Here is a 47,383-nt window from a genome sequence, read left to right on the forward strand (position 1 = left end):
CTCAAAAATAACCAACCGGCTACCTCTCGGCGACTTGGATAAACCTACACCCCACTCCAAGAAACGCACAAATCCCCTGGCAAAAGCGTAAAACCGCAATTACCAAGGGATCAGTTAACAGCTAGGGCGCCATCACTAGGAAGGATTCACAACCCGTGCCCCGGCGAAACGCTTCTTGCCCTTACGCAACACCAGCCAATAGCCATGCAGCAGGTCTTGGGAAGACGGGGACCACTCGATGTCCTCGATGCGCTGGTTATTCACGTACGCGCCACCTTCACCCACAGTGCGGCGCGCGGCACCCTTTGATTTCTCCAATCCCGACTCAACCAACAAGTCCAGGATGGTGGCCCGCGTGCTGACCTCAACCACCTCGGTTTCCTGCAACGCAGAAGACAGCGTGGACTCGTCCAGATCCTGCAGTTCTGCCCTGCCGAACAGTGCCTGGGAAGCCAGCTCCACTGCTTCGGTTGCCTGCGCGCCGTGCACCAAGGTGGTCATCTCCCGCGCCAACACGCGTTGCGCCTCACGCTTGTGGGGTTCCTGCTCTACCTTGCGCTCCAGCTCCGCGATCTCTTCTTGGTTTAGGAAGGTAAACCAACGCAGGTAATCGATAACAACGGCATCACCGGCATTGATGAAGTATTGGTACCAGGAGTACGGGCTGGTCAGCTCTGGATCTAGCCACAGTTTGCCGCCGCCGGTGGATTTGCCAAACTTATTGCCCTCGGCATCTGTCACCAGCGGTACCGTCAGGCCGTGCACCTTCGCACCGTTTACGCGGCGGTTGAGATCCACGCCGGAAACGATGTTGCCCCACTGGTCGCCACCGCCAATCTGCAGTACGCAGTCGTACTCGTTGTGCAGGTGCGCAAAGTCGTTAGCCTGCAGCAGCATGTAGGAAAACTCGGTGTAAGAAATACCGTCGGATTCCAAGCGCCGCTTAACGGTATCGCGGTCCAGCATGGTGTTGAGCGAGAAGTTCTTACCAATGTCGCGCAGGTATTCAATGACGTTGATCTGACTGGTCCAGTCGGCGTTATTGACCATCACTGCCGGGCTTGCAACCTCGCCCGAATCGGTGAAGTCCACGAAAGCCTCAAGTTGAGTCTTGATTGCCTGCATGTTCTCTGCGATCTGCTCTTCCGAGAGCATGGAGCGCTCGCCGACATCGCGCGGGTCACCAATCATTCCCGTCGCTCCACCGGCCAACGCGATTGGACGGTGACCGAATTGCTGAAAACGCTTCAGCATAATCAGCGGCACCAGGTGGCCCGCATGCAGCGAGCTGCCCGTCGGATCGAAACCGCAGTACAAGCTGATCGGGTTCTCTGTGGCTTCCTTCAGCGCCTCCAAGTCCGTGGACTGGTTGATCAGCCCGCGCCATTGCAGTTCGTCGATGATGTTCGTGGTGTTGCTCATACGAAGGTGTTCCCTTTGCTCCCTAATATTTGTTCTTTTTTGGGGTTATTTCTTTGCAGGGCGTGCGGTTCTACTTATCCGCAGCCAATGGGTGGTACTCGCCGGGCCAGTCCGTGGCCTCGTCGACCAGCAGCACCGGGATGCCATCCTGCACTGGATAGGCCTTGTTCAGCCTGGGGTTCACCAAATAGTCACCGTGATCCTCCAGCGGTTGCCTGTCGATGGGGCACACGAGGATCTCTAGGAGCTTCTGATCAATCATGCTGCTTAGTTTAGCCCCTGCCCCGGACATCTCACCGAGTGACTCCCTGGTGTTGCTTGCCGATGCCTCCTCGGTCAACCACCTAGCCCATAACTTCACTCTCGGGTGGTGTGCGTTACAGTGGAAGGTGCAACCGAACACGGGCGCTCGAGGTATCGAGCTGAGATCACGCTGTATGCCCGCGCGAGTACCGCTAGAACCTGCCTGGTTAGAACCAGCGAAGGAAGAATGAGGAGAGTCAACTATGACGGATACGTCTACCCAACACACCCGTACCACCATTCCGAACGACGAGTACGGTGCGGAAATCCACCCGAAGCACAGCTTCGCCCCCATCGAAAAGCAGGTGGAATCCTTCGGCAAGACCTTCACCCTGCAGGTGCCGGAGACCGAGGTGCAGCTGGACGATTCCCCGACCGGCCCGAACGCACCGCAGAAACTCTACCGCACCCGCGGTCCGTGGGCCGAGCCAACCGAAGGCCTAGAGGCCCTGCGCAGTGAGTGGATCGAAGCCCGCGGAGATGTGGAGGCCTACGAGGGGCGTCGTCGCAACTTGCTGGACGACGGTAACCGCGCCCTCAAGCGTGGCGAGGCCAGCGACGAGTGGAAGGGCGTCAGCCGCGAAACGCTGCGGGCCAAGGAAGGAAAGCGCGTAACCCAGATGCACTACGCCCGCCAGGGTGTTATCACCCCGGAGATGGAATACGTCGCACTGCGCGAGCACTGCGACGTAGAAAAGGTGCGCGAGCAGGTTGCCTCCGGTAAAGCGATCATCCCGAACAACATCAACCACCCGGAATCCGAGCCGATGATCATCGGCAATGCCTTCAACACGAAGATCAACGCCAATATCGGTAACTCCGCCGTGACTTCCTCGATCCGCGAAGAGGTAGACAAGCTGCGCTGGGCTACCCGCTGGGGCGCAGATACCGTGATGGATCTATCCACCGGTAACGACATTCACACCACCCGCGAGTGGATCATGCGTAACTCGCCGGTGCCTATCGGTACCGTGCCGATCTACCAGGCGCTCGAAAAGGTCGACGGCGTCGCCGAGGACCTGACCTGGGAAATCTTCCGCGATACTGTGATCGAGCAGTGCGAACAGGGCGTGGACTACATGACGATCCACGCCGGTGTGCGCCTGCCCTTCGTGCCTCTAACCACCAAGCGCGTGACCGGCATCGTCTCCCGCGGCGGTTCCATCATGGCCGGCTGGTGCCTGGCACACCACAAGGAATCCTTCCTCTATGAGAACTTCGACGAGCTGTGCGAGATCTTCGCCAAATACGACGTCGCGTTCTCTCTGGGCGACGGCCTGCGCCCCGGCTCCATCGCCGACGCCAACGACGCAGCCCAGTTCGCCGAGCTAAAGACCATCGGCGAGCTGACCCACCGTGCCTGGGAATACGACGTGCAGGTCATGGTCGAAGGCCCAGGCCACGTGCCGCTAAACATGGTGCAGGTCAACAACGAAAAGGAGCAGGAATGGTGCGGCGGTGCACCGTTCTACACCCTGGGACCGCTGGTCACCGACATTGCTCCCGGTTACGACCACATCACTTCCGCCATCGGTGCAGCCAATATCGCCATGGGTGGTACCGCAATGCTGTGCTACGTCACCCCGAAGGAGCACCTCGGCCTGCCGAATAAGGACGACGTGAAGACCGGCGTGATCACCTACAAGGTCTCGGCGCACGCCGCGGACGTCGCCAAGGGCCACCCCGGCGCCCACGAGTGGGACGATGCGATGAGCAAGGCGCGCTTCGAGTTCCGCTGGCACGACCAGTTCGCCCTATCCCTGGATCCGGATACCGCTCAGTCCTACCACGACGAAACCCTGCCTGCGGAGCCGGCAAAGACCGCCCACTTCTGCTCGATGTGTGGACCCAAGTTCTGCTCCATGCGCATTAGCCAGGACATCCGCGACGCATTCGGCGAGAAGATCGATGAGGCTCTGGCCACCGACCAGGAGCAGTCGCTAGTTAAGGACCTCGGCTTGCCGGGCTTCGGCCGCCAGAGCGTGGACGAAGAGGGTGTCACTAATGCCGAAGGCGAAGAAGAAATGGCCGAGGAGTTCCGCCGCGCGGGTTCCAAGCTGTACCTGAACCGCAGCGAGGCCAAAGAAGTAGCCGAGGACTTGGAAAAGGAAGCAGCCGCGTACAGTGAGCGCTAACCTACTGGACCTGCGGTGCTACCACGTCACGGGCGCACCGCAGGAAAAGGTCGTACAGGTTGCCGCCGCAGCAGCTGCCGGTGGCGCGGGTGTAATTCAAGTTCGCAGCAAGCCCATCAGCGTGCGCGATTTGACTGCCTTGGCCATCGACGTTGCCGCAGCAGTAGAAAAAGCCAATCCGGCAACGCGAGTGCTTATCGATGACCGAGTGGACGTAGCGGCCGCCCTGATGGGCGAACACCACATCCACGGCGTGCACATTGGTCAAGACGACTTGGACCCGCGCCTGGCGCGGCGAATCCTTGGCGAGGATGCGATCATCGGGCTGACTACCGGCACCCTCGAGCTCGTACAGGCTGCTAACGAATACGCCGATGTGATCGACTACATCGGAGCCGGCCCGTTCCGCCCCACGCCCACGAAAAACTCCGGCCGCACCCCGCTGGGGTTGGATGGTTATCCCCCACTCGTGAGTGCATCGGCAGTTCCGGTGGTGGCTATTGGAGACGTGCAGGCCACCGACGCTGAAGCACTGGCCAAAACCGGTGTGGCTGGAGTGGCGATTGTGCGTGCTTTTATGGACTCCGATGATCCAGCTGCGCTGGCAACCACGGTTGTTGATGCCTTCGATCGGGCAAATACGGACCCAGCAAACGGTTCTCATGAATAACGCCGAGCACACCATCATTGGAGCGGGAATCATCGGGCTGACCACCGCATTCGAGCTGCTGGAGGCGGGCGTGGACCCGCAGAAAATCCTAGTGGTAGATCCCCAGCCCATCAGCGGTGCCACATTCGTGGCCGGTGGCATGCTGGCTCCGGTAGCGGAAGTGCAATACAGGCAAGAACCGCTTTATCCGCTAATGATGGCTTCGGGAGAGATGTTCCCTGACCTGCTGGCCAGGTTGGGGGCCAAAACCACCGCACCGACCGGCCACCGCAGCGAATCCACCCTGGTCGTAGGTGCCGACCGCGCCGATGGCGTGCACGTCCGCGAGCTGCTGGCGCTGCAGCAGAAACACGGCATGGATGCCCACGCGCTGCCACTACGGCAAGCCCGAAAGCTAGAACCGGGCCTAAGTCCCCAGCTGGCGGCCGCGGTGGAAATCCCGGGCGATCATCAAATCAACCCGCGCATGTTCAGCGCGTGCCTTTTGGAGTACCTACAGCGGGCCAGGGTTCGATTTATGTCCACTGCAGCAACGCGCATCGACGGGCAAAATGTGCAGCTTGCCGATGCCCGGGTACTCACCGCCGACATGATCTACCTCTGCAACGGGCTGGGGTCCAAGGAGGTGGACGGCTGGTTCGAGGGCGCCAATCCCCTGGCACTTCGCCCGGTGTACGGCGACATGCTGCGGCTGCGGGTACCGGAAGAACTAGTGCACACCAGCGGCGAGCCGCTCACCCGAGTGGTGCGCGCATTCGTGGAGGACCGGCCGGTATATGTCATCCCCCGCACCGATGGCACCATCGCCGTCGGGGCGACCAGCCGCGAAGACAACCGCAAGGGACCCGCCGTAGACGGTGTGTACACACTGCTGCGCGATGCCATCCGGGTGGTTCCTGGGCTGGAGGAATGCGAATTCATCGAAGCGATCGTTGGAGCCCGGCCTGGCACCCCCGATGACCTTCCCTACCTGGGCAAAGTACGCGACGGGCTAGTGGTCTCTACCGGATACTTCCGCCACGGAATCCTGTTGTCCGCCTTCGGGGCTAAGGTAGGTGCCCAGTTGGGGCTAGGTACGTCCCCGGGGTTGGACATCTCGGCCTGCGATCCACTACGCCACGCCCGATAACCATAAAAGAAAGGAAAACTCACCATGGAATACACGGTTAATGGAGAACCCCGCAGCAGCGATAGGCACATCACCGTGACCGCCGTCGTAGAAGCAGAAACTGGCGATGCCGCGCCGAAAGGCGTGGCCGTAGCCGTCAATGGCGATGTCGTTCCAGCCAGCAACTGGTCTTATGAAGTCACCAACGGCGACGTGCTGGATATCCTCACCGCCGTGCAGGGCGGTTAGGAGCTTTAACCATGCTTTCTATTGCGGATAAACAATTCGATTCGCACCTAGTAATGGGAACCGGCGGTGCCAGCAGCCAGGCTATGTTGGAACAGTCCCTGGTTGCCAGCGGTACCGAGCTCACCACGGTGGCCATGCGTCGGCACAGTGCCACAAGCTCCGGTGGGGAATCCATCTTTGAGCTCCTACGACGGTTAAACATTGACGTGCTGCCCAACACTGCTGGGTGCCGCACCGCCCGCGATGCCGTAATCACCGCCAAGCTAGCACGCGAAGCGCTAGGCACCAATTGGGTGAAGGTCGAGGTTATCGCGGATGACCGCACACTTCTGCCGGACGTGGTGGAGCTCGTAGATGCGTGCGAGATGCTGGTTGCCGAAGGATTCGTGGTGTTGGCATATACGAGCGACGATCCGGTCATCGCCAAGCGGCTAGAAGACGTCGGCGTGGATGCGGTGATGCCTTTGGGCTCGCCCATCGGCACAGGCCTAGGCATCCTGAATCCGCACAATATTGAGCTGATCTGTTCGCGTACCCACGTGCCCGTACTGCTGGATGCCGGTGTGGGCACGGCTTCCGATGCTGCACTGGCTATGGAGCTGGGCTGCGACGGCGTTCTCCTCGCCAGCGCTATCAACCGCTGCCAGGATCCCCTGGCAATGGCCACTGCAATGAAATACGCCGTGGAAGGCGGCCGGTTGGCCCGCCAAGCCGGCCGCATTCCAAAGCGACAGCACGCCGTAGCATCGTCATCGTTTGCAGGCTTGGCTAGCTGGGAAGACAAGGTCCTGTAATGAGCCAACTGCCCCGCGAAGAGTTGCACAGGGTTGCCCGCCAAACGCTGTTGCCTGGCTTCGGCATCGCCCAGCAAGAGGCGCTGCACTCCACCCACGTCTTCGTCATCGGCGCTGGTGGTTTGGGCTGTCCCCTGATGCAGCAGCTGGCTGCGGCCGGTGTTGGTGAGATCTCGGTGATCGACGACGACACGGTGGATTTAACCAATATCCACCGCCAGATTCTATTTGGCGCCCACGATGTGGGAAGGCCCAAGGTGGAGGTCGCAGCCGAAAAGCTCCAGCAACTGCAGCCCGGCATCGTGGTGCATGCGATTCGCGACCGACTTACTTCTGACAATGCCGTGGACTACCTCCGTGGGGTGGACATCCTAGTGGATGGTTCCGACACGTTTACCACCAAATTCCTAGCAGCCGATGCCGCGGAAATCACCGGCACCCCGCTGGTATGGGGCTCGGTGCTGCGTTTTCGGGGCGACTGCGCGGTGTGGTGGTCTGGGCCCGGCGCCGAGTCGGGCGTGGGCATGCGCGACCTCTATCCCCTGCAGCCCGACCCCGATTCCGTGCCTGATTGCGCCACCGCCGGCGTGCTGGGTGTGACCACCAGCGTGGTCGCGGGCCTGATGTCCACCGAGCTGATCCAGTTCGCAACGGGCATGAACCGCGAGCGGGTGGGCCTGCTAAGCATCTACAATGCCCTAACCGCCTCCATCGACCACTTCCGCGTGCCCCGCGACCCAGCACGCGAACTAACCACCCAGCTGCAGCATGACTATGGTGGCGCTGCCTGTGCCGTGCCGGAGGCTGCTGATAACGCTGACGAGTTATTCGATAAGCTGCGCGATGGCGCCGCGGCCATCGATGTGCGCGAAATCAGTGAAGCCGTAATTGATGATTTCTTTTTTGACGCCACCGCCAAACATTTCCACTTACCAACCTCCGTGTGGCTGGAAGATCCAGAGGCAGCGCGCTGCCTCCTCGATTCCCTGCAGGCCGAGGGGCTTAGCGAAGCGTGGGTGTACTGCGCCTCCGGCAAGCGCTCGGCCAGCTTCATCTCAGCTTTCGCCGAGGATGCCGAACGGCGCGGCATCACGTTGCACAACGTCGCAGGCGGCATAAAGGGCCAGCCCGCAACGTCTCATGGAATGCCTTCCTCTCATTGATGAGGGCATTTTTATCTTCTAGATAAGCCAGGGACCTTGTCTGTCGCCCTTCTAGTTCTGCGTGCGCACTGGCTTGGTAGCCCACTCACGCGCCGCGGCGGCATGTTCGCGGACGGTTTCGCGCTGTTCAGCAACGCGAACGCCGGCGGTCCCGCCCTTGGTTGTGCGGGAAGCGACCGCACCATCAATGGTCAGGACCGCGCGCACCTCTGGGGTCAGCCGCTTGTCGACGCCCCTAAGTTCCTCGTCAGTGAGATCCACCAGGTCCACTCCCCGCTCTTCGGCGATGCGTACGCACGCGCCGGAAGCTTCGTGTGCTTCGCGGAAAGGTACGCCTTGCCGCACCATCCACTCTGCTAGGTCGGTGGCCAAGGTGAATCCGCGTGGCGCCAACTCGCGCATCCTGTCCTCATTAAAGGACAGGGTGGACACGAGCCCGGTCATCGATGGCAGCAACAAATTGAGCTGCGCCACCGAGTCCACGATGGGTTCTTTGTCCTCTTGCAGGTCGCGGTTATAGGCCAGCGGCTGTGCCTTGAGCGTGGATAGCAACCCAGTGAGATTGCCAATCAGGCGACCAGTCTTGCCGCGGGTAAGTTCCGGGATATCCGGGTTCTTCTTTTGCGGCATGATGGATGAACCCGTAGACCAAGCATCATCCAAGGTGACGTAGCCGTATTCCGGGGTGCACCAGTAGATAATCTCTTCTGCCAGCCGGGACATGTCCACTGCGATCTGCGCCAGCACAAAGGCCGTTTCCGATGCAAAATCGCGAGATGCGGTGCCATCCAGGGAGTTTTCCGCAGCGGAATCAAATCCGAGCTCTGCGGCGATGGCTTCTGGGTCAAGCTGCAGGGAGGAACCTGCGAGCGCACCCGAGCCATACGGGGATACGGCTAGCCGCTTATCCAAGTCCTGCAGGCGCTGAATATCGCGCAGCAGCGGCTGGGCATGGCCCAATAATTCGTGGGCAAGCAAGATGGGCTGCGCGGCCTGGGAGTGCGTCTTGCCCGGCATGATCGCCTCGGGATGCGCGGCGGCTTGATCCGCTAGGGCATCGACAAGCTCGGAGACCTGCAGGGCCGTATCGCGGATGGCATCGCGCACCCACATGCGAAAGAGCGTGGCAACTTGGTCATTGCGGGAACGTCCCGCGCGCAGGCGGCCGCCTACCTCGGGCCCAACGATGTCGATGAGGCCGCGCTCCATGGCGCCGTGCACATCTTCGTCGGTGGGTGCTGGCACAAATTCGCCCGAAGCTACCTTTTCCCCGAGCTCGGTGAGTCCAGAAAGCATGGTGTCTAGGTCGGCATCAGAAAGCAGCCCTGCCTTGTGCAGCACCTTGGCATGCGCCTTCGAGGCGAGTACGTCGTAAGGGGCAAGCACCCAGTCAAAATGGGTGGAAACCGAAAGGGCGAACATCGCCTCGGAAGGGCCGCCGGAGAACCGGCCGCCCCAGAGCGCGCCTTCGTTAGTCTTGTGTGGTTCCATCGGTGCCTATTTTTCTGCGCTGGTGGGGAAACCACCCTCGCGGTCACGCTGGTTGGAAATCTGGGTGGACAAGCCGTGCAACTGGACAAAGCCCTTTGCAGCGGTCTGGTCGAAGGTATCGCCGGTGTCGTAGGTAGCCAAATCGAAGGAATACAGCGACTGTCCGGAGCGGCGGCCGGTGACGGTCGCGGTACCTGCGTGCAGGCTCAGGCGGATATCGCCGGTGACGTTCTCCTGGGACTCCTCGATGAAGGCATCCAGAGAACGCTTGAGCGGCGAGTGCCACAGGCCGTCGTAAACCTCCTCGGACCACCGTGCATCCGTCAGGCGCTTGTAGCGTGCCAGCTCGCGCTCCACGGTGACATCCTCCAGCGCCTCGTGGGCCTGGATGAGCACCATGGCACCCGGTGCCTCGTAGACCTCGCGGGACTTAATGCCCACCAACCGGTCCTCTACCATGTCCAGGCGGCCGATGCCCTGGGCACCAGCACGGCGGTTGACCTCTTCGATGACCTGCAGCGGGGTCAACTTCTTACCATCGACCGCAACCGGAACGCCCTTCTCAAAGGAAATGACGATCTCATCCGGAGCATTGCCCAGACCCGGGTCTTCGGTATATGCGTAGAGATCCTTTGTCGGTGGGTTCCACAGATCCTCCAGGAAGCCGGTTTCTACCGCACGGCCCCACAGGTTCTGGTCGATGGAAAATGGCGAGGCCGCCGATTGCTCAATGGGCAGGTTAATCTCTTCTGCAAAATCGATGGCCTTATCGCGGGTCCATGCATAATCGCGCGCTGGGGCGACGATCTCTAACGATGGATCCTGGGCGCGGAAGGACACCTCAAAGCGCACCTGGTCATTGCCCTTACCGGTACAACCGTGGGAAACGTGCGTTCCACCGTGCTCCTGCGCTGCCTTCACGAGGTGCTTGGTAATAAGCGGGCGGGAAATGGCAGATACCAGCGGGTACTGCTTCATGTACATGCCATTCGCCTTAATGGTGGGCACGCAGTATTGCTCCGCAAACTCATCTTTGGCATCGATAACGATGGACTCCACCGCACCGCAATCGAGCGCGCGCTGGCGTACGGACTCCATATCCTCGCCGCCCTGACCCAAGTCAAGGGAGACGGCGACAACGTCGCCGCCGGTCATCTTTGCCAGGTATGGAATGGCTACCGAGGTATCGAGGCCACCGGAATAGGCCAAGACTACGCGTGCAGACATGCTAAGACTCCTTCAATAATTGAAAAAAATTCGGTTAGATAAATAATATACGAGCGGATGCGAGAATGCCACTATTCTTTAAATCTTCTGCGCCTTCAGCCTTTCCGCCAATTCCGCACCGGTAACCCCCTCGCGTGCCAGCACAAAAATGGTGTCATCACCGGCGATGCACCCCACTACATCGTGCAGGCCCACGCGATCGATAAAGCTGGCGAGGTACTGCGCTGCTCCCGCCGGCGTGCGCAACATCGCGATATTCATCGAAGAATCGTGGGAGACCACCAATTCATCCAACATGCGCCGCAGCTTCTCGCGCGGTCCGCCCACCTGATCTTCGAATTGTTCCAGCTCGCCCGCGACCATATAGTACGAGCGCCCACCGTCTCGCTTGACCTTCTTCGCTCCCAGCTCATCAAGATCCCGCGACAGCGTGGCCTGCGTGATATCGATGCCTTCTGCCAACAAGAGCTCCGATAATTGCACCTGGCTCGTGACGCGATTGCGATCCAAAATTTCCAAGATCTTTGCCTGCCGGGCAGTTCGAGTGCTCGGGGTGCTCATCGCTAGCGGTTCTCCTTATTAATATCGAGCAGCCACACCAGCAGTGCCTTTTGGGCATGCAGGCGGTTTTCCGCCTCATCGAATACTCGGGATTGCGGCCCGTCGATGACCTCTGCGGTCACCTCGTTGCCACGATAGGCCGGCAGGCAGTGCAAGAAAATCGCGTCCTGCTTTGCCTTTGCCATCACATCTTTAGAGACCTGATAGGGCAAAAACGGAGTGCGCCTATCCTGCCCATCGTTTTCCTGGCCCATAGACACCCAGGTATCCGTTATGACTACATCGGCGCCGGCTACTTCCGCAACGTCATCGGTAACCGTGACGTTGCCGCGCTGCCGTGCGCGCTCGACAAATTCGGGACGAGGCTGGAACCCTTCCGGCGAAATGATGGAAATATCCATGCCAGCGGTAGCAAAGCCAAGCATATAAGAATTGGCCATATTATTATTGCCATCCCCAAGGTAGACCGCCTTGCGGCCAGCAAGATCGCCAAAGTTTTCCCGGCAGGTCAGAAGATCGGCCAAGATTTGGCAGGGATGCAGGTCATCGGAAAGAGCATTGACCAACGGAACCGTGGATGTCTCCGCCATCTGTTCCAGGTTGTCGTGGGCATAGGTGCGCCAGACGATTGCCTCCACGTAGCGGGACAAGACCGCGCCCGTATCCTGGTAGGACTCGCCCTTGCCCATCTGTGTGCCCGAAGAATCAACAGTAATGGCGCTGCCGCCCATATGCGCAATTCCGGTTTCAAAAGAAAAGCGGGTGCGCGTAGATGTCTTATCAAAGAGGACGGCTACCGTCTTTGGTCCCTCCAGAGGGCGCCGCGCAAACGGATCGGCCTTGAGCTTAACCGCGAGATCGAGGACTTCTTTTTGTTCCTCCGGGCTGAGGTCATCATCGGCTAAGAAATGGCGCAAGTTCATACTAATTCCTCCACAACGGTGCATAGCTTTTCTAGGGCAATATCAATTTCCTGCTGGGAAATGACCAGTGGCGGGGTAAGGCGCAAGACGTTCTCGCTCGGCGCATTGAGGATAATCCCCTGCTCAAATCCACGCTTGACGGCCTCGCGAGCCACCGGTGCATTTAATACAACACCTAGCATAAGACCGCGGCCGCGCACGTCGCTGACCCCGGAAATCTTCTTGACTTGCTGCGTTAAATCCTCGCCCTTTGCGCAGACCTCATTCAAGAATTTCTCATCGAGGGCATCAAGGACAACATTGGCCGCGGCACACGCCACGGGGTTTCCGCCAAAGGTGGTCCCGTGGGAACCTGGCTGGAACAGATCTTTGGCGCGCCCGCGGGTGATGGTTGCGCCGATGGGCAGTCCGGCGCCCAGCCCCTTGGCCATGGTGATAACATCGGGGGAAATATCTTCGAGCTCGTGGGCAAAGAACTGCCCCGTGCGCCCTGCTCCGGCTTGGACCTCATCGACGATCAGCAAAATGCCGTGTTCATCGCATAAATCAGAAACCGCCCGCATAAACCCGGCAGGGGCAGGAATGACTCCGGTCTCGCCCTGAATAGGCTCGAAGATAATGGCGGCGGTATCCGCGGCATCTTGCTCCACCAACTGGCGCAGGTAGTCGATATCGCCGTAAGGGTAAAATTCCACGCCGCTAGGCAGTGGACGGAATGCCTTTTGCTTATCGGGCTGCCCAGTCATGGCCAAAGAGCCCATCGTGCGCCCGTGAAAACCATGGTGCGCAGCAAGGATACGCCGCCTACCCGTGAGCCGTGCGAGCTTGAATGCCGCCTCGTTAGCCTCTGAGCCGGAGTTGCAGAAAAATACGCGCGCGTCGCTATCGCCTACCCGCTCAATCAGCTTTGCCCCGGCGTCGAGCACGGGTTGGGTGGCAAAAAGATTGGAGGTATGCACAAGGGTGCGGCTTTGCTTGGCAACAGCATCTGCTACCTCCGCATTGCCATAGCCCAAGGAATTCACGGCGATGCCGGCCAGCAGGTCAATGTAGGTTTTCCCATTTTCATCGGTAAGCGTGGACCCCTCCCCGGAGACCAGCCCGAGTGGCGGCTGGCCATAGGTATTGGCCAGCGTTTCTGACCACCGGCCGGTTAATGTTTCTTGCGTGCTCATGCGATATCGTCCTTCCTGAACACTGTGCCTTCGGGATAATCGTGCTTTTCGTAATCATCGGGCAGGACCATCGTTCCAATGCCGCCTGGGGTTAAAAGTTCAAGGAGCACGGAATGTCCTATTCGGCCGTCGATAACGTGCGCGGCGGATACCCCGCCCTGCACGGCATTGAGACAGGATTCCATTTTGGGAATCATGCCGGAGCTCAGGCCGGGAAGCAGTCCGCTAAGCTCATCGCTTTCGATTTTGGAGACTAGGGAGTCTTTATTCGGCCAGTCGGTATAAAGGCCTTCCACGTTGGTCAAGATGACAAGGCGTTCTGCTCCCAGTGCGCTCGCTAGCGCACCCGCGGCGCTGTCGGCGTTGATTTTATACACCTCGCCATCGGCTCCAGGTGCGATGGTTGAGACCACCGGGATACGGCCGGCTTCGATGATGTCCTTGACGGCTGCCGGATTGACCTCCACGATATCGCCCACCATCCCGATATCGGTCGCCTCTCCTTCTACATCCACAAACCGCTTGGTGGCGCGGAAAAGTCCAGCGTCTTCGCCACTTGTACCCACGGCGTAGGGCCCGTGCGAGTTAATGAGATTCACCAATCCGCGGCCGACTTGGCCAAAAAGGACCATCCGCACCACGTCCATGACTTCGGGTGAGGTGACGCGGAAACCGCCCTTAAATTCGCCTTCGATGCCAAGCTTATCCAGCATGGAATTGATCTGCGGGCCGCCGCCGTGGACGACAACGGGCTTTGCTCCGATGGTGCGCAGAAACACCATATCCGCCGCAAAGGCTTCCTTGAGCTCCTCATCCACCATGGCGTTGCCGCCATACTTGACGACGACGATTTTATCGCGGAAGTGTTGCAGCCACGGCAGGGCTTCAGCCAGCACCGTAGCGCGTTCTTGATTATTCAGTCCGGGAAACATTTCTCCTCCTAGGAGCTATACGCCGAGTTAATCTCAACGTAGGAGTAGGACAAGTCCGTGGTGCGGACGAACGCTGTGCCCTGACCGCCGGTGCCGAGATCCACGCGGACATCGATATCCGCCCCGCTCAAGTCCACATCGCGGGCTCCGGACGCGCCCGTCGAGTGCACGCATACCGGCTGGTCATTGAAGTAGACGGAGATATTGTCGGGGTCCATGTCTGCATCTGCCATGCCGACGGCGGCCAGTACCCTGCCCCAGTTGGGATCGGAGCCAAACATGGCGCACTTGAATAAATTATCCCGGCCCAGGGTGCGAGCGGCATTGAGCGCCTGCTCATCAGAGCCCGTGCCTTCGACGGTGATCTTGACGCGCTTTGTCACTCCCTCAGCATCGGCTTGAAGCTGATCCGCAATATCCGCGCAGACCTCTAGGATTGCCTGGTCCAACTCCTCTTCGCTGGGCTGCACGCCGGAGGCCCCAGAAGCCATGACGATCACGGTGTCATTGGTAGAGGTTGAACCGTCCACATCCAAGGTATTAAAAGTCTGTGCGCAGGCCTTTTCCAGCGAGCTTCGCAGGATCGCCGCGTCAGCGACGGCATCAGTAGTAATGCACACCAACATCGTGGCCAGCGAAGGCGCCATCATGCCAACGCCCTTGCCCATAGCGCCCACAGACCACCCATCGCCAGCAAAACCGGATTCCTTGGGAACGGTGTCCGTGGTCATAATGGCTGTGGCGGCGTCATTGCCGTGCTGTGGAGTCGTACCCACGTGGTTTATGACATCCGCGATGCCTGCAAGCGCATTGTCCATAGGTAGCGGCTCACCGATGAGCCCGGTAGAACAAATGGCAATATCCTTCACGGCGATGTCCGTGCTATGAGATAAGGCGTCCACCATGGCGCGCGCATCGGCATCGCCTTGCGCGCCATTGCACGCATTGGCATTGCCGGAGTTGATGACTACGGCACGCAACTGGCCATCCGCTACGGCCTCGCGGGAGACCTTAACGGGGGAAGCCACCACGCGGTTGCGCGTGAACACCGCCGCCGCGTCCGAGCGAGGGCCCTCGTTTACAAGCAAAGCCAAATCCGCTTTTCCGGAGGGCTTGATTCCGGCCTTTACCGCGCCGGCGCTAAATCCGGCGGGTCCTGTGATTCCTGGTGTAGTCATCAAATTCTCCTCTAAGTAATGCGCAGCCCTACGGGGCGACTGCGGCTTGGGGCAATCCCAAAGTTTCTGTCCATCCCAGCGCAAGGTTCATACATTGCACGGCGGCACCGGCGGTACCCTTGCACAAATTGTCTAGCGCCGCGGTGATGATGAGGCGGTGGGAATTTTCATCAACATGGGCTTGGATATGCACCATGTTTGTGCCCACCACGTTCTGGGTTTCCGGTTGCTGGCCTTCTGGCAGCACGAGGCAGAAAGGTTCATCGGCATAGAATTCCTCGAATGCGGTGCGCACCTGCTGCTTGCCGATACCCCCTTTCAACTCCGCCGTAATCGTCGCCAGAATCCCACGGGGCATGGGCGCAAGCACCGGGGTAAAACTCACGGACACCTCATCGTGGGAAAACGGTTGCAGGTTCTGCACGATTTCCGGGGTATGCCGATGGGTGCCGCCTGGTTTATAGGCCTTGACGTTTCCCATGGTCTCTGCGCCCAATTGCGCGACGGAAGCCTTCTTTCCCGCTCCGGAGACGCCGGTAACAGCAATCACGGAAAGGGTGGATTCCACTAGCCCTCGCGCAATAGCGGGCAGTGCCCCCAAGGTAATGGCCGTGGGGAAACATCCGGGCACGGCTACCCGGTTTGTGCCTTTAAGGTTTGACCTGTTTTCCGGGATTTCCGGGATGCCGTACGGCCACTGCCCCGCATAGTTCCCGCCGTAATAGGCTTTCCAATCGCTTTCCTTACGGAGCCGAAAGTCGGCGGCGCAATCGATGATCGTGACCTCATCTCCCAATTGCTCCGCGAGCCGCGACGAGTGTCCATGCGGCAAGCCCAAGAAGACGACGTCGTGTCCTACAAGTTCTTCGGGCGTGGTGTCAGCAATGACGCGATCTGCCAGTTGCGGGAGATGCGGCATAATTTCTGCGACGCGCTGGCCTACTTGGGAATTTCCCGTCAAGGAACCAATACGCAGGTCACCGGAATGATAGGCAGGGTGGGATAGCAGCAGGCGCAGAATCTCTCCACCGGCGTACCCAGTGGCCCCTGCCACTGCTACTGAAATCGTCATACCGGAAACTATAGCAAGAAATACGCTCTACTGTATGTTATTCAGTGAATTGGGTTACTTTTCCAAGGTCAAAGGGCATGAAAGTAATTAGTACGTTGCATGAAAACGCAGAACGGCGAAGACCCAGTGCCCAAGTGACCTATGCGCCACCGGACTCAGGATCTTCGCCTTTTAATGGAAAGGACTGGACTACTGGGTCTGCCCTATGCTCGCATTTCTGCGCCGAATCGCTGCTTGGCCAATTCGGCGGCCGTCGTGCGGTGCTCGTTGACCTCCTCATCGGTCAAGGTACGGTCCGCAGCGCGGAATTGCAGCTGGAAGGCCAAGGACTTCTTGCCTTCGCCCAATTGCTCACCGCGGAAAATATCGAAGAGGTCGACCGACTCGATGAGATCGCCGGCTCCCTCTTCCACCGTGGCGCGCACCTTTTCCGCTGGGATATCTTCATCCACCACCAGTGCGATGTCTTGGTGTAAGGCTGGGAATGCCGACAATACCGGCGCCGGGAAGCGTTCAGTCAGCGGCAAGGCCGTGATATTAAGCTCCATCGCGCACGTGCGCGGCGGCAAGCTGAGCGCCTCAAGAACCTGGGGGTGCAATTCGCCGGCGTAGCCCACGATGTCATCTGTTCCTGCCACCTTGATTGCGGCACACCGGCCTGGGTGCCACGGCAGGTGTTGCGCGGCCTCGACCTCGATATCAAGGCCCGCGGCGCGGGCAACCAGACGTGCGGATTCAATGGCATCCGCATAGGTGTAATCTCGGCCTTCGCCCCACGGGCCCTCGTGTTCCATCTTGCCCGTAGCGACGGTTGCCACGTGCAAGGGCTGCTCCGGAAGCGTGCGCAGGAGTTCTTCCACAACTTCATCGCCAGGGCGCTGGGCCACGGAGGGCATAGGAGACGATTCTGCGCGCTTGAATGCCACCTGCTGGAGGCCATAGAGCGCCAGGTCCTTGCGGCCGCGAGCTACGTTGCGGCCCAAAGCCTCAAGCGTTGCGGGAAGCAAGGTCGTGGCCAAGATGGCTTTGTCAGACTCCAACGGGTTCTGCACTGCCACGGTATTGCGGCGGGCATCGTCAGAGCCAAGGCCCCACACATCAAAGGTGTCGTTCGCGATAAACGGCGTGGGCAAAACCTCGGCATAGCCCGCATATGCCAAACCGTGGCCGATGGCGCGGCGGCGCTTTTGCGCTGGGGTCAAACCGCGACCGCCTGCCGGCGTGGGCAGAACGGTGGGGATATCTTCCAAGCCTTCAAGGCGTAAGACCTCCTCGATGAGGTCAACGTCCATGGAAATATCGGTGCGCCAGGTCGCGGGCGTGACTTTAAGTACCGAATCCGATTCTGCTTCGACGGAGCAACCGACCTCTTCTAGACGGGAGATAACGGTCTCGCGGGAGTACTCCACGCCGGCGTATTCGCTCGGCTTTTCCGCACGCAAACGGATGGCCTGTGGCTGAGTTACCTCACCAACGAGGGTGCGACCCTTTTCAATCGTTCCGCCCGCAATGGAGTGCAACAATGCACACGCTATGTCGAGGGCCACCTCGACGATAGCCGGATCGACGCCGCGCTCAAACCGGCGCGATGCCTCAGAAGAAAGCTTGTGCCGGCGAGAAGTGCGGGCCACGGTAATGGGATCCCAGATTGCGGACTCGAAGTAGACATCGGTGGTCTGGTCAGAAATCTCTGAACTCGTACCGCCCATAACACCGGCTAGGGATTGAATGCCGTTGTCATCACAGATGACCACGTCCTCACCAGCGAGTTCGCGAGTGACGTGATCGAGAGTCTCGAACTTTTCGCCTTCTTGTGCATTGCGAACCGTAAGGTCACCCGCGATTTCATTGGCATCGAAGGCATGCATCGGGGCGCCCAACAGCAACATGACGTAGTTGGTCACATCCGTTGCCACATTGACGCTGCGCTGGCCGGACAGCATGAGTTCGCGTTCCATCCAAAAAGGAGTGCGTGCCTGCGGATCGATGCCGCTTACCTTGCGCACGCCAAATCGCTGCGCCTTGGTTTCCTCGCGCAGATCGATATTGAGAAGCGATCCTTCGGCCGCTGGAACAGCAGAGGTATCGATTCCGGCGACCGCTGGATCGTCGGCGACGTCCTTAAACTCCAGATCAAAGGCGGAGGCGATTTCGCGGCTTAAGCCACGCGTTGATAGTGCGTAGCCGCGGTCTGGGGTGATATTGACGTCAAAATCAGTATCGGACAGGCCGATGACTGGACGGGCATCTTCGCCCACCATGTCCGCGACCTCATCACCGAGCACGATGATGCCGTTTGCCTGCGCGCCAAAGCCCAGCTCCGCAGCGGAGCACATCATGCCGTTGGAGATGTGATCATAAGTTTCGCGCGCAGCGATTTTGAAGCCACCGGGCAACTCTGCGCCCGGCAGGGACACTACGACGTAGTCGTGCAAGCGGAAGTTACGGGCACCGCAGATAATGCCCTGCAATTCACCGGTACCATTGGCCTGACCGACGTTGACCTGGCAGTACCGAATGGGCTTTTTAAACTGCGTGAGCTCCTCAATTTCTACAACCTGGCCAATGACCAACGGGCCAGTAGTCTCAGGGATAGGCTCATATCCTTCGGTTTCAAAGCCCACACGGACGAAACCGGAATCCATATCGGCAGCAGACACGCTCCAGTTCGGATTGGAAGCGCCAAGGATACGGGTAACCCAGTCTTGGGAAATAAGCATGATGTATCTATCCTTTCTGGGTTTTAAGCCTGTACGCCAAAGGGCAGGGTGAATCGGACATCGCCTTCAACCATGTCGCGCATATCGGTCAGTCCATTGCGGAATTGCAGGGTGCGCTCTAGGCCCATGCCGAAGGCAAAACCCGTATATTCTTCCGGATCAACACCTACCGCGCGCAGCACGTTGGGATTGACCATTCCGCAACCGCCCCATTCGATCCAGCCGGCGCCGCCCTTTTTATTGGGGAACCAGACATCTACCTCCGCAGAAGGCTCCGTAAAGGGGAAATAATTAACGCGCATGCGCGTCGTGGTTTCGGGGCCGAAGAGCACCTTGGCCAAGTGCTCGAGCGTTCCGCGCAGATGAGCCATGGTCAGGCCCTTATCCACGGCGAGGCCCTCCACCTGGTGGAATACCGGGGTGTGAGTAGCGTCCAGCTCGTCCGTACGGAAAACGCGCCCCGGGCAGGCGATGTACAGGGGCACATCGCGCTCGAGCATCGTGCGCACCTGAACAGGCGACGTGTGCGTGCGCAGAACCTGCTTGGAGCCTTCCTTGCCCACGTGGAACGTATCCTGCAGGGTGCGCGCTGGGTGATCCGGCTTGAAGTTCAGGGCATCGAAGTTAAAGTACTCTGCTTCGATTTCTGGACCATCGGCGATTTCCCACCCCATGCCAACGAAAATATCGGCGATGCGCTCCGATAAGGAGGTAATGGGGTGCAGTGCACCTGTTTGCGCTCGAGTCGTAGGAATCGTCACGTCGACGGTTTCGGCCTTCAGCTGGGCCTCGCGCGCCTGCTGCTCCAATTCCTCCTTGACCTGCGCAAAACGCTTTTCCATCTTGCCGCGGGCCATATTCACGGCCTTGCCGGCGGATTTGCGCTGATCCTTAGGGATTTGGCCGAGGGATTGGCGGGCTTGCGGGATATACCCGTTATCGCCTAAGTGCTCGCGGCGGGCAGCGGTGAGATCCTCTAGCGTCTCTGCTGCTTCGAAGGCTGCGATAGCCTTATCGGCCGCGGCCCCGAGGGCCTGTTCGGTCAATTCGATCTGCGGTGTATCGGACACGTACTTCGTACCTTCTTCTCGCGCGAAAACTAACGCGTGCAATCTTACTCTGTCACCGGGACACGGACAGCCCCAGGGACCCCTTTTTCATTCTCTACCGCGACCAAGCGCGCATGCGGCCTAGTCGTGGTCCTGTGCCTTGGCGGACTCGTACAAACAAATGCTGGCCGCAGTGGCAAGGTTGAGTGACTCCGCGCGCCCCCGCAGCGGGATACGTACCCGCATATCGGCCTCTTCAAGCAGCTCGCCCAGTCCGTGGGCTTCATTGCCAAAGAGCCAGGCGGTGGGTTGGGTGAGGTCGGCATCGGCAAGCTCTACTTCCCCATCCGCGGCCGTGGCGACAATTTGCATGCCAGACCGGCGCAGCTGCCCCAGTACGTCTTTGATATTTGGATCGCGCGCGACCGGGACGTGGAATAGGGAGCCGGCCGAAGCGCGGGCGACCTTGCTACCTAAGGGATCCACGGTCTCGCCAGCGAAAATGACGCCATCAGCGCCCATCGCATCCGAAGTCCTAATCAACGTCCCCGCGTTCCCGGGCTCCGAGGTAAGCACCGGCACCGAAATCAAATTCGGTTTACCATTGAGAATCTTTCCTGCGGACCACAAGACCGAGGAACTGCACAGGGCAAAAATTCCCGTAGTTGTCGCGGTATCGGCCAGGTGCTTTGCGGCCTTATCTGTAATGGGGTGGACGTAGACATCCATATACCCACAGGCCGTGACGATGTCCGCGAAGCGTTCCGCGGCCTTTTCCGTCACGAATACATCCGTGGCCGCACCCGTAGACACCGCAGCGTCCACGGCATTTTCGCCCTCAATAATGAACTGCTTCGCCTTCTTGCGGTTAGCAGCGCGGTGCAATTTCGCCGCGTTAACAATGCGCGGAGTGCGTTCGGTAAAGGCGGAGTCAAAGTCTAAATTCATAGGCTCTACCCTACCTTGGCCCCATTACGGCACGTTTCGCACCTTAGACATGACAAAGCCCCGCCAGAAATCCGGCAGGGCCTTGGCGCAATCGATTATTTCTGAAGGGGAACTCCGCGCGCGTCCTTGTCATAATCACCCGCACCAAGAAGAATCATGAAGAACTCAACGAGTACCCAGATTCCCAGCACGGCCCAGAAGAGGATGCCCAACAGGAACCAGAAGGTAAACCAGCCGATGATATTGAGCGATAACTGCACAATGGCATAGGTGGTGCGGCCGGTGTAGAAGTTATGCGCACCGACGCTGCCCAAGAAGAAGCACAGGAGCAAGGTAGCAACCCAAGACTTCTGGTTACCTGCAGCTACATATTGTTGCTGCGGATAGCCCTGCGGCGCATAACCACCGGATTGGAAATCCTGGGAGTAATACGGCTGATTCTGGCCAGGGAATTGGTTGGAACCAGAGTTTCCTTCTGGTTGCTCACGGTTATACGGGCTCGTCATAGCTTGGCGGTCTCCTTGCGAATACTGGTTTTATAGACTCATTAATCTAGCACACAGCGTGCACGACTTTGGCGAGCATCAGGCGTTGAGATAGCACGAAACCCACCCCACGCCGGGGATTAACCGGTGATGGAGTGGGCAAGCAGCTATGTAGCTGAGAAGGCTTACGCAGCCTTCGGTGCGTTGACGTCCTCAGGCAGGGCAGCCTTGGCGGTCTCGCACAGTGCGGAGAAAGCCTCGAAGTCGTTGACGGCGAGCTCGGCGAGGATCTTGCGGTCTACCTCGATCTCAGCCAAGCGCAGGCCGTGGATGAGGCGGTTGTAGGTGATGTCGTTCATGCGGGCAGCAGCGTTGATGCGCTGGATCCACAGCTTTCGGAACTCAGACTTACGCGCACGACGGTCGCGGTAAGCGTAAGTCATAGAGTGCAGCCACTGTTCCTTGGCCTTACGGTACAGGCGGGAACGCTGGCCACGGTAGCCCTTGGCGGACTTCAGGATCGCGCGACGCTTCTTCTTTGCGTTAACTGAGCGCTTTACTCGTGCCACAGTAATACTTCCTTAAATTCTGATTGAGATGATGGATGTGGGTTGATTGGGCGCTTTTAGGCGCGACCGAGCAGGCGCTTGACGCGCTTGGTGTCTGGCTGGGAGACGGACTCGGTGCCCTTGAGGCGACGGGTGCGCTTGGAAGGCTTGCCCTCCAGCAAGTGGCGGCGGTTTGCCTGCTCGCGGCGCAGCTTGCCGGAACCGGTCACCTTGATGCGCTTTGCGGTGCCCTTGTGGGTCTTCTGCTTCATGAGTATAAGTCCTTAAATCCTACGTGGAATATGGTTTACTTTTTGCCCTTACGAACCGGACCCAAAACCATGGTCATATTGCGACCATCCTGCTTGGGGCGGGACTCAACTACGCCAACCTCAGCGACGTCATCGGCCAACCGCTCCAAAAGCCGGAAACCCAGCTCCGGTCGCGATTGCTCGCGGCCGCGGAACATGATGGTCACCTTGACCTTGGATCCCTTTTCCAGGAAGCGAACTACGTTACTCTTCTTGGTCTCATAATCGTGATCGTCGATCTTCGGACGGAACTTCTGTTCCTTCACCACGGTCTGCTGCTGGTTCTTACGAGATTCGCGAGCCTTTTGGGCCTGCTCATACTTGAACTTGCCGTAGTCCATGATTTTGGCAACTGGGGGCTTAGCCTTAGGAGCTACCTCGACCAAATCCAGGTCAGCTTCATAGGCAAGCTTGCGGGCATCATCGGTGCGGACGATACCCACCTGTTCACCACCGGGGCCGACAAGACGGACCTCGGGTACTCGGATACGCTCATTAATGCGAGCTTCAGCGCTGATTGTGGTTCTCCTCGATTAGGGTTTTGGGTAATGAGTTCACCTACCGTGGACCACAAACGAATCTAACCCGGTCTGCCAAAGACAGCCGGGAGATCTCACAGAGCCAGACGCGGACGTCTGGTTACCTTTACCGTTATCCAACGAACTTTAAGTCCGCGGCATCGGGTGGGAGAATCTCCGCTTGTGACCCAGGTTCCTGCAAAAGGTACCTTGGGCGGTAGTGGATCTGACACTAGCAGCCCGCTACCACTTAAAGCAAACCGCAGAATACTAGGCATCCTCGCAGGTGGAATCGGGCTCTAGTTTCCCATCCTCAATGGCTTTGTCGATGACCTTGAGGACGTCATCGGCAAGATCATCGATCGCGGCGGAGCCACTTTCATAATCCTCGCCTTCGACGATGACGCTTAGGGCTACTCCTACCCTTTTGCCGTCCTTTTCATGCACGCCGAATTGGCGGAATGTGTAGTCATCGCTATTTTCATCGAGCCCCCAGCCGCTCTTTGCCCGGGTGCTTGCATGTTTGGATAGGCCAACGCTTTGCCATTCCACAATGTCATTTAATACCTCATGGACGTATTCGGCTTCCTTGATGCAGGGCAATTGCGCGCCGAAATTCGCCTGCTCCTGCAATGGCCAGGTGGAGTAGCCAAAAGCGTCAGCTTCAATGGAGGCCTTCGAGTCGTGCTCACGCAAGAGCTTTTCCACCGCCTCCGAGGCCACGCCTTCTTCCCACTGCACCTGCGACCACAATGCGTACGCGGCATCATTATCGGATTCTTTGATGGCCAGATCCACCAAGGACGGATCGGCGCCGTCTTGCAGCGCCGTAATGGCAATGGGCACTTTGATGGTGGACCAAGCCGGTCCATCGCCTGTGTCTCCCGCAGAAATTTTTTCTTCGCCGGCGGAGATAGCCACTCCGACATGGGCGTCATAGTCCTTGGACAACGACTCAACGGCGCGCCCCAGATCTTTGGTGAGCGCCGCATCGGCTTTAGCGCTCACGCTTGCCGATGCCCCTTCCCCCGCCGTATCCGCCGCCTGCTCGGGGGACGAGCACGCCGCCACGGCAGCAAGCGATACCGTCGCGAGTATCGCTCCCATTCTCCGCCGTAGATTCATTCCTCACAGACTAGCCCATGTTTTAGAAAGGGGACAATTTTTCGCAGAAACTATCTCCTTAGTTTTTAGGGCAACATTTCCTTGAGGTAGCCGCCAGTATAGGAACCTTCTACCTGTGCGACTTTTTCCGGAGTACCCTGCGCGACCACGGTGCCGCCACCGGCACCACCTTCTGGGCCCATATCCACAATCCAGTCTGCAGCCTTGATGACATCGAGGTTGTGCTCAATGATAAGCACGGAATTACCCTTATCTACCAAGCCTTGAATCACCAGCATTAACCGGCGAATATCCTCAAAGTGCAGACCGGTTGTCGGCTCATCCAGGATATAGATGGTGCGGCCATTGGTGCGCTTTTGTAGCTCCGAGGCAAGCTTCACGCGCTGGGCCTCACCGCCGGACAACGTGGTGGCGGCTTGGCCGAGGCGGACGTAGCCCAAGCCGACATCGACAAGCGTGGCCAAGTAGCGGTGGATGGACGTAATGGGCTCAAAGAAGTCCGCTGCCTCTGAGATGGGCATATCCAGCACTTCCGCGATGCTTTTGCCCTTGTAGTGGACCTCCAGGGTTTCGCGGTTATAGCGCGCGCCCTCGCAGACCTCACACGGGATATAGACATCCGGCAGGAAGTTCATCTCGATCTTGATGGTGCCATCGCCCTGGCAGGCCTCGCAGCGTCCACCTTTGACGTTGAAGGAAAATCGCCCGGCCTTGTAGCCGCGCACCTTTGCCTCTTGGGTCTCCGCAAAAAGATTGCGAATCTTATCAAAGACGCCGGTATAGGTAGCCGGGTTGGAACGCGGTGTACGGCCAATCGGGCTTTGATCCACCTGCACCAACTTATCTAGGTGCTCGATGCCCTCCACACGCTTGGCACGCCCAGGAACCTGTCGGGCGCGGTTGAGGTTATTAGCCAAGGTCTTTGCCAAGATCTCATTGACCACGGTGGATTTGCCGGATCCGGACACACCGGTAATGCACACCAGCACGCCGAGCGGAATCTCGACATTAATTCCCTTGAGGTTATTTTCCCGTGCGCCGACTACCTTCAGGGTGCGGTCTTTATCAATCTCGCGGCGGTGATCAGGAACAGCCAGCACCTTGGAACCGGACAGGTACTGCCCCGTTAAGGACTCCTCTACCTTCTCCACGCCGGCGGGCTCGCCTTGGTAAACCACTTCTCCGCCGTATTCACCGGCGCGCGGGCCCACATCCACCAGCCAATCGGACGAGCGGATGGTGTCTTCATCGTGTTCGACCACGATGAGCGTATTGCCAATATCGCGCAGGCGCTGCAGAGTTGAGATCAAGCGGTGATTATCGCGCTGGTGCAAACCAATGGACGGCTCGTCCAAGACGTACAAAACGCCTGCCAGCCCGGAACCAATCTGCGTGGCTAGGCGAATGCGCTGGGCCTCGCCGCCGGACAGGGTCGAAGCACCGCGGTCCAGGGTGAGGTAATTAAGCCCCACGTCCAATAAGAAACGCAAGCGGGCCTGGGTTTCCTTCAGCACCGCTCCCGCGATAATTTCCTCACGGTGCCCCAAGACGAGCGAATCCAAAAACTCTGAGGCATCCTCGATAGACAGGGCGCTTAGCCCCGCGATGGACTGCTCACCATGCGAGGTCGACGCCAAGCGCACGGCGAGGATTTCCGGCTTCAGGCGCGTTCCCTTACACGTGCTACACGGCACCCGGCGGGTGTATTGCAGCAGGCGATCCTTTTGGGACTGCGAATCCGTGGTATCCAATTTGCGGTGTAGGAAGCCTACTGCGCCCTCAAAGGGCGCGGTCCAATTGCGCTGGCGGCCATAACGGTTCTTATATCGCACTCGCACTTCGGTTTCGGTACCGTAAATCAACGCATCGCGCTGCTCCGCCGTCAGCTCGCTGACCGGGGTCTGTGGATCAAAGCCCATGGCTTTGCCCAAACCTTCCACGAGTTTCACGAAGTACCGGGAGTTCGGGCTGGAATGCCACGGCTGCACGGCATCGACGGCAGGGGCGTCCGGATCCGGAATGAGCAGGTCTACATCCACTTCGAGCTTGGTGCCCAAGCCATCACAAACCGGACAGGAGCCAAAGGGCGCGTTAAAGGAAAACGCACGCGGCTCGTACTCCTCGATGGTCAGCGCATGGCCATTGGGGCAGGCCGCCTTTTCAGAATAGGTATGCGTGAGTTCCTCTTTATCAACGAACTCGATGGTGACGAGGCCATCGGCAAGCCGCAAAGCCGTTTCCACGGAATCGGTCAAGCGCTGCTTCTGGGAGGCTTTGACCTGCAACCGGTCCACTACCACCTCAATGGTGTGCTTAACCTGCTTCTTCAGCTTCGGCGGATCGCTTAATTGGTGGGTCTCACCATCCACACGCACGCGGGAGTAGCCCTGCGCCGAAAGATCTTGGAAAAGGTCAACAAACTCGCCCTTGCGCTTGCGCGCTACCGGGGCGAGCACCTGGAACTTCAGCTTTTCTTCCTGCTCCAGTACTGCATCAACGATCTGCTGCGGCGTCTGGCGCTCGATAACGGCATCGCACTTGGGGCAGTGCGGAGTGCCAGCGCGTGAGAAGAGCAGGCGGAGGTAATCGTAAATTTCCGTAATCGTGCCCACGGTAGAGCGCGGGTTGTGGTTCGTGGATTTCTGATCGATGGACACCGCCGGCGATAAGCCACCGATGTATTCCACGTTGGGTTTATCCATCTGGCCCAAAAACATCCGGGCATAAGAGCTCAACGATTCCACGTAGCGGCGTTGGCCCTCCGCGAAGATGGTATCGAAGGCCAGCGAGGACTTACCGGAGCCCGAAAGCCCAGTAAAAACCACCATTTTATCGCGCGGAATATCGATATCCACGCCCTTGAGATTGTGTTCCCGTGCGCCTCGCACAATCAATCGTTCTGCCACTGCGCTCCAGCCTCCAGATCCTAGATTTTAATCTCCCCTTGAATGTACCCGTAAGCTGGAACGTATGACTAACGAGCTACATCTTCATCAAATCTCCGTTTCGGAGATGGACAATAACTGCTACCTGCTCACCGCCGGCGATCAAGGCTTGCTTGTCGATGCCGCCGATAACGCCCCCGCCATCCTCGACATGGCGCGCGAGGCAGGCGTTGACATCACCGCCGTTCTCACCACGCACCGCCACTGGGATCACGTGCGGGCTCTCGGCGAGGTTTTGGAGGCCACCAACGCAAAACACTACGCCTCCTTTATTGATTCGCCCGCCATTCCGGAAGACGTGGACGTTGAGCTGCGCGAGGGCGATTCCATCGACTTTGCCGGCATGAAATTGCCGATCATCATCCTGCGCGGCCATACCCCCGGCGGTGTGGCGCTAGTGGCCACCGTTAACGGTGTCACGAACCTCTTTGTGGGAGATTCCGTATTCCCCGGTGGCTTGGGTCGAACGACCTCTGAAGGCGACTTTGTGCGGCTATATAAGGACGTCACCAAGCGCCTCTTCGAGGAGTTCCCAGATAACGCCATCATCCGCCCGGGGCATGGCAAGCCCACCACCTTGGGGGAAGAACGCCCCAAGTTGGGTGATTGGTGGGAGCGCCGTTGGTGATCTAGGCGGCTATTTCAGCGTATAATGGTCAATCACACGATTGGTCTAGAACAACGAGCTAAGGAGCTTAAAGGACTATGATTCGCAAGTTTGCCCACCCCATGCTGGCATCGGTATTTGTATGGGAAGGTGTAGACGACCTGCGCAATGCCTCGGAGCACACCAAGGAAACCGAAGGCTTCCTCAAGACCCTGCGCAAGTTCGTCCCCTCCGGTTACAAGAACCTGATTCCCAATGATCCGGAACTAGCTACCCGCGCCCTCGGCGGCGCAAAGATCGGTGCAGGTACCACCTTGGCTCTGGGCAAGGCACCACGCACCTCCGCAGCCGTGCTGGCTGCCGCTACCCTGCCCAACTTGGTGGGCAAGAATAACTTCTGGGCCGCAGATAATAAGAAGGACAAGGAAGACCGTCGCAACGGCTTCATTACCAACACCGCCCTGCTCGGCGCACTCTTTATCACCACCCAGGACACCGAGGGCAAGCCATCCCTGCGCTGGCGCGCGCAGAAGGCCGGTGAGCGCACGAATAAGAAGATTCAGCAGGCGCTGCCCACCAAGTCTGAGTCCCAGGAAAAGCGCGAGGAGCTTTCCGCTCGCGCCAACGAGCTGTCCAACAAGGCCGGCGACTGGTTCAATGAAACCTCTCAGAAGGCGCAGGCCTATGTGGATGACAACAAGGATGACTGGCAGTCCACCGGTCGCGGCCTTCTCGATACCGCAAAGTCCTATGTCGATGACGCCAAGGACTACGTCGATGACAACAAGGAAGACTGGCAGGATTCCGGCCGCGACTTCTTGGACAACGCGAAGTCCTTCATCGAGGACTCCGTAGATAGCGCCAAGTCCTACGTTGATGACAACAAGAAGGACTGGCTGAAGTCCGCTGAGTCCAACGCTAAGACCGCCCGCAAGGGTGCCGTCAAGGCCGCGAACAAGGCACAGAAGCGCGCCGATGATGCTGCATCGAAGCTCGACAAGGCAGACTCCAAGCGCGCTGCTAAGAAGGCTTCCAAGCAGGCAGATAAGCTGCAAAAGAAGGCTAATAAGAAGATCGAAGCCGCTATCAAGAAGATTGAAAAGCGCGCTAAGTAATTCGCCTTATCCCTCGCACACGGCCCAGCCCTTACGCTGGGCCGTTGTTCTTTGTCACGGCAAGGTCTAAACTCGAACCTCCCCTACACGGCACGCGGATGCGTGTCCACCCCATATTTTCGTGTTTCATTCTGAGGAGTCTTGTGAACTCTGCACCGAAGAATTCTCCAGCCACTCATTCTCCCGCTAACGCATCTTCATCCCGCCGCGCGGATAACGCTGGAATTTCCGGCATCGAAGCCGAGCAGAACTATGTCGATGGCCTTTTTGACCGCCTCGATGATGAGGTGGCCGCGGCTAATGCACGCTTGAACGAAGTCCAGGCCGAGGTCGACCCTGCAACCCCCGATGCCGATGCCCTAGTGCGCCGCGAGACGGAATACCACGGCCTCCAGGCCAAGTTGGATCGCCTGAACGTGGCGCAAATGGGGCTCGTTTTTGGCCGTATCGATATCGATGCTCCCGGCGATAACCCAACTGATGAGGGACTGGACCGCCGCTATATCGGCCGCATGGGTTTGGATGCGCGCGAAGAAAACTATCGCACCCTCCTGCTGGATTGGCGCGCGCCCATGGCTCGCCCCTTCTACCTCGCCACCACGGCCCAGCCAGAGGGTGTGCACACGCGCCGCCAGATCCGCATGACCGGGCGCACGGTCACTGATGTCAATGACGAGGCCTTAGATGGCCCAGGTGTGCGCGAGGAAGAAGCAGGCGTGGCAAGCGAATCCGCCCTGTACTTTGCCATGCAACGCGCCCGCACGGGACACATGACATCCATCGTGGAAACCATTCAGCGCGAGCAGGACGAAATCATCCGGGATAATACCCGCGGCGTGATGGTGGTAGAAGGCGGTCCCGGCACCGGCAAGACTGCCGTCGCGCTGCACCGCGTTGCCTACCTGCTCTATACCCACCGCGAACTGCTATCTTCCACCGGTGTACTCATCGTTGGACCCAATACTAATTTTTTGGACTATATTTCCCGCGTCCTGCCAGAACTCGGTGAAACCGGCGTCGTGCTCTCCACCATCGGTGGGCTATTCCCCGGCATTACACCCACCCATACCGAGGGTCTTGTGGGCCGCGAAATTAAAGGCAGCGAGGCCATGGCGGAAATCCTGAGCGCTGCAGTCAAGGATTATCAGCAGGTGCCGAATGAGGCTCGGGACATCACCGTGGATGGCCTGACCCTGACCATCACGCCGTCCATGGTGAAGAGGGCGCGCACCCGCGCCCGCCGCTCACGCAAGCCGCATAACCAGGCGCGCGAGGCGTTCATCGAGCACTTCGTAGAGGACCTGGCCCAGGAGATGGCCACCAAGGTGGGCACGGATCCCCTGGGCGGGGAAAACCTCCTAAGCCGCGCGGATGTGGACCAATTCCACGACGATCTTGCCATTGATGAGTCCGTGGTCAGCTGCATCGATGATTTTTGGCCCCAGCTTGATCCCTCTGAGGTCCTCGCCGCATTATTGTCGTCCCGCGAGCTCATTGCCTCGGCTGCCCGTGGCTACGATGAGGAGACCCAAGCCGCCTTGTACCGCGCAGATGGCTACGGTTGGACCGATTCCGATGCTGCCCTATTGGATGAGTTGGCCGTCCTCATCGGGCTGCCCAGTCCTGAGGAGAAGAAGACGGCCAAAGACGCCGAGTGGCGCGAGCAGATCGCGGATGCAGAAGATGCGTTGGATATCCTGTCATCTTCTGAATCCACCGATAACGACGATGACATGTTTGAGGCGGAAATTCTCTCGGCGCACGACGTGATCGACGCGGAAACCCTAGCGCAGCGCCAGGAGGTGCGGGATACGCGCACCACCGCGCAGCGTGCCCGGGAGGATCACACGTGGGCCTTTGGCCACATCATCGTGGACGAAGCGCAGGAACTTACCCCGATGGAATGGCGGATGCTCTTCCGCCGCTGCCCGTCGCGGTGGATGACGCTGGTGGGCGATACCTCGCAGACCGGTTCCCCGGCCGGCGTGGATGACTGGGGCGAGACCTTGGAGCCGTTCATCGCCCAGCGCTTCCGCCACCACCTCCTTACCGTCAACTACCGCACACCTGAGTCCATTACCGAGCTTGCGAATGGCCTATTGGCCTCCATTAATCCGGATGCCACCCCTGCCATTGCTATTCGCGATGGCGGGCCGGTGCGTCGGCTTGACGATGCCGACTTCAGCCCCGGCGTCACCACCGAGGACGATGGGCGCCTGACCGCAATCATTGACGCCACGAACGCCGAATCCGTCAAGGGCCTCGAGTTCGACCACGTAATCGTGCTTAACCCGCGCGAGATTGTTGATGCTTCCCCGCAGGGGCTGCAGAATTTATACGTCTGCATCACTCGGGCCACGCAGACGCTGACCCTGGTAGGAGATACTGGGGATGTGATTTAGCCAGTTAGGATCACAAAACCCACCGCGCGACTCCAGAAAAGGACTCGCTGCGGTGGGTAAGGCGAAGCCTAGATTAGTTGACGGTGTGAACGATCATGACGTCACAGTCGGACTGGCGCGCCACATCTGCCGGCACCGAGCCAAGCAAACGGCCGGTCAGGGAATTAATACCGCGGTTACCAACGATGAGCAGGTCTGCATCATTGTCGTTGACAATGGACATGAGGGCTTGTACCGGCGTGCCAGGGCGGACTGCGGTTTCCACCTTGGAAACCCCGTGCTTTTCCGCTTCTTCCCTACCCGCCTGCAGGTTAGCTTCAGCCTTCTCATCACCGAGAATAGTGACGGAATCCTGGCGCAAGGTCTTCGAGGCCTGCTCTTGATTCTCGTAGTAAGCACAACCGACGATCAGCGTGGCATCGAATGCAGCGGCAATCTTGGCTGCTCGCTCCACGGCGAGGAGGGAGGACTTGGAACCGTCAGTACCGACAACAATCGTGCTGTAGTCGCTCATGATGACCTTTCTTTGTGGGTGTGTACCCTATCTATTCTAGTGTGCCAACTTGGCGTTACTGCAAGTGTAACAATGAAAAATGATTAACGTTTTTCACTCGTGTTGACCACCACGACATCCACCTTGGATTTATGGGTAAGTTCAGTAGGCACTGAACCGAAAACGCGTCCGCGCACGGAATTGACGCCGCGATTGCCCACGACCAAGAGCTCAACGTCGTATTTCTCCGTAACCTCAATTAAGGCGTTGACAGGGTCACCGGGGGTGGTGACCACCTCAATATTTTCCGCGCCTTCGGACTCTGCAATCCGCTGCGCATTCGTGAGGTAAGTATTCGCCATTTCCTCGCTGACCACCGGTAGCCGGGATCCTTCCCCGCTGGGGGCACCGAGCATGGAGCCTGAATGATTATAGGCTGCGGAGACGATGATGAGCTTGGCGTCATATGCCCGTGCCATTGATGCCGCCGAACGCACTGCGCGCAGGGAAGTTTCGGAGCCATCGGTACCGACGGCGATGGTGTGATACGTAAGCATGATTCTCCTTGCTGGTGAATAACTAGGTCGGCACATTGAACCGGCTTATTAAGTCGCCCCCAGTATAGTCAGGACGCTGAATCAATAAGCCCAAGGTTGCAGGAGTGCGCACTTTTAGGGGGAAAGCGTTATTGGGCCCCTGCGCGTGCTGCTAGATTCCAGCGTCTTTCAGGCCGCGCAATTCCTTCTTCAAATCCGCAATCTCATCGCGCAGCCGCCCGGCCAGTTCGAATTTCAGCTCGCGCGCGGCAGCGCCCATCTGTGCCTGCAGGTCATTAATGAGAGCCTCAACCTCATCGGTAGCCATGCTGGAGACATCGCGCTTTTCCACCACCGCCGAAGGATCCGACTCGGCTACCTCTTCCCCATTGTTTTCGTAGACCTGATCCAAAATATCGGCGATCTTCTTGCGCAAAGGCTGCGGATCCACGCCGTGTTCCTTGTTATAGGCAATCTGCTTCTCGCGGCGGCGCTCAGTTTCATCGATGGCTTCCTGCATCGAGTCTGTGATTTTATCCGCATACATGATGACCTCGCCCGATACGTTACGCGCAGCGCGGCCAATGGTCTGGATGAGCGACGTCGTCGAGCGCAAGAAGCCCTCCTTATCCGCATCGAGGATGGCCACGAGCGAGACCTCGGGCAAGTCCAAGCCCTCGCGCAATAGGTTAATGCCCACGAGCACGTCGAATTCACCCTGGCGCAATTGACGCAGGAGTTCCACGCGCTGCAGCGTATCGATATCCGAGTGCAGGTAGCGGACCTTAATCCCCTGCTCCAAGAGATAATCCGTCAGGTCTTCTGCCATGCGCTTGGTCAAGGTGGTAACCAATACGCGCTCCTGAGAGGCAATGCGACCACGGACCTCATCAATGAGGTCGTCGATCTGGCCCTTGGTGGGCTTCACCGTCACCTTAGGATCAACCAGACCGGTCGGGCGAATGACCTGCTCGACAAACTCGCCGCCGGAGGAGGTCATTTCGAAATCACCCGGCGTAGCAGACATGTAGACGGTCTGGCCGACGCGCTCCTCAAACTCGTCGAAGGTCAGTGGCCGGTTGTCCACCGCGGAGGGAAGGCGGAAGCCGAATTCCACCAGGTTTCGCTTGCGCGACATATCGCCTTCGTACATGCCACCAATCTGCGGCACGGTCACGTGGGACTCATCGATGATGGTAAGAAAGTCCTCCGGGAAATAGTCCAAGAGCGTTGCTGGCGCAGACCCTGCCGGGCGGCCATCCACGTGGCGGGAGTAGTTCTCAATGCCGGAACAAAATCCCACTTGCTCGATCATCTCTAGGTCATATTCCGTGCGCATGCGCAGCCGCTGCGCTTCCAGGAGTTTGCCCCGGTTTTCTAGATCTTCTAGGCGCTCAGCCAATTCTTCCTTGATATCGGCCACGGCCTTTTCCATGCGTTCTGGGCCGGCCACATAGTGCGTGGCGGGGAAAATGCGCACTTCATCGACCTGCTCGATAACATCACCTGTCACCGGGTGGATATAGTACAGCGAGTCAATATCATCACCGAAGAACTCAATGCGCACCGCGCGCTCTTCATACGCCGGAATGATATCGACCGTGTCGCCCTTAACGCGGAAGGTACCGCGGGTAAAGCCCACATCGTTGCGCTCATATTGGATATCTACTAACAGCCTTAAGAAACGGTCCCTATCGAGCTCCTCGTCGACGGCGATAATCACCGAGCGATCCAAATAGGATTGCGGAGTGCCCAGGCCGTAGATACACGAGACCGAGGAGACCACCACGACATCGCGCCGCGAGAGCAGCCCAGAGGTGGCCGAGTGGCGCAGGCGCTCGACGTCCTCATTGATGGAGGAGTCTTTTTCGATATAGGTATCGGTCTGCGCGATATAGGCTTCTGGCTGATAGTAATCGTAATAGGAGACGAAGTATTCCACCGCGTTATTGGGCAATAATTGGCGCAGCTCATTGGCCAGCTGTGCGGCCAAGGTCTTATTGGGCGCCATGACGAGCGTGGGTCGCTGCTGCTTTTCAATCAGCCACGCGGCCGTCGCGGATTTACCAGTACCGGTTGCGCCCATGAGCACAACGTCGCGCTCATCGCGGTTGAGGCGCTCATTAAGTTCCTCGATAGCCGCAGGCTGGTCACCTGCGGGTTCATAATCAGAAACGACCTGAAACTTGCCGGGGGTACGTTCTACCTCGCCGACGACGCGGTGTTCAGAATTTGGAATAAGGGGATGTTCAGCAGCAAAAGCCATGCCCGCTATTCTACTGCTTGGACGCTCCTGCTAGCCATTTCACGGCAGCGCGGCCTGAGCGGTGTGCAGCCACTGGTCGAGCTCCCCTGTCGGTTCCCAGAGCGCGTAGACCGACGAGGAATCAGAGCACATCGCTTGATTGATGCGCCGGCGCAGCCACGCCTTAGATTGCGGCGTGTACAGGGACGCTAGATCCGTCGAGGCTACGCCGTCTGGCAGGCCATCGGCAGGCAGCTTCGTCAGCGCCCCTAACGCGATGACCGCTTCGGCTTCATCGGAATCGAGCACTCCAGTGCCGCACGAGCGCTGAAAGTGCCGGAGATCAAAAGAACCATCCCGCAGGCTATCGAGTACGTCTCGCGCCGCGTGATTATCGAATGGTCCAGTGCCCCAAGTTCCCACGCTCAAATAGTGTAGGGGCCAAAAGTAAACGTTAATAGGAAAATGCGTTAACGCTACTTACCAAAAAGGTTAAGGTTAAGAAGACGCCGCTTCGATCTCATCGCAGACCTCAGCCGCGCGCTCTGCCAATTGTTCCTGCGTGCCGTTATTGTCAATGACATGGCTTGCTGCTGCAAGGCGCTTGTCATCAGAAATCTGGGCGTTAATCCTTTTGCGCGCGTCTGCCTCATCGAGTCCGCGGAACTCCACGAGGCGACGCACCCTCTCTTCTGGATCCACGTCAACGACGATGACAAAATCCATATCCCCGTCAAGCCCATTATCAACCAGCAACGGCATGTCATAGACCGTAAAATCAACGCCTTCTTCGCGCGCGGCGGCGAATCGCCGCTGGGTCTCTTCTTGGATGCGCGGGTGGGTAATCGAATTGAGAAGCTCGGTGTGCTCCTTGTCCACGAACGCGCGGCGGGCAAGTTCCTTGCGGTCGAGGCTGCCGTCTTCCTGCAGGATGTCCTCGCCGAATTTCTCCGCTAGCTCGGCCAAGGCCGGTTGGCCAGGCTTGACGATGTCCCGGGCAATACAATCTGCATCCACCACCCGCCAGCCGCGCTGGGCGCACAGCTTCGCTACCGTAGATTTCCCGCTGCCGATTCCCCCGGTTAATCCGATTAGCTTCATAAGACACCAGGGTACGCGAAAAGGAGCCCGGCACGACTGCCTGGGCTCCTTGCTGCGGAATTTAAGAGTGCCTTTAGGACTCGAGTTCTTCTTCCGGCTTTGGATGAACCTGCAAGAGTTCATCGCTTGGGGTGACAGCGCCGGTAGCGCCGCTCACGGAACCAAATTTCTTGGCGTTAGTAACAACGACCGGGGTAATCAGGTTGTAGTTCTTGGACTTGATGAAGTCTGCGTCAAAGCTGATGAGCTTATCGCCAGCGGACACGCGCTGCTTCTTTTCCACATGAACATCGAATCCCTCGCCGCCCAGTTCCACGGTATCCAGGCCAACGTGGATGAGCAGCTGTACGCCGCTGTCCAGGTTAAGCCCGATCGCATGGCCGGACTTTTGGACGGTGAGCACGGTGCCATCGGCAGGCGCGTAGACGGTATTGCCAGTTGGCTTCACGGCAGCGCCCGGCCCAAGCTTGGCGCCGGCAAAGATGGGATCCGGCACCTCAGACAGGTCCACGGCCTCGCCCTCCAAAGGAGAGTCCAGCGCGATGGTTGCCTGTTTCGCCTCCTTGGTGGCGATCCCGGTGGCGGAGGCAACCCCCGCAGCCTGTGGATTCTCAGAACCATCGGACTCATCATCGGATCCTCCGATGATGCGGGACTCGGAGCGGCTAGCAACCTCTTCGACACTCTCGTTATTTTCTCGGGCGATGCGTTCAAGATCGGCCTGCTTTTCCTCTGCAGTGCGGTAGCCAAACAGCAGCGTGAGGAAGAAGGAGGTGAAGAATGCCACGGCGATGCCGATGATGTAGCCCAGCTCCGGGGACATGGCTGGAGTGGTCAAGATGGAGGTGAAGACGAAGGCATTAGCGCGGACATCGAAAAGCCCCATCACTGCACCACCCACGGCACAACCTGGCAGCAGGCGGTAGTAGGTGCGGCGGAAGCGGAGCAATATGCCGTAGAGAGACGGCTCCGAAATACCGCCGAGCATGCCGGCTGCAAAGGCACCGACGGAGACCTGGCGCATGGAGTTGTTCTTTTCCCTCATGGAGATGACCATCACGGCGCCGGTGACGCCGAAGCAAGCAAAGTTCCACGCACCCATGGGGCCCTGAATGAAGTCGTAGCCGTAGGTCGTGATGTTTTGAATCATGATCACGTTGAGCGGCCAGTGCAGGCCCATGGGCACCAGGAATGGGTACAGCAGCGGAATGACAATGGCCAAGATGAACGGCGAGAAATCATTAATTTGGAACAGTACCCAAGAGATACCGTTGCCCACGCCGATGCCGAATGGACCGAGCAGGAAGGCCGTTGCCGGAATCATGATGAGCAGGGAGAAGAACGGCACGAAGACCATGTGCACGGCGCTCGGGATGATCTTCTTCAAGCCCTTTTCCACCCAGAACAGGCCGATAGCGGCCAAGATCGGGGGGAATACCTGGGAGCCGTAAGAGTTAATCACCAGCGGCAGGCCGAATACATTCACGGTATCGCCCTGTTCACCCAGGGACATAAACTCCGGTGTCAGAAGCGCGGCAGGAATGGCTGCCGAGACCCACATATTCGCACCCAGCTTCTGCGCGGCGGTGGCACCCACCATCACCGGCAAGAAGTAGAAGACCGATTGGAACATCGCGTGGGCCAAGCGGAAGCCCTCAGGCTGCTCCTCCATCGGCGCGCGGAAGTCTTGAATGCCAACGGTATCTGCCAGTACCAGCAGCGTGATAATGAGGGAGGCGCCAAGCAGCGCCCACAGAATCGGGCGGAAGGTATCAGAGAGGAACTCGAAGCAATAGTCGATCCAGTCGTACTTTCCGCGCACGCCGTCGTAGTTTTTCTTTGATGAGGAGGATTCCTCATCAGCGGGACTTACCCCGGGGTCTTTGATGATTTCGCCGTAGTAGTTAGCCACGCCGCCACCCATGACCACTTGGTAACCATGCGAACCCTGCGTGACGGATCCGAGAACGGCCGTATCACTTTCCAGCTTTTCCTGATCTACTTTCCCCACATCAGCGAGTTGAAAGCGCAGGCGCGTCGCGCAGTGCGTCAGCGATGTGATGTTATCGGCGCCGCCTAGGCTTTCAATGATGTGTGTGGAAGTGTCCTTCACAGATGCCACTTCATACTCCTTGCATAAAGACAAAACAATAGTCAGTACTCAACTGGCTATTACGTCACAATTGGATTATAAGTGAGAGGCAACACAAACAAAAGCCCAATTTAGTGGTCTTAAGTGGGGATAGTTGTCTTTTTTGCAGGCGCCATCGCTTTACCGCAGGTCAAGAACCCGCAAACGAAAAATGACGGGCAATCGTTTACATATACTGTCATAAAACTCACAAAGCCGCGCCCTATCTCCCCTAAAGGAGAAGGACGCGGCTAGTGCAGCTGTGTGGAGTTAGGGACTATCTCACCCTAAACCCCAAAGGCGTCTTAGTTGCCGGCGAGCTTGTCACGCAGTGCAGCGAGCTGCTCGTCAGAAGCCAAGGATCCGCCGGACTCTGCCTGAGTCTCCGATGCCGGAGCTGCATCGGTGGAGTCAGAAGAGTAGTTGGAGGATGCTTCAGCGGACTCTGCAGCCTCTGCGGCCGCAGCGCGGTTGCGCTCGATCTGAGCGGTGTGCAGGTTGAAGCGGCGCTCGGATTCTGCGTAGCGTGCCTCCCAAGCCTGACGCTGCTCGTCGAAGCCTTCCTTCCACTCGTTGGTGTCCGGGTCGAAGCCTTCTGGGAACACGTAGTTGCCCTGCTCGTCGTAAGAGTCAGCCATGCCGTACTTGGACGGATCGAACTCTTCGGAGTAGTCCTCATCAGCCTGCTTGACGGACAAGGAGATACGGCGACGCTCGAGGTCGATGTCGATGACCTTGACCATGACTTCCTGGCCAACGGTGACAACCTGGTCCGGAACCTCGACGTGGCGCTGAGCCAGCTCGGAGATGTGGACCAGACCCTCGATACCTTCCTCGACGCGAACGAACGCACCGAACGGAACGAGCTTGGTGACCTTGCCCGGGACGATCTGGCCCACAGCGTGGGTGCGGGCGAAGACGCGCCATGGGTCTTCCTGGGTTGCCTTCAGGGACAGGGAAACGCGCTCGCGGTCCAGATCAACGTCCAGAACCTCAACGGTTACCTCGTCACCAACGGTGACAACCTCAGATGGGTGGTCGATGTGCTTCCAGGACAGCTCGGACACGTGGACCAGGCCGTCGACGCCGCCAAGATCGACGAAGGCGCCGAAGTTGACGATGGAAGAGACAACGCCCTTGCGGACCTGACCCTTCTGCAGCTGGTGCAGGAACTCGGAACGGACCTCGGACTGGGTCTGCTCCAGGTATGCACGGCGGGACAGGACAACGTTGTTGCGCTGCTTGTCCAGCTCGATGATCTTTGCTTCCAGCTCCTGGCCAATGTAAGGCTCCAGGTCGCGGACGCGACGCATCTCAACGAGGGAAGCAGGCAGGAAGCCGCGCAGGCCGATGTCCAAGATGAGGCCGCCCTTGACAACCTCGATGACGGTACCGGTAACCGGCTCTTCCTTGGCCTGCAGCTCCTCGATGGCGCCCCAAGCACGCTCGTACTGTGCGCGCTTCTTGGACAGGATCAGGCGGCCTTCCTTGTCCTCCTTGGTCAGGACAAGTGCGTCAACCTCATCGCCAACCTCGACAACTTCGTCGGGGTTGACGTCGTGCTTGATGGACAGCTCGCGGGAAGGGATAACGCCTTCGGTCTTGTATCCGATGTCCAGCAGTACCTCGTCGTGGTCAACCTTGACGACGGTACCCCCGACAATGTCACCATCGTTGAAGTACTTGATGGTGGCGTCTACAGCTGCGAGGAAGTCCTCTGCGGTTCCGATATCGTTGATCGCAACCTGAGGGGTAGTAGAAGATGGCATATTGTAAAAATGCTCCGAATAAATGTAGGAAATCGTTCGTGGACAACTGCGTGTCTCTCGAATTAAAAGCCCGTCTACACTGCACAAATACAGGAGATAGAGGCCACATTCGATCCCGCCGCGTGATTGCCCCAAGCTTTCCTACAATAGCCTGCAACAACCCGTGGCATAGACATGCTTGTAAGAGCCTACATCTGTCCAGCTTATACGGCAAATATTGCGCGCCACCCAGAAAGGTAGCCCACCCCAATGACTTCACCCTCTCGCGCCAATCAATCCCACTGGGATGATGATGCGGTCTCTTACCATGCCGAGCACCCCGAGTACCTCTCCTCTTTTTACTGGTGCCCGGAGATGTTGCACGAGGCCGATGCGCAGTTGCTTGGCGATGTCTCCTCTGCCGCCGTCCTCGAAATCGGCTGTGGGTCCGCCGCCTGCACCCAGTGGCTCAGCACCCGCGCCCGCTTTGCCATCGGCTGCGATATTTCCCGCGGCATGCTCGCCCACGCAGCACCTGGTTTGGCGCTCACCCAAGCCGATGCACTGGCACTGCCCTACGCCACCGATTCCTTTGACGTAGCATTTTCTGCGTTCGGCGCATTCCCCTTCCTCGCCGATCTCGATACCGCGCTCGCGGAAGTTGCCCGCGTTGTGCGCCCAGGCGGGCGGTTCGTCTTCTCCGTGACCCACCCAATGCGCTGGATATTCCCCGACGATCCCACCAGCCTTACCGCAGAGATCAGCTACTTCGACCGCGCCTACCTGGAACACGATTCCGCTGGGACGCTCACCTACGCCGAATTTCACCGCACCATCAGCGATTGGTTCCGCGCGCTCCAAGGTCGCGGACCATTCCTCATCGAGGACATCATCGAACCGGAGTGGCCGGAAGGCTTAGACATCACGTGGGGCCAGTGGTCCCCGCAGCGCGGGGAAGTTTTCCCTGGCAGCATGATTTTCATCTGCCGCGCCTACAGCTAACGTGGAGAACATGATTGCCGAAAGACTGGGAATACTCCTGCGCCGCGCCGTGGCATGGTGGATCGACGCGTTTCTCGTGGCCGCCATCGTCACCGTGGTGCGGTGGGTGATTAATGCTCTTGCCGATGCCCCCTTAGCCGGGCGCCCCGAAGAAGTCTACGAGGCGGTCGCCCTCGCCGTGGCCTTTTATATCTACCGCGTGTGGGTGGAAACGAAAAAGTCTACGTCCCTGGGCAAATGGTCGATGCAGCTAGAAATCATCCCGGCCCGCTCGCCGTTTGCCACCGCGTGCCTGCGCAATTCATGGCTGCTGCTCACGCCCCTGACGCTTACCGGCTGGAACGTCGACGGCATTATCCTTGCGATTTTAGGCCTTTCTGTTTTAGCCATCGGCCAAACGCCCTTTGACCTCTTGGCCGGCTGCCTAGTGGAAAAGCGACCTCAGCAAGATTCCACCGCGATGCGCGGCCAGAGGTAGTACACCACGGCAGCAATAGTAATGAGCGCAAATACCCACGAATATGGGAAGGCCACGGCAATGACAGTTACCGCGATCATTACACCGGCCGCCTGTACTCGGTAGCGCCACGGGTTCTCGCCTTCCTTGGCTGCGTTACCAGCAGCAAGAAAGAAGCCAAAGACTATAACCGCATAGAAAATGAAGTAAGATGTATCACTACTTACCGCTTCTTTTAAGCCGCTCTCAGCAATCTGTCCCGCCGGGTATGCGACCATGACTGCCCACATAGCCTCAAAGTAGCGCAAGGCGAAGGGATGAGACTTCCACGTAATACGTTTTCCGAGAAACTCCATGAAATTACTTTAAAACCTTATCCTGCTTCACGCACTTCTCAGCACTCCTTCCACTGGCGTTCCACGCGGCCTGCTGCGTAAGCGGGAATCCCCCAGTCCTCAATCCCCTGTTTATTCCACATGCCGCGCACTTGGCCGTCGATAACGATGGCGCGGCGGAAAATGCCCTGGTTCCCGGGAACGAGAGCATGGTGCATATCCGCTGACATGGCAAAAAGCCGATCTTGGTAGCCCAGGATATACTCATCAAAGGCGCCTAAAAGCAGCACCGATTTCTTCTTTTTCACCTCTGGTAGCTCTAGGACCTCTGCAGAGACCAGCTCCTCGCCTTCCCTGCCTATCCGGATAAGGTCATCAGGCAACTTCTCGGCTGCGGGACGAATAAGCTTTTGGGGCAGCTTGGACCACCACGCAAAGTCCTGCACAGTCGCCGGCCCATGGGTGCGAAAATAGCGCGTCATCAATTCCGTCGTGGCGGCCACCGAGTCGCCGTTAAAAAGGGCCTCGATGCCGTCTAGCTCCACCGGAGTAATGAGCTGGTCTTCGCCCGCATAACACGCGTACCCGCTTTCCATGGCAATGCGCACCACGTGCCAGAAAGGCAGCTCGGGCAAGGCCCAGGCGGCGCGCGCTTTCAAATCTGCGCGCGTTAAAGGGGCATCGATAAGCTGCAGCACGGCTTCCCGTACCACTGCATCGCCCCTCCGAGGCTTCGCGCATAGCTCGGTTACCCAGCCCATATCCTTGACTAAGGCGGCGAACAGCGTGTTGCGCATGGAATAGCCGCGCACGATCTCGGACTTATCAGATTCATCCGTTGAACGCAATGCCAAGGACCGGCGCACCGAGTGCAAGTCCTGGCCCTGCATGACGCCAAAGGCACGGACTGACTCTGCAGCGGTGTGCCAGCGCTCGGCCGTGAGGCCCTGGGCGGCCAAGCGCATGCGGGCGCGCTCGCGCCGGTTAAGCATCACCATCGAACTAGTGGGCCGCAGCGTCCCAATCCGTGCCGGCGCCGGCAGAGACCTCAAGCGGTACGTTCAGCTCGATGGCGGAATCCATCTCACGCTCAAGAATCTCGCGGACTTGATCGGCCTCGCCGGGGGCAACTTCCACCACCAATTCATCGTGGACCTGGAGCAATACACGGGATTTCATATCGCACAACGCACGGTCCACGCGAATCATCGCGACCTTGATGATATCCGCGGCCGTTCCCTGGATTGGGGCGTTGAGCGCAGCGCGCTCCGCGTTTTCGCGAGCCAGCCGGTTATCGGAGTTGAGCTCTGGCAGGTAGCGGCGGCGACCAAAGAGCGTGGCCGTATAGCCATCCTTGCGGGCTTGCTCCACGACATCATCCAGGTACTTCTTCACACCGCCAAAGCGCTCGAAGTAGCTTTCCATAATGGACTTGGCTTCGCCCGCCGGGATTCCCAGCTGCTGCGATAAGCCGAATGCGGACAGACCGTAGACCAAGCCATAAGACATGGCCTTTACCCGGCGGCGCAGCTCAGGGGTCACCTGGTCAACGGGCACATCAAAGACCCTAGAACCAACGAAATTGTGCAGGTCCTCGCCGGCCTTGTAGGCCTCAATCAACCCGGGATCGGCAGAGAGGTGCGCCATAACGCGCATTTCAATCTGCGAGTAGTCCGCGGTCATTAGCTGCTCAAATCCCCCTCCCACGATAAACGCCGAGCGAATCTGGCGGCCGGCCTCCGTGCGCACCGGGATGTTTTGCAGGTTCGGCTCCGTCGAGGACAAACGCCCCGTCGAGGTCACCGTCTGGTTAAAGGTCGTGTGGATGCGCCCATCCGGCTGGACGGTCTTGATAAGGCCCTCCAGCGTGGTCTTCATCTTCTGGTACTCGCGGTGGGCCAATAGGTGGTCCAAGAACGGGTGCGGGTGCTTGATGGCCAGCTGCTCGATTTCCTTCGCGGCCGTGGAGTAGCCGGTCTTCGTCTTTTTCGTCTTGGGCATATCGAAGGTCTCAAAAAGTACGTTTTGCAGCTGCTTAGGCGAATTCAAGTTGAGCTTGTCATCGCCGGTAAGCTCCCGCGCGGAGCGTTCCTGTTCCGCCACCTGTCCCACGAAGGCATCCTTTTGGGTTTCCAGAATGTCTACATCGACCGCGATGCCCGTAGCCTCCATGCGCGCCAGGATGGTCACCAGCGGCAGTTCCAAGTCGGTGTACAACTCGAATGAGTCGATGTCCTGCAGTTCCGTAGTAAGTTTTTCCGCCAGCTCCATGATCGCTGCTGCCTGATCTACCAAGGAGGAATTATCGAGCAGCGACATCTGCTCCGAGGCGGCGCCGAGGGATTTTTGAAGGTGGCGCTGGTAGACATCGGAAAGCTCGTAGGTGCGCTGACCTGGGCGCAGGATATACGCCGCCAAGGCCGTATCGTGCGCAAGCCCGTTGAGCTCAATGCCGCGCCCTGCCAGCATGTGGAACGCGGCCTTCGCGGCGTGGAAATACTTAGGGGCCGGCGATTCTAGCCACTGGACCAAGGCCTTTTCCTCATCGGCGGAAAGTTCCCCGAGTTCCACCTGCAGGCCGTGGTAGTTGCGGTCCACAAACGCGATGGCAGAAGCATCACCCTGACTTGGGATGCCCTCGCCCTGCACATACACAGCTACGTGCTCGCGGCCAGGTAGCCACTCGCTCAAGGAGGCGTCTTCGATAGTGAGCTCTACGCCTGGGGTGTCCGCGGCTTGCTCAGCAGCCTCTGCACCATCGTTGGGGATGGCGGATAAGACACGGTCGCGCAGGTTGGTGCCAAACTCCAGCTCATCGAACTTCGCGGCGACATCGGCAACCTTGGCTTCCCTAAAGGCCAGATCATCAGGGCCAACATCTAAGTCCATGTCTGTAATCATCTGGGTGAGCTTCCGGTTCATCTGCACCTGCTCGATGCGTTCGCGGAAGTTATTTCCCACCACGCCGTTGATTTCCTCGGCGTGCTCTACCAATGTAGCCAAGTCTCCATACTTGACTATCCACTTGGTGGCAGTTTTTTCTCCCACCTTGGGGATGCCAGGGAGGTTATCGGATGGATCGCCGCGCAAGGCAGCAAAGTCGGGATACTGCGCGGGGGTAAGCCCGTATTTATCCTCGACGGCCTCTGGGGTAAACCGGTGCAGCGTGGATACTCCCTTCATGGGATAGAGCACCGTGGTCGAATCCGTAACCAGCTGCAGGTAATCGCGGTCGCCAGTGACAATCAGCGTCTCGTAGTCCTGTGCCTGGGTGGCAAGGGTTGCCAAAATATCGTCGGCCTCGTAATTTTCACGCGAGAGCGTCGTAATTCCCAAGGTCTCCAAGGTATCGCGAATGATGTCTACTTGGCCCTTAAATTCTTCCGGCGCGGCCTCTCGCTGCGCCTTATATTCCGGGAACATCTCCGTACGGAAAGTCTTCCGGCCGACGTCAAAGGCCACCGCGATAGCATCCGGCCTTTCCTCAGAGACGATATTGGACAGCATGGATAAAAAGCCATACACGGCGTTGGTGTGCTGGCCGCCGGAGGTAGAAAAGTTTTCCACCGGCAGGGCATAAAAGGCACGAAATGCCATCGAATGGCCGTCAATGAGCAAAAGGCGGGTCTTATTGGAAGTCACCTGCCCCATATTAGGCAACACAATGGACACGGCGATACCCCGCCCAACCCCACCGTCTTGAGCAGGCCTTTTCACCGGAAAGGGACCCCAATTAGGAATTGCGCCAACCCCTGCGCTAGTATTTCCAACAGTCAAAGGCGCTCGCTTTTGATTGCCCCTGTAGCCCAATTGGCAGAGGCAACGGATTCAAAACCCGTCCAGTGTGAGTTCGAGTCTCACCAGGGGCACATTGCAACCCCGCTTCCTTCCGGATAAATTTCCACGGAGGAAGCGGGGTTTTGCCCGCATATCCGAATTTGTTGAGTTGTGGGGTTCGCGAACTAGACAACATTTAATGTTGGCGCGGTGAGGTTTCCAAGGTGTTCTCTTCTACTTAAACGGAACAGATCCTGGGACACTTCACGTCGCCGATGCGTCTACTTGGTACATCAGCTTGCTCTAGCTTAGCCTCGGCGTGAGCATCGTCGCGGCATTCGGTCCAGTTTAATGGTTACTCTGGCAATGGCTCTGGAACGAATGGAAAGCGTTAGAGAGTCCTTAGCAGTTCCAAAATACGCAGAAACTTAAGTGGAAATAGGTTCTTCTGCGGTTACAGTTAGTCCCTCTAGACTTCAATCTAGAGGGACTAACTGTAATTGGCCTTACAGCGGTTCCATATCTATAGGCTATGCGAAGTTTCCATAGCCAGAAATGGTGCTCACCCATAAGAACGCTGATACGACGAAAGCCGCAGCGAATGTGAAGGCAAAAGCACGCCATGATCGGTCGCTAAGCCGACCCTTTTTCAACATGTAGACAGACATGGCTAATACACCCAACACCACCAATGAAGGAAGAGGTAGCCCATAGAAGACGAAAGGTATTGGAAGCCATGTGGACAGGACCACTCCGCCGTAAAGGGTTGCGACGCCCACGACAATTCCAAAAAGTATTCCCGGAATGATCGTTCTTTCTTTCACAACAAATTCCTTACCAATCAGTTTATCTTGATCAGACCACCGTTTTTAGCCTGCGCATGACATTCATTGATGGCGCCCGCTTCAACTCCTTCGTGTCGCAATCCAATGTCTCGACCAATGGCATTGTTTGTTTGATCCATGTGCCCAGCTTCAGGAGAACCAGGATGGTCTGTTTCGTGGGCATCGCCAATTTTTCGTGCAAAATCTGCGTTAGCCCGGATCGTTGTCAGCGCCTGCCATACACAATGCCTATCAGCGTCCTGAATGTTATCGTTCGTTACTTTGTTTGGAAACGTTGGACCTGACCCCCATGTGGTGGACACCTGATATCCAGCCCAGTCGAGCTGGCAAGATTGGTAATCTACCACCATGTCCAGGTACTCCGAACAGTTCAAACGCGATGCCGTGGCCCTCTATGAGAACAATGAGGACCTCTCGCTGAACTCAGCATCAGCAGAGCTCGGTATCAATCGAGCCTCGCTGCATTCTTGGGTCAAAAAGTACGGCACCGGCAAACGTGCCCGCATAAAAGCAGTGCATGATAAAGCCCAAGCGGCGAATGATTCTGCGCGAATCCGCCAGCTGGAAAAGGAAGTCTCTAAGCTGCGCGAAGAACGCGACATCCTGCGTAAGGCCGCGAAATATTTTGCTTAAAGCAACTCACTGGTGATCCGCTTCCAGTTTGTCGATGACCACCGAACCGAGTACTCGGTTAAGCGGATGTGCGATGTGTTAAAGCTGAATCGTTCCTCGTTTTACAAGTGGGTGAGCACCCGTAAAAAACGCAGGTTAAAGATGTATTCTGATGCCGTTATTGGTGCAAGAATCACAACCATCTTCGATGATGAGCACGGGCTTTACGGAGCTAAACGCATCGCCGCAAGCCTCAAGGAAGACCTGGCGTATACCCCGGTCAATCACAAGAAAGTTGCACGCATCATGAAAACCATGGGACTAAAAGGCTTTAGCAAACGGCGTCGATGCATCACCACCCGGCGCAAGCCTGGTCACCGCGTCATGCCAGATCTAGTAGGCCGCAAGTTCACAGCTAAAGAGCCAAACCGCGTTTATGTCGGCGACATTACCTACCTGCCGTGTAAGGGCGGTAAGAACATGTATTTGGCCACAGTCATTGACACTTCATTCACGCAAACGTGCAGGTTATGCACTCGCAGACCACATGCGGGTCTCACTGGTCATCGATGCCCTAGCCCACGCACATGGTGTGCGCGGCAGTCTTGACGGGGCTATTTTCCATTCTGATCACGGCAGTGTGTACACCTCACAAACCTTTAGGAACTACTGCTCGTCGTTAGGTGTGCGCCAGTCCATGGGAGCGGTAGGTACGAGTGCCGATAACGCCCTGGCAGAGTCATTTAACGCCACCTTAAAGCGGGAAGTGCTGCGTGATCGGAAAGTCTTTGACAACCCAATTACCTGCCGCCAAGAGGTCTTCCGGTGGTGCATACGCTATAACACGCGCCGGCGGCACTCCTGGTGCAATCTCGTAGCGCCTGATGTCTTTGAAACCAAGTCTTCGGCTATACTGACCACTGAC

General features: G+C 58.2%; 42 protein-coding genes, 1 tRNA gene and 1 pseudogene. 13 read left to right on the forward strand and 31 right to left on the reverse strand.

The features are described 5' to 3' along the window. Positions 1–135 precede the first annotated feature (135 nt). Entirely contained in the window at positions 136–1,422 is a 1,287-nt protein-coding gene (tyrS, locus tag ABRP64_RS08190; protein WP_349866082.1) for a tyrosine--tRNA ligase, read from the reverse strand. A 70-nt stretch (positions 1,423–1,492) separates the two neighbouring features. Continuing rightward, positions 1,493–1,684, reverse strand: coding sequence for a Trm112 family protein (locus ABRP64_RS08195; protein ID WP_284850219.1), 192 nt, complete (start codon positions 1,682–1,684; stop codon positions 1,493–1,495). A 244-nt stretch (positions 1,685–1,928) separates the two neighbouring features. Here ABRP64_RS08195 and thiC point away from each other — a divergent pair, with 244 nt between their 5' ends. From thiC to ABRP64_RS08225, 6 genes are read left to right on the forward strand one after another with little or no spacing between them, the layout of a single operon-like run. Beyond that, on the forward strand, positions 1,929–3,860 hold the full coding sequence (gene thiC, locus ABRP64_RS08200; RefSeq protein ID WP_284853727.1) for a phosphomethylpyrimidine synthase ThiC: 1,932 nt from the start codon (positions 1,929–1,931) through the stop codon (positions 3,858–3,860). Beyond that, a complete protein-coding gene (locus tag ABRP64_RS08205) occupies positions 3,850–4,530 on the forward strand; it encodes a thiamine phosphate synthase (protein WP_284783030.1) in 681 nt (226 codons plus the stop codon). Before thiC ends, ABRP64_RS08205 begins: the two co-directional genes overlap by 11 nt. Then, a complete protein-coding gene (gene thiO, locus ABRP64_RS08210; protein ID WP_284783027.1) occupies positions 4,523–5,659 on the forward strand; it encodes a glycine oxidase ThiO in 1,137 nt (378 codons plus the stop codon). Before ABRP64_RS08205 ends, thiO begins: the two co-directional genes overlap by 8 nt. A 24-nt stretch (positions 5,660–5,683) precedes the next feature. After that, entirely contained in the window at positions 5,684–5,887 is a 204-nt protein-coding gene (gene thiS / locus ABRP64_RS08215) for a sulfur carrier protein ThiS (protein ID WP_284783025.1), read from the forward strand. A gap of 11 nt (positions 5,888–5,898) precedes the next feature. After that, positions 5,899–6,681, forward strand: coding sequence for a thiazole synthase (locus ABRP64_RS08220; protein WP_284850223.1), 783 nt, complete (start codon positions 5,899–5,901; stop codon positions 6,679–6,681). Continuing rightward, on the forward strand, positions 6,681–7,844 hold the full coding sequence (locus ABRP64_RS08225; protein ID WP_349866085.1) for a ThiF family adenylyltransferase: 1,164 nt from the start codon (positions 6,681–6,683) through the stop codon (positions 7,842–7,844). Before ABRP64_RS08220 ends, ABRP64_RS08225 begins: the two co-directional genes overlap by 1 nt. 51 nt (positions 7,845–7,895) lie before the next feature. On the opposite strand, the gene argH is transcribed toward ABRP64_RS08225, so the two are convergent. The 17 genes from argH to uvrA all read right to left on the reverse strand — a co-directional run bounded on the left by argH (position 7,896) and on the right by uvrA (position 27,013). Then, positions 7,896–9,335, reverse strand: coding sequence for an argininosuccinate lyase (argH, locus tag ABRP64_RS08230; RefSeq protein ID WP_284852336.1), 1,440 nt, complete (start codon positions 9,333–9,335; stop codon positions 7,896–7,898). A 6-nt stretch (positions 9,336–9,341) separates the two neighbouring features. Further along, the gene (locus tag ABRP64_RS08235) at positions 9,342–10,562 is read right to left on the reverse strand and encodes an argininosuccinate synthase (protein ID WP_296090318.1); all 1,221 of its coding nucleotides are present in this window, start codon (positions 10,560–10,562) and stop codon (positions 9,342–9,344) included. Between the two features lie 78 nt (positions 10,563–10,640). Next, a complete protein-coding gene (locus tag ABRP64_RS08240; protein WP_284770485.1) occupies positions 10,641–11,123 on the reverse strand; it encodes an arginine repressor in 483 nt (160 codons plus the stop codon). Between the two features lie 2 nt (positions 11,124–11,125). Further along, positions 11,126–12,046 (reverse strand): ornithine carbamoyltransferase, encoded by a 921-nt coding sequence (gene argF / locus ABRP64_RS08245; RefSeq protein ID WP_284850226.1) that lies wholly within the window; start codon positions 12,044–12,046, stop codon positions 11,126–11,128. Next, positions 12,043–13,221 carry an acetylornithine transaminase gene (locus tag ABRP64_RS08250; RefSeq protein ID WP_349866087.1) on the reverse strand — a complete coding sequence of 393 codons (1,179 nt, stop codon included), beginning with the start codon at positions 13,219–13,221 and terminating at the stop codon, positions 12,043–12,045. The genes argF and ABRP64_RS08250 overlap by 4 nt, the downstream gene beginning before the upstream one ends. Then, positions 13,218–14,153 carry an acetylglutamate kinase gene (argB, locus tag ABRP64_RS08255; RefSeq protein WP_349866089.1) on the reverse strand — a complete coding sequence of 312 codons (936 nt, stop codon included), beginning with the start codon at positions 14,151–14,153 and terminating at the stop codon, positions 13,218–13,220. Before argB ends, ABRP64_RS08250 begins: the two co-directional genes overlap by 4 nt. Positions 14,154–14,161: 8 nt before the next feature. Beyond that, positions 14,162–15,331, reverse strand: a complete 1,170-nt coding sequence (argJ, locus tag ABRP64_RS08260; RefSeq protein ID WP_296090308.1) for a bifunctional glutamate N-acetyltransferase/amino-acid acetyltransferase ArgJ — start codon at positions 15,329–15,331, stop codon at positions 14,162–14,164. A 28-nt stretch (positions 15,332–15,359) separates the two neighbouring features. Continuing rightward, a complete protein-coding gene (gene argC / locus ABRP64_RS08265) occupies positions 15,360–16,403 on the reverse strand; it encodes an N-acetyl-gamma-glutamyl-phosphate reductase (protein ID WP_349866091.1) in 1,044 nt (347 codons plus the stop codon). A gap of 203 nt (positions 16,404–16,606) precedes the next feature. After that, positions 16,607–19,123 (reverse strand): phenylalanine--tRNA ligase subunit beta, encoded by a 2,517-nt coding sequence (pheT, locus tag ABRP64_RS08270; protein ID WP_349866093.1) that lies wholly within the window; start codon positions 19,121–19,123, stop codon positions 16,607–16,609. Positions 19,124–19,146: 23 nt separating this feature from the next. Then, positions 19,147–20,193: a phenylalanine--tRNA ligase subunit alpha gene (gene pheS / locus ABRP64_RS08275; RefSeq protein WP_284770492.1), complete on the reverse strand. Its 1,047-nt coding sequence runs from the start codon at positions 20,191–20,193 to the stop codon at positions 19,147–19,149. A 120-nt stretch (positions 20,194–20,313) separates the two neighbouring features. After that, on the reverse strand, positions 20,314–21,120 hold the full coding sequence (locus ABRP64_RS08280) for a TrmH family RNA methyltransferase (RefSeq protein WP_284850232.1): 807 nt from the start codon (positions 21,118–21,120) through the stop codon (positions 20,314–20,316). 95 nt (positions 21,121–21,215) lie between these two features. Beyond that, positions 21,216–21,626, reverse strand: coding sequence for a TM2 domain-containing protein (locus ABRP64_RS08285; protein ID WP_284850233.1), 411 nt, complete (start codon positions 21,624–21,626; stop codon positions 21,216–21,218). Positions 21,627–21,790: 164 nt separating this feature from the next. Further along, entirely contained in the window at positions 21,791–22,174 is a 384-nt protein-coding gene (gene rplT, locus ABRP64_RS08290) for a 50S ribosomal protein L20 (RefSeq protein WP_023017886.1), read from the reverse strand. A 56-nt stretch (positions 22,175–22,230) separates the two neighbouring features. Then, on the reverse strand, positions 22,231–22,425 hold the full coding sequence (rpmI, locus tag ABRP64_RS08295; RefSeq protein ID WP_239269865.1) for a 50S ribosomal protein L35: 195 nt from the start codon (positions 22,423–22,425) through the stop codon (positions 22,231–22,233). 35 nt (positions 22,426–22,460) lie between these two features. Continuing rightward, a complete protein-coding gene (gene infC / locus ABRP64_RS08300) occupies positions 22,461–22,982 on the reverse strand; it encodes a translation initiation factor IF-3 (protein WP_081443661.1) in 522 nt (173 codons plus the stop codon). Between the two features lie 270 nt (positions 22,983–23,252). Beyond that, positions 23,253–24,089, reverse strand: a complete 837-nt coding sequence (locus tag ABRP64_RS08305) for a serine hydrolase (RefSeq protein ID WP_349866095.1) — start codon at positions 24,087–24,089, stop codon at positions 23,253–23,255. A gap of 83 nt (positions 24,090–24,172) precedes the next feature. Continuing rightward, positions 24,173–27,013, reverse strand: a complete 2,841-nt coding sequence (uvrA, locus tag ABRP64_RS08310) for an excinuclease ABC subunit UvrA (RefSeq protein ID WP_349866097.1) — start codon at positions 27,011–27,013, stop codon at positions 24,173–24,175. Positions 27,014–27,077: 64 nt separating this feature from the next. Here uvrA and ABRP64_RS08315 point away from each other — a divergent pair, with 64 nt between their 5' ends. From ABRP64_RS08315 to ABRP64_RS08325, 3 genes are all read left to right on the forward strand, one after another. Next, complete coding sequence (locus ABRP64_RS08315) at positions 27,078–27,680, forward strand: MBL fold metallo-hydrolase (protein ID WP_349866099.1); 603 nt, start codon at positions 27,078–27,080, stop codon at positions 27,678–27,680. A gap of 77 nt (positions 27,681–27,757) precedes the next feature. Then, a complete protein-coding gene (locus ABRP64_RS08320) occupies positions 27,758–28,774 on the forward strand; it encodes a DoxX family protein (protein ID WP_349866100.1) in 1,017 nt (338 codons plus the stop codon). Between the two features lie 98 nt (positions 28,775–28,872). Beyond that, complete coding sequence (locus ABRP64_RS08325) at positions 28,873–31,176, forward strand: HelD family protein (RefSeq protein WP_502880523.1); 2,304 nt, start codon at positions 28,873–28,875, stop codon at positions 31,174–31,176. A 73-nt stretch (positions 31,177–31,249) separates the two neighbouring features. On the opposite strand, the gene ABRP64_RS08330 is transcribed toward ABRP64_RS08325, so the two are convergent. The 7 genes from ABRP64_RS08330 to rpsA all read right to left on the reverse strand — a co-directional run bounded on the left by ABRP64_RS08330 (position 31,250) and on the right by rpsA (position 39,451). After that, positions 31,250–31,690, reverse strand: a complete 441-nt coding sequence (locus ABRP64_RS08330; protein WP_023026529.1) for a universal stress protein — start codon at positions 31,688–31,690, stop codon at positions 31,250–31,252. Between the two features lie 83 nt (positions 31,691–31,773). Further along, positions 31,774–32,226 carry a universal stress protein gene (locus ABRP64_RS08335; RefSeq protein WP_023026527.1) on the reverse strand — a complete coding sequence of 151 codons (453 nt, stop codon included), beginning with the start codon at positions 32,224–32,226 and terminating at the stop codon, positions 31,774–31,776. A gap of 151 nt (positions 32,227–32,377) precedes the next feature. After that, positions 32,378–34,471: an excinuclease ABC subunit UvrB gene (gene uvrB / locus ABRP64_RS08340; protein ID WP_284782998.1), complete on the reverse strand. Its 2,094-nt coding sequence runs from the start codon at positions 34,469–34,471 to the stop codon at positions 32,378–32,380. A 39-nt stretch (positions 34,472–34,510) separates the two neighbouring features. Further along, positions 34,511–34,873 (reverse strand): DUF4259 domain-containing protein, encoded by a 363-nt coding sequence (locus ABRP64_RS08345; protein ID WP_284851540.1) that lies wholly within the window; start codon positions 34,871–34,873, stop codon positions 34,511–34,513. 75 nt (positions 34,874–34,948) lie between these two features. Beyond that, positions 34,949–35,551, reverse strand: coding sequence for a dephospho-CoA kinase (gene coaE, locus ABRP64_RS08350; RefSeq protein ID WP_284851541.1), 603 nt, complete (start codon positions 35,549–35,551; stop codon positions 34,949–34,951). 73 nt (positions 35,552–35,624) lie between these two features. Next, a complete protein-coding gene (locus tag ABRP64_RS08355) occupies positions 35,625–37,673 on the reverse strand; it encodes a glucose PTS transporter subunit IIA (RefSeq protein ID WP_349866105.1) in 2,049 nt (682 codons plus the stop codon). Between the two features lie 314 nt (positions 37,674–37,987). After that, positions 37,988–39,451: a 30S ribosomal protein S1 gene (rpsA, locus tag ABRP64_RS08360; RefSeq protein ID WP_005280312.1), complete on the reverse strand. Its 1,464-nt coding sequence runs from the start codon at positions 39,449–39,451 to the stop codon at positions 37,988–37,990. Positions 39,452–39,700: 249 nt separating this feature from the next. Between rpsA and ABRP64_RS08365 the strand changes: the two genes are divergently transcribed. Further along, positions 39,701–40,432, forward strand: coding sequence for a class I SAM-dependent methyltransferase (locus ABRP64_RS08365; protein ID WP_349866107.1), 732 nt, complete (start codon positions 39,701–39,703; stop codon positions 40,430–40,432). A 10-nt stretch (positions 40,433–40,442) separates the two neighbouring features. Continuing rightward, complete coding sequence (locus ABRP64_RS08370; RefSeq protein ID WP_349866109.1) at positions 40,443–40,910, forward strand: RDD family protein; 468 nt, start codon at positions 40,443–40,445, stop codon at positions 40,908–40,910. On the opposite strand, the gene ABRP64_RS08375 is transcribed toward ABRP64_RS08370, so the two are convergent. From ABRP64_RS08375 to polA, 3 genes are read right to left on the reverse strand one after another with little or no spacing between them, the layout of a single operon-like run. Then, positions 40,874–41,245 carry a hypothetical protein gene (locus ABRP64_RS08375; RefSeq protein WP_349866111.1) on the reverse strand — a complete coding sequence of 124 codons (372 nt, stop codon included), beginning with the start codon at positions 41,243–41,245 and terminating at the stop codon, positions 40,874–40,876. The two genes, ABRP64_RS08370 and ABRP64_RS08375, sit on opposite strands and share 37 nt — an antisense overlap. Positions 41,246–41,283: 38 nt before the next feature. Further along, positions 41,284–42,216 (reverse strand): DNA glycosylase AlkZ-like family protein, encoded by a 933-nt coding sequence (locus tag ABRP64_RS08380; protein ID WP_349866113.1) that lies wholly within the window; start codon positions 42,214–42,216, stop codon positions 41,284–41,286. Between the two features lie 10 nt (positions 42,217–42,226). After that, the gene (gene polA, locus ABRP64_RS08385) at positions 42,227–44,875 is read right to left on the reverse strand and encodes a DNA polymerase I (protein ID WP_349866117.1); all 2,649 of its coding nucleotides are present in this window, start codon (positions 44,873–44,875) and stop codon (positions 42,227–42,229) included. A 144-nt stretch (positions 44,876–45,019) separates the two neighbouring features. Here polA and ABRP64_RS08390 point away from each other — a divergent pair. Beyond that, positions 45,020–45,093: transfer RNA gene (locus ABRP64_RS08390), tRNA-Leu, on the forward strand. 438 nt (positions 45,094–45,531) lie between these two features. Here the strand turns inward: ABRP64_RS08390 and ABRP64_RS08395 are convergent. Continuing rightward, positions 45,532–45,825, reverse strand: a complete 294-nt coding sequence (locus ABRP64_RS08395; RefSeq protein ID WP_023017871.1) for a hypothetical protein — start codon at positions 45,823–45,825, stop codon at positions 45,532–45,534. A gap of 17 nt (positions 45,826–45,842) precedes the next feature. Further along, a complete protein-coding gene (locus ABRP64_RS08400; RefSeq protein WP_349866115.1) occupies positions 45,843–46,196 on the reverse strand; it encodes a DUF6973 domain-containing protein in 354 nt (117 codons plus the stop codon). Between ABRP64_RS08400 and ABRP64_RS08405 the strand changes: the two are divergent. Next, a pseudogene (locus ABRP64_RS08405) lies at positions 46,195–47,383 on the forward strand (IS3 family transposase); the annotation flags it as partial. The gene ABRP64_RS08400 and the pseudogene ABRP64_RS08405 overlap by 2 nt on opposite strands.

The sequence above is a fragment of the Corynebacterium sp. KPL4015 genome, assembly GCF_040225725.1.
Taxonomy (GTDB): domain Bacteria; phylum Actinomycetota; class Actinomycetes; order Mycobacteriales; family Mycobacteriaceae; genus Corynebacterium; species Corynebacterium rhinophilum.

Coding starts and splice junctions, on each gene's coding strand:
- tyrS (WP_349866082.1), bottom strand. CDS start 1,422: ATGAGCAACACCACGAACATCATCGACGAACTGCAATGGCGCGGGCTG.
- ABRP64_RS08195 (WP_284850219.1), bottom strand. CDS start 1,684: ATGATTGATCAGAAGCTCCTAGAGATCCTCGTGTGCCCCATCGACAGG.
- thiC (WP_284853727.1), top strand. CDS start 1,929: ATGACGGATACGTCTACCCAACACACCCGTACCACCATTCCGAACGAC.
- thiO (WP_284783027.1), top strand. CDS start 4,523: ATGAATAACGCCGAGCACACCATCATTGGAGCGGGAATCATCGGGCTG.
- thiS (WP_284783025.1), top strand. CDS start 5,684: ATGGAATACACGGTTAATGGAGAACCCCGCAGCAGCGATAGGCACATC.
- ABRP64_RS08220 (WP_284850223.1), top strand. CDS start 5,899: ATGCTTTCTATTGCGGATAAACAATTCGATTCGCACCTAGTAATGGGA.
- ABRP64_RS08225 (WP_349866085.1), top strand. CDS start 6,681: ATGAGCCAACTGCCCCGCGAAGAGTTGCACAGGGTTGCCCGCCAAACG.
- argH (WP_284852336.1), bottom strand. CDS start 9,335: ATGGAACCACACAAGACTAACGAAGGCGCGCTCTGGGGCGGCCGGTTC.
- ABRP64_RS08235 (WP_296090318.1), bottom strand. CDS start 10,562: ATGTCTGCACGCGTAGTCTTGGCCTATTCCGGTGGCCTCGATACCTCG.
- ABRP64_RS08240 (WP_284770485.1), bottom strand. CDS start 11,123: ATGAGCACCCCGAGCACTCGAACTGCCCGGCAGGCAAAGATCTTGGAA.
- argF (WP_284850226.1), bottom strand. CDS start 12,046: ATGAACTTGCGCCATTTCTTAGCCGATGATGACCTCAGCCCGGAGGAA.
- ABRP64_RS08250 (WP_349866087.1), bottom strand. CDS start 13,221: ATGAGCACGCAAGAAACATTAACCGGCCGGTGGTCAGAAACGCTGGCC.
- argB (WP_349866089.1), bottom strand. CDS start 14,153: ATGTTTCCCGGACTGAATAATCAAGAACGCGCTACGGTGCTGGCTGAA.
- argJ (WP_296090308.1), bottom strand. CDS start 15,331: ATGACTACACCAGGAATCACAGGACCCGCCGGATTTAGCGCCGGCGCG.
- argC (WP_349866091.1), bottom strand. CDS start 16,403: ATGACGATTTCAGTAGCAGTGGCAGGGGCCACTGGGTACGCCGGTGGA.
- pheT (WP_349866093.1), bottom strand. CDS start 19,123: ATGCTTATTTCCCAAGACTGGGTTACCCGTATCCTTGGCGCTTCCAAT.
- ABRP64_RS08280 (WP_284850232.1), bottom strand. CDS start 21,120: ATGAATTTAGACTTTGACTCCGCCTTTACCGAACGCACTCCGCGCATT.
- ABRP64_RS08285 (WP_284850233.1), bottom strand. CDS start 21,626: ATGACGAGCCCGTATAACCGTGAGCAACCAGAAGGAAACTCTGGTTCC.
- rpmI (WP_239269865.1), bottom strand. CDS start 22,425: ATGAAGCAGAAGACCCACAAGGGCACCGCAAAGCGCATCAAGGTGACC.
- ABRP64_RS08305 (WP_349866095.1), bottom strand. CDS start 24,089: ATGGGAGCGATACTCGCGACGGTATCGCTTGCTGCCGTGGCGGCGTGC.
- ABRP64_RS08315 (WP_349866099.1), top strand. CDS start 27,078: ATGACTAACGAGCTACATCTTCATCAAATCTCCGTTTCGGAGATGGAC.
- ABRP64_RS08320 (WP_349866100.1), top strand. CDS start 27,758: ATGATTCGCAAGTTTGCCCACCCCATGCTGGCATCGGTATTTGTATGG.
- ABRP64_RS08325 (WP_502880523.1), top strand. CDS start 28,873: ATGCGTGTCCACCCCATATTTTCGTGTTTCATTCTGAGGAGTCTTGTG.
- ABRP64_RS08330 (WP_023026529.1), bottom strand. CDS start 31,690: ATGAGCGACTACAGCACGATTGTTGTCGGTACTGACGGTTCCAAGTCC.
- ABRP64_RS08335 (WP_023026527.1), bottom strand. CDS start 32,226: ATGCTTACGTATCACACCATCGCCGTCGGTACCGATGGCTCCGAAACT.
- uvrB (WP_284782998.1), bottom strand. CDS start 34,471: ATGGCTTTTGCTGCTGAACATCCCCTTATTCCAAATTCTGAACACCGC.
- coaE (WP_284851541.1), bottom strand. CDS start 35,551: ATGAAGCTAATCGGATTAACCGGGGGAATCGGCAGCGGGAAATCTACG.
- rpsA (WP_005280312.1), bottom strand. CDS start 39,451: ATGCCATCTTCTACTACCCCTCAGGTTGCGATCAACGATATCGGAACC.
- ABRP64_RS08365 (WP_349866107.1), top strand. CDS start 39,701: ATGACTTCACCCTCTCGCGCCAATCAATCCCACTGGGATGATGATGCG.
- ABRP64_RS08370 (WP_349866109.1), top strand. CDS start 40,443: ATGATTGCCGAAAGACTGGGAATACTCCTGCGCCGCGCCGTGGCATGG.
- ABRP64_RS08375 (WP_349866111.1), bottom strand. CDS start 41,245: ATGGAGTTTCTCGGAAAACGTATTACGTGGAAGTCTCATCCCTTCGCC.
- ABRP64_RS08380 (WP_349866113.1), bottom strand. CDS start 42,216: ATGCTTAACCGGCGCGAGCGCGCCCGCATGCGCTTGGCCGCCCAGGGC.
- polA (WP_349866117.1), bottom strand. CDS start 44,875: ATGGGGCAGGTGACTTCCAATAAGACCCGCCTTTTGCTCATTGACGGC.
- ABRP64_RS08400 (WP_349866115.1), bottom strand. CDS start 46,196: ATGGTGGTAGATTACCAATCTTGCCAGCTCGACTGGGCTGGATATCAG.